The 57,671-nt window shown below is 34.5% G+C and carries 52 protein-coding genes and 1 tRNA gene (2 of these 53 only partly in view); 31 read left to right on the top strand and 22 right to left on the bottom strand.

From position 1 onward, the window contains the following. From bamE to ACFFGA_RS01245, 5 genes are all read left to right on the top strand, one after another. On the top strand, window positions 1-87 hold the 3' end of the coding sequence (bamE, locus tag ACFFGA_RS01265) for an outer membrane protein assembly factor BamE domain-containing protein (protein WP_386058501.1). It extends 276 nt beyond the left edge of the window; 87 of the gene's 363 nt are visible here — the last part of the coding sequence; its start codon lies off the left edge, out of view; the stop codon is at window positions 85-87. Between the two features lie 17 nt (window positions 88-104). Then, window positions 105-410 carry a DUF6370 family protein gene (locus tag ACFFGA_RS01260; protein ID WP_386058498.1) on the top strand — a complete coding sequence of 102 codons (306 nt, stop codon included), beginning with the start codon at window positions 105-107 and terminating at the stop codon, window positions 408-410. A 221-nt stretch (window positions 411-631) separates the two neighbouring features. Continuing rightward, window positions 632-1,732, top strand: coding sequence for an alanine dehydrogenase (gene ald, locus ACFFGA_RS01255; RefSeq protein ID WP_386058495.1), 1,101 nt, complete (start codon window positions 632-634; stop codon window positions 1,730-1,732). Between the two features lie 97 nt (window positions 1,733-1,829). Further along, the gene (locus ACFFGA_RS01250; RefSeq protein ID WP_386060598.1) at window positions 1,830-2,525 is read left to right on the top strand and encodes a zinc metallopeptidase; all 696 of its coding nucleotides are present in this window, start codon (window positions 1,830-1,832) and stop codon (window positions 2,523-2,525) included. 192 nt (window positions 2,526-2,717) lie between these two features. Continuing rightward, window positions 2,718-3,722: a T9SS type A sorting domain-containing protein gene (locus ACFFGA_RS01245; protein WP_386058492.1), complete on the top strand. Its 1,005-nt coding sequence runs from the start codon at window positions 2,718-2,720 to the stop codon at window positions 3,720-3,722. Window positions 3,723-3,774: 52 nt separating this feature from the next. On the opposite strand, the gene ACFFGA_RS01240 is transcribed toward ACFFGA_RS01245, so the two are convergent. Both ACFFGA_RS01240 and ACFFGA_RS01235 read right to left on the bottom strand, forming a co-directional pair. Then, the gene (locus tag ACFFGA_RS01240; protein ID WP_386058489.1) at window positions 3,775-4,245 is read right to left on the bottom strand and encodes an Lrp/AsnC ligand binding domain-containing protein; all 471 of its coding nucleotides are present in this window, start codon (window positions 4,243-4,245) and stop codon (window positions 3,775-3,777) included. Window positions 4,246-4,308: 63 nt separating this feature from the next. Beyond that, window positions 4,309-5,673 carry a saccharopine dehydrogenase family protein gene (locus ACFFGA_RS01235; RefSeq protein WP_386058486.1) on the bottom strand — a complete coding sequence of 455 codons (1,365 nt, stop codon included), beginning with the start codon at window positions 5,671-5,673 and terminating at the stop codon, window positions 4,309-4,311. Between the two features lie 70 nt (window positions 5,674-5,743). Between ACFFGA_RS01235 and ACFFGA_RS01230 the strand changes: the two genes are divergently transcribed. The 3 genes from ACFFGA_RS01230 (at window position 5,744) to ACFFGA_RS01220 (ending at window position 8,443) form a co-directional block, all read left to right on the top strand. Further along, the gene (locus tag ACFFGA_RS01230) at window positions 5,744-6,133 is read left to right on the top strand and encodes a DUF423 domain-containing protein (RefSeq protein WP_386058483.1); all 390 of its coding nucleotides are present in this window, start codon (window positions 5,744-5,746) and stop codon (window positions 6,131-6,133) included. A 66-nt stretch (window positions 6,134-6,199) separates the two neighbouring features. Then, entirely contained in the window at window positions 6,200-7,816 is a 1,617-nt protein-coding gene (gene pckA, locus ACFFGA_RS01225; protein WP_386058480.1) for a phosphoenolpyruvate carboxykinase (ATP), read from the top strand. Window positions 7,817-7,963: 147 nt separating this feature from the next. After that, window positions 7,964-8,443 (top strand): hypothetical protein, encoded by a 480-nt coding sequence (locus ACFFGA_RS01220; protein WP_386058477.1) that lies wholly within the window; start codon window positions 7,964-7,966, stop codon window positions 8,441-8,443. Between the two features lie 52 nt (window positions 8,444-8,495). Here the strand turns inward: ACFFGA_RS01220 and ACFFGA_RS01215 are convergent, their stop codons facing one another. Further along, window positions 8,496-9,248 carry a uroporphyrinogen-III synthase gene (locus ACFFGA_RS01215; protein WP_386058474.1) on the bottom strand — a complete coding sequence of 251 codons (753 nt, stop codon included), beginning with the start codon at window positions 9,246-9,248 and terminating at the stop codon, window positions 8,496-8,498. 17 nt (window positions 9,249-9,265) lie between these two features. Continuing rightward, on the bottom strand, window positions 9,266-9,916 hold the full coding sequence (locus ACFFGA_RS01210; protein ID WP_386058471.1) for a DUF4271 domain-containing protein: 651 nt from the start codon (window positions 9,914-9,916) through the stop codon (window positions 9,266-9,268). A gap of 163 nt (window positions 9,917-10,079) precedes the next feature. On the opposite strand from ACFFGA_RS01210, the gene ACFFGA_RS01205 reads away from it, so the two are divergent. The 3 genes from ACFFGA_RS01205 to ACFFGA_RS01195 are packed head-to-tail and all read left to right on the top strand — an operon-like array spanning window position 10,080 to window position 12,620. Beyond that, window positions 10,080-10,802: a polyprenol monophosphomannose synthase gene (locus ACFFGA_RS01205; RefSeq protein ID WP_386058468.1), complete on the top strand. Its 723-nt coding sequence runs from the start codon at window positions 10,080-10,082 to the stop codon at window positions 10,800-10,802. A 2-nt stretch (window positions 10,803-10,804) separates the two neighbouring features. Then, the gene (locus tag ACFFGA_RS01200) at window positions 10,805-12,148 is read left to right on the top strand and encodes a dihydroorotase (protein WP_386058465.1); all 1,344 of its coding nucleotides are present in this window, start codon (window positions 10,805-10,807) and stop codon (window positions 12,146-12,148) included. Between the two features lies 1 nt (window position 12,149). Continuing rightward, window positions 12,150-12,620: a DUF4296 domain-containing protein gene (locus ACFFGA_RS01195; RefSeq protein WP_386058462.1), complete on the top strand. Its 471-nt coding sequence runs from the start codon at window positions 12,150-12,152 to the stop codon at window positions 12,618-12,620. On the opposite strand, the gene ACFFGA_RS01190 is transcribed toward ACFFGA_RS01195, so the two are convergent. Then, on the bottom strand, window positions 12,592-13,620 hold the full coding sequence (locus ACFFGA_RS01190; RefSeq protein ID WP_386058459.1) for an NAD-dependent epimerase/dehydratase family protein: 1,029 nt from the start codon (window positions 13,618-13,620) through the stop codon (window positions 12,592-12,594). The genes ACFFGA_RS01195 and ACFFGA_RS01190 overlap by 29 nt on opposite strands. A 139-nt stretch (window positions 13,621-13,759) precedes the next feature. On the opposite strand from ACFFGA_RS01190, the gene tyrS reads away from it, so the two are divergent. Then, window positions 13,760-15,073 (top strand): tyrosine--tRNA ligase, encoded by a 1,314-nt coding sequence (gene tyrS / locus ACFFGA_RS01185; RefSeq protein WP_386058457.1) that lies wholly within the window; start codon window positions 13,760-13,762, stop codon window positions 15,071-15,073. Window positions 15,074-15,240: 167 nt separating this feature from the next. Here tyrS and ACFFGA_RS01180 read toward each other — a convergent pair whose 3' ends face one another. The 3 genes from ACFFGA_RS01180 to ACFFGA_RS01170 form a co-directional block, all read right to left on the bottom strand. Next, window positions 15,241-16,221, bottom strand: a complete 981-nt coding sequence (locus ACFFGA_RS01180; RefSeq protein WP_386058454.1) for a LuxE/PaaK family acyltransferase — start codon at window positions 16,219-16,221, stop codon at window positions 15,241-15,243. 74 nt (window positions 16,222-16,295) lie between these two features. Continuing rightward, window positions 16,296-17,969 carry a T9SS type A sorting domain-containing protein gene (locus ACFFGA_RS01175; protein WP_386058451.1) on the bottom strand — a complete coding sequence of 558 codons (1,674 nt, stop codon included), beginning with the start codon at window positions 17,967-17,969 and terminating at the stop codon, window positions 16,296-16,298. A gap of 138 nt (window positions 17,970-18,107) precedes the next feature. Beyond that, window positions 18,108-20,552 carry a lamin tail domain-containing protein gene (locus tag ACFFGA_RS01170; RefSeq protein WP_386058448.1) on the bottom strand — a complete coding sequence of 815 codons (2,445 nt, stop codon included), beginning with the start codon at window positions 20,550-20,552 and terminating at the stop codon, window positions 18,108-18,110. 231 nt (window positions 20,553-20,783) lie between these two features. Here ACFFGA_RS01170 and ACFFGA_RS01165 point away from each other — a divergent pair, with 231 nt between their 5' ends. Both ACFFGA_RS01165 and ACFFGA_RS01160 read left to right on the top strand, forming a co-directional pair. After that, window positions 20,784-21,467 (top strand): response regulator transcription factor, encoded by a 684-nt coding sequence (locus ACFFGA_RS01165; RefSeq protein ID WP_386058445.1) that lies wholly within the window; start codon window positions 20,784-20,786, stop codon window positions 21,465-21,467. Further along, on the top strand, window positions 21,467-22,510 hold the full coding sequence (locus tag ACFFGA_RS01160; protein ID WP_386058442.1) for a sensor histidine kinase: 1,044 nt from the start codon (window positions 21,467-21,469) through the stop codon (window positions 22,508-22,510). The genes ACFFGA_RS01165 and ACFFGA_RS01160 overlap by 1 nt, the downstream gene beginning before the upstream one ends. On the opposite strand, the gene ACFFGA_RS01155 is transcribed toward ACFFGA_RS01160, so the two are convergent. Next, window positions 22,484-23,413: a glycosyltransferase gene (locus tag ACFFGA_RS01155; RefSeq protein WP_386058440.1), complete on the bottom strand. Its 930-nt coding sequence runs from the start codon at window positions 23,411-23,413 to the stop codon at window positions 22,484-22,486. The two genes, ACFFGA_RS01160 and ACFFGA_RS01155, sit on opposite strands and share 27 nt — an antisense overlap. A gap of 233 nt (window positions 23,414-23,646) precedes the next feature. Between ACFFGA_RS01155 and trmB the strand changes: the two genes are divergently transcribed. From trmB to ACFFGA_RS01140, 3 genes are all read left to right on the top strand, one after another. Further along, window positions 23,647-24,321, top strand: coding sequence for a tRNA (guanosine(46)-N7)-methyltransferase TrmB (trmB, locus tag ACFFGA_RS01150; protein WP_386058437.1), 675 nt, complete (start codon window positions 23,647-23,649; stop codon window positions 24,319-24,321). A 3-nt stretch (window positions 24,322-24,324) separates the two neighbouring features. Further along, a complete protein-coding gene (locus ACFFGA_RS01145; RefSeq protein ID WP_386058435.1) occupies window positions 24,325-24,954 on the top strand; it encodes a LysE family transporter in 630 nt (209 codons plus the stop codon). A gap of 84 nt (window positions 24,955-25,038) precedes the next feature. Continuing rightward, a complete protein-coding gene (locus tag ACFFGA_RS01140) occupies window positions 25,039-25,368 on the top strand; it encodes an MGMT family protein (RefSeq protein ID WP_386058432.1) in 330 nt (109 codons plus the stop codon). Between the two features lie 43 nt (window positions 25,369-25,411). Here the strand turns inward: ACFFGA_RS01140 and ACFFGA_RS01135 are convergent, their stop codons facing one another. Next, window positions 25,412-26,722 (bottom strand): Fic family protein, encoded by a 1,311-nt coding sequence (locus ACFFGA_RS01135; protein ID WP_386058429.1) that lies wholly within the window; start codon window positions 26,720-26,722, stop codon window positions 25,412-25,414. Window positions 26,723-27,028: 306 nt separating this feature from the next. Here ACFFGA_RS01135 and ACFFGA_RS01130 point away from each other — a divergent pair, with 306 nt between their 5' ends. The 4 genes from ACFFGA_RS01130 to ACFFGA_RS01115 all read left to right on the top strand — a co-directional run bounded on the left by ACFFGA_RS01130 (window position 27,029) and on the right by ACFFGA_RS01115 (window position 30,176). Then, window positions 27,029-28,165 carry an Mrp/NBP35 family ATP-binding protein gene (locus ACFFGA_RS01130; protein ID WP_386058426.1) on the top strand — a complete coding sequence of 379 codons (1,137 nt, stop codon included), beginning with the start codon at window positions 27,029-27,031 and terminating at the stop codon, window positions 28,163-28,165. Window positions 28,166-28,250: 85 nt separating this feature from the next. Beyond that, the gene (locus ACFFGA_RS01125) at window positions 28,251-28,490 is read left to right on the top strand and encodes a NifU family protein (protein ID WP_386058423.1); all 240 of its coding nucleotides are present in this window, start codon (window positions 28,251-28,253) and stop codon (window positions 28,488-28,490) included. A gap of 160 nt (window positions 28,491-28,650) precedes the next feature. Further along, window positions 28,651-29,712: an NAD(P)/FAD-dependent oxidoreductase gene (locus ACFFGA_RS01120; protein WP_386058421.1), complete on the top strand. Its 1,062-nt coding sequence runs from the start codon at window positions 28,651-28,653 to the stop codon at window positions 29,710-29,712. A 131-nt stretch (window positions 29,713-29,843) separates the two neighbouring features. Then, complete coding sequence (locus ACFFGA_RS01115) at window positions 29,844-30,176, top strand: 2Fe-2S iron-sulfur cluster-binding family protein (RefSeq protein ID WP_386058418.1); 333 nt, start codon at window positions 29,844-29,846, stop codon at window positions 30,174-30,176. Here ACFFGA_RS01115 and ACFFGA_RS01110 read toward each other — a convergent pair whose 3' ends face one another. From ACFFGA_RS01110 to ACFFGA_RS01085, 6 genes are all read right to left on the bottom strand, one after another. Further along, on the bottom strand, window positions 30,177-31,073 hold the full coding sequence (locus ACFFGA_RS01110; protein ID WP_386058415.1) for a metallophosphoesterase family protein: 897 nt from the start codon (window positions 31,071-31,073) through the stop codon (window positions 30,177-30,179). Between the two features lie 65 nt (window positions 31,074-31,138). Then, entirely contained in the window at window positions 31,139-31,939 is an 801-nt protein-coding gene (locus tag ACFFGA_RS01105) for a T9SS type A sorting domain-containing protein (RefSeq protein WP_386058412.1), read from the bottom strand. 18 nt (window positions 31,940-31,957) lie between these two features. Continuing rightward, window positions 31,958-32,920 (bottom strand): COA_001 N-terminal-type choice-of-anchor domain-containing protein, encoded by a 963-nt coding sequence (locus ACFFGA_RS01100; protein WP_386058409.1) that lies wholly within the window; start codon window positions 32,918-32,920, stop codon window positions 31,958-31,960. Window positions 32,921-32,931: 11 nt separating this feature from the next. Then, entirely contained in the window at window positions 32,932-35,376 is a 2,445-nt protein-coding gene (locus ACFFGA_RS01095) for a tail fiber domain-containing protein (protein WP_386058407.1), read from the bottom strand. Between the two features lie 183 nt (window positions 35,377-35,559). Then, window positions 35,560-38,556 (bottom strand): tail fiber domain-containing protein, encoded by a 2,997-nt coding sequence (locus ACFFGA_RS01090; protein WP_386058405.1) that lies wholly within the window; start codon window positions 38,554-38,556, stop codon window positions 35,560-35,562. A 193-nt stretch (window positions 38,557-38,749) separates the two neighbouring features. Next, a complete protein-coding gene (locus tag ACFFGA_RS01085; protein WP_386058403.1) occupies window positions 38,750-39,391 on the bottom strand; it encodes a response regulator in 642 nt (213 codons plus the stop codon). Between the two features lie 146 nt (window positions 39,392-39,537). On the opposite strand from ACFFGA_RS01085, the gene ACFFGA_RS01080 reads away from it, so the two are divergent. Continuing rightward, window positions 39,538-42,564, top strand: a complete 3,027-nt coding sequence (locus ACFFGA_RS01080) for a sensor histidine kinase (protein WP_386058401.1) — start codon at window positions 39,538-39,540, stop codon at window positions 42,562-42,564. A 20-nt stretch (window positions 42,565-42,584) separates the two neighbouring features. On the opposite strand, the gene ACFFGA_RS01075 is transcribed toward ACFFGA_RS01080, so the two are convergent. From ACFFGA_RS01075 to ACFFGA_RS01060, 4 genes are all read right to left on the bottom strand, one after another. Next, window positions 42,585-43,763 (bottom strand): acyl-CoA dehydrogenase family protein, encoded by a 1,179-nt coding sequence (locus ACFFGA_RS01075; protein WP_386060595.1) that lies wholly within the window; start codon window positions 43,761-43,763, stop codon window positions 42,585-42,587. Between the two features lie 160 nt (window positions 43,764-43,923). Beyond that, window positions 43,924-44,637 (bottom strand): tRNA1(Val) (adenine(37)-N6)-methyltransferase, encoded by a 714-nt coding sequence (locus ACFFGA_RS01070; RefSeq protein ID WP_386058400.1) that lies wholly within the window; start codon window positions 44,635-44,637, stop codon window positions 43,924-43,926. 101 nt (window positions 44,638-44,738) lie between these two features. Beyond that, a complete protein-coding gene (rimM, locus tag ACFFGA_RS01065) occupies window positions 44,739-45,266 on the bottom strand; it encodes a ribosome maturation factor RimM (RefSeq protein ID WP_386058398.1) in 528 nt (175 codons plus the stop codon). Between the two features lie 165 nt (window positions 45,267-45,431). Beyond that, on the bottom strand, window positions 45,432-45,947 hold the full coding sequence (locus ACFFGA_RS01060) for a 30S ribosomal protein S16 (RefSeq protein WP_386058397.1): 516 nt from the start codon (window positions 45,945-45,947) through the stop codon (window positions 45,432-45,434). A 266-nt stretch (window positions 45,948-46,213) separates the two neighbouring features. On the opposite strand from ACFFGA_RS01060, the gene ACFFGA_RS01055 reads away from it, so the two are divergent. From ACFFGA_RS01055 to ACFFGA_RS01040, 4 genes are all read left to right on the top strand, one after another. Beyond that, the gene (locus tag ACFFGA_RS01055) at window positions 46,214-47,503 is read left to right on the top strand and encodes a DUF6252 domain-containing protein (protein ID WP_386058395.1); all 1,290 of its coding nucleotides are present in this window, start codon (window positions 46,214-46,216) and stop codon (window positions 47,501-47,503) included. 195 nt (window positions 47,504-47,698) lie between these two features. Further along, window positions 47,699-48,148 carry a ferritin-like domain-containing protein gene (locus ACFFGA_RS01050; RefSeq protein WP_386058392.1) on the top strand — a complete coding sequence of 150 codons (450 nt, stop codon included), beginning with the start codon at window positions 47,699-47,701 and terminating at the stop codon, window positions 48,146-48,148. A gap of 335 nt (window positions 48,149-48,483) precedes the next feature. After that, window positions 48,484-52,869, top strand: a complete 4,386-nt coding sequence (dnaE, locus tag ACFFGA_RS01045) for a DNA polymerase III subunit alpha (RefSeq protein WP_386058389.1) — start codon at window positions 48,484-48,486, stop codon at window positions 52,867-52,869. A gap of 53 nt (window positions 52,870-52,922) precedes the next feature. Further along, complete coding sequence (locus ACFFGA_RS01040; RefSeq protein WP_386058386.1) at window positions 52,923-53,483, top strand: hypothetical protein; 561 nt, start codon at window positions 52,923-52,925, stop codon at window positions 53,481-53,483. Between the two features lie 105 nt (window positions 53,484-53,588). On the opposite strand, the gene ACFFGA_RS01035 is transcribed toward ACFFGA_RS01040, so the two are convergent. Both ACFFGA_RS01035 and ACFFGA_RS01030 read right to left on the bottom strand, forming a co-directional pair. Beyond that, the gene (locus tag ACFFGA_RS01035; RefSeq protein WP_386058384.1) at window positions 53,589-53,876 is read right to left on the bottom strand and encodes a type II toxin-antitoxin system RelE/ParE family toxin; all 288 of its coding nucleotides are present in this window, start codon (window positions 53,874-53,876) and stop codon (window positions 53,589-53,591) included. After that, window positions 53,869-54,108: a ribbon-helix-helix domain-containing protein gene (locus tag ACFFGA_RS01030; protein ID WP_386058381.1), complete on the bottom strand. Its 240-nt coding sequence runs from the start codon at window positions 54,106-54,108 to the stop codon at window positions 53,869-53,871. Before ACFFGA_RS01030 ends, ACFFGA_RS01035 begins: the two co-directional genes overlap by 8 nt. Before the next feature lie 323 nt (window positions 54,109-54,431). On the opposite strand from ACFFGA_RS01030, the gene trxA reads away from it, so the two are divergent. From trxA to ACFFGA_RS01005, 5 genes are all read left to right on the top strand, one after another. Next, entirely contained in the window at window positions 54,432-54,749 is a 318-nt protein-coding gene (gene trxA / locus ACFFGA_RS01025; protein WP_386058378.1) for a thioredoxin, read from the top strand. Between the two features lie 179 nt (window positions 54,750-54,928). Then, window positions 54,929-55,858 carry a DUF58 domain-containing protein gene (locus ACFFGA_RS01020; protein WP_386058375.1) on the top strand — a complete coding sequence of 310 codons (930 nt, stop codon included), beginning with the start codon at window positions 54,929-54,931 and terminating at the stop codon, window positions 55,856-55,858. 77 nt (window positions 55,859-55,935) lie between these two features. Next, window positions 55,936-56,009 (top strand) — tRNA-Asp (locus tag ACFFGA_RS01015). Window positions 56,010-56,535: 526 nt separating this feature from the next. Beyond that, complete coding sequence (locus tag ACFFGA_RS01010; protein ID WP_386058372.1) at window positions 56,536-56,706, top strand: hypothetical protein; 171 nt, start codon at window positions 56,536-56,538, stop codon at window positions 56,704-56,706. A 114-nt stretch (window positions 56,707-56,820) separates the two neighbouring features. Next, window positions 56,821-57,671, top strand: partial view of an ATP-binding protein gene (locus ACFFGA_RS01005; protein ID WP_386058370.1) — the 5' end (the start) only. It continues 1,204 nt past the right edge of the window; only the first 851 of its 2,055 coding nucleotides appear in the window; the start codon lies at window positions 56,821-56,823; the stop codon falls past the right edge of the window.

Raw genomic sequence — 57,671 nt, 5'->3', positions numbered from 1 at the left:
GGTTTTTTTGAAACTAAAAGAGAACAACTGCTTATTATTTTTGAAGCACAAACGGTCGTAAAGGTCACCATAGTAGAAGAAGAATAATTATAAACGAATTAAAAATGAAAAATCTAATTACAGCATGTTTCGTAGTATTAATCGTAGCATGTGCTAACCCAAAAACCGAAAAACAAATTGCAGAGGTGTCTTGTGGCCAATGTCAGTTTGGATTAACATCACAAAAAGGATGCGATTTAGCGGTACGTATAGACGATAAAGCTTACTTTGTTGATGGTGCAAATATTGATGATTTTGGAGATGCGCATGATGTAGAAAGTGGGTTCTGCGAAGTGATTAGAAAAGGCGAAATAGAGGGTGAAATTGTAGAAGGTCGTTTTAAGGTAACTAACATAAAAATGCTAGATTAACAGGTTTAGCTTAAAGTTTTAAAATCCCTTTATCGAAAGTATTTTACGTTCGTCTATTGTTGTATTAATTTGAAAATGAGCCTATTATTATCAATGTCATAAAATAATGACTTCAAAATAATAATTCCATAAAAATCACTTCAACTTTATACCAAAATTTGGATAACTAGATTTTTTAATAGTATTTCATAACGCTATTAATTTCAAAAATCAATTACCAAATGAAAATTGGAGTCCCAAAAGAAATCAAGAACAATGAAAGTCGTGTTGGTATGACACCAGCAGGAGTTTTCGAACTTATTAAAAACAATCATACGGTTTACGTACAAAAAGATGCTGGTTTTGGCAGTGGCTTTTTTGATGAAGATTATAAAGATGTTGGAGCTATAGTTTTAGATACTATCCAAGAGGTTTATGAAGCTGCAGATATGATTGTAAAAGTTAAGGAACCTATTGCAGAAGAGTATCCTTTAATTAAGCCGCATCACGTGGTTTTTACTTATTTCCACTTTGCATCAAGCGAACCACTTACTAGAGCAATGCTAAAAAGTGAAGCGGTTTGTATTGCTTATGAAACTGTAGAAGATGAAGATGGTACTTTGCCATTATTAACACCAATGTCTGAAGTGGCTGGTCGAATGGCAATTCAGCAAGGAGCAAAATATCTCGAAAAACCTATTAAAGGTCGTGGAGTATTACTTGGTGGTGTACCAGGAGTTCCTCCAGGAAAAGTGTTAGTGCTAGGTGCAGGAGTTGTTGGTATTCAGGCCGCAAAAATGGCAGCTGGTTTAGGTGCTCACGTTACCATTATGGATATTAATATGAAACAATTACGCTATGTCAATGATGTGATGCCAAGTCATGTAGTCACTGAATTTTCGAGCGAATATAATATTAGAAAACGTATTAAAGACCACGATTTAATCATTGGAGGTGTTTTGCTAAAAGGTGCAAAAGCTCCAAAGTTAATCTCAAAAGATATGTTGAAAGAAATGCGACCTGGAACTGTTTTAGTTGATGTTGCTGTGGACCAAGGTGGTTGTATTGAAACAACTAAAGCTACAACCCACGAAAACCCAACATATATTATTGATGATGTTGTACACTATTGTGTGGCAAATATGCCTGGTGCTGTACCATATACGTCAACATTGGCATTGACCAATGTAACATTACCTTATGTGTTGCGCTTAGCTAATCAAGGCTGGGAAGTGGCTTGTGCTAAGGATGCGTCTTTAAGAAAAGGACTTAACATTGTAAAAGGCAAAATTGTTTACGAAGAAATCGCTGAAGCTTTCAACTGGTCTGTGGAAGCAATGTAACCATAAACTGACATAATTTCTTAACTTTATTTTGGCGTACTATTTGCTATTGATTTAGTAAATTTACTTAAACTAAAATTTAAAAGTTATGAACGGAATGATGGGATACTATATACTGATTGGTGCTATTGCTTTAGTAAGCTGGTTGGTTAGTAGTCAACTTAAACGCAAATTTGCTAAATATTCTAAAGTCCAATTGAGAAATGGCATGTCAGGAAGAGAAATTGCTGAAAAAATGTTGGCAGATAATGGCATATACGACGTTGAGGTGATTTCTACAGCAGGACAATTAACAGATCATTACAATCCAAAAAATAAAACGGTTAATCTAAGTGAAGCAGTTTACAATCAACGTAATGCTGCTGCGGCAGCAGTGGCTGCTCACGAAGTTGGTCACGCAGTACAGCATGCACAAGCGTATAGTGCATTAGGTATGCGCTCTGCTCTGGTACCAATTGTAAGTGTTACCTCTGGTATGTCGCAATGGTTAGTCATTGGTGGACTTGTCCTTGGTGCGGCTGCAGGTGTTGGTTTAGGGTATTGGGTAGCTGTTGCTGGTCTGGTATTTATGGGCTTCGCAACATTATTCAGCTTTATAACCTTACCAGTTGAATATGATGCGAGTAATAGAGCTTTGGCATGGCTTAAAGCTAAAAACATGGTAACACCAGAAGAATACAAAGGCTCGGAAGATGCTTTAAAATGGGCAGCTAGAACGTATTTAGTTGCAGCTATTGGTGCATTAGCATCTTTACTGTATTGGGCACTACAGGTGTTTGGTGGTAGAGATTAAGACTTAAACGCCATAAATTTAAAGCTCTGAGAAATCAGGGCTTTTTTTATTTATAAATAATAGATTTTCTTTTGCAACAAGAAGTTGTTTAACGTCTATTTAAGTATTAGGTAGAAAACGTCTTAGGTTATGGTGCTATTTATTTGGTGTTCAGTACATTTAATGTATTATAAACAGAAATAATATGCTATTATGAAAACAAAATTACTTTTTTTTACTTTTTTAATGAGTTTTGTACTAAACATACAACAGACACAAGCTCAAACTTTAGCCGCTGGTGATATTGTTGTTTTTTGGTATCAAGCAGATACACCAGATGCGTTTGCATTTACAACTTTTGTTGAGTTAAATGCTGGGACTGAAATTATTTTTACAGATTGCGGAGCAGTACCAGGTGGTACTTTTGACCCTGCAGGTTGTGGTGAAGGTGCAACCATATATACAGTACCTGTTGGTGGTCTAGATATTGGAGAAGTTGTTATTTGGGATGATTCAGCTCCTGCGCCAGAATTTTCAGACTATAGTGGAGATGCAATAATTAATGGTAGTTCTGGGTTGGCGCTATCAACTGGTGGAGATGTAATTACAGTATTACAGGGATCTGGAGTGAGTCCTTCTTTTATATTTATGATTAATGGAGCTTCCACTCAGTTTACTGGTGATGATAGTGTTAGTACCACCGAGACTAATTTGTTTACAGGATTAACTGATGTAGGCTTACCAAGAACTGCTGTTGGTGTTGGTGCTGGTACTGGAAACTCACAAGAATTTGATAATGCCGTTTACCAAGGTACTTATACATTTAATACAATTGAAGATGCAAAAATAGCCTTGACCAACCCAGCGAATTACACTGGTGCTAATGCTATTACAGATGAGCCATATGCTACTTCAGTGGATGCAATTCCAACAAAAATAAATATTACATCGTTATCTACTGAAGAGTTTGAATTAGCGAATGCAGTATTTGTGACACCTAATCCATCAAATGGGAAAATTACTATTAAAAATACTGGTGTGGCTATAGATAAAGTTGTGGTAACAGATATTAACGGACGTACAATTTCATCTTACGATTTACAAGGTACCACAGTGGATAAAGAACTTAATTTAAGTTCTTTAGTGTCGTCTGGTATGTATTTTGTAGCAATTTCTTCAGAAAGTAATACTACGGTGAAGAAACTAATTATAAAATAAAGCTTTAACAAAAACTTAAAGTCAAAGCCCTGAGAAAACAGGGCTTTTTTATCTATATTTTTATCTGTCTATTTATCTGTTGCTGCAATGAAATAAAAGTCTCAGTTCTGGAAACTCCTTTTATACTTTGTATTTCAGAATTAAGCACATGCATTAAATGTTCATTGTCCTTAGATAGGATTTTGATAAAAATACTCCAGTGACCTGTGGTGTAATGACATTCTATAACTTCTGGTATTTTTTGCAATTGTTTTACGGCTTCAGGATTACTAACGGCTTTATCGAGGTAAACTCCAACAAAAGCCATTGTGGTATAACCCAACGCCTTTGGATTTATAATAAACTTTGAACCAGCTAATAAACCAGATTTTTCAAGTTTTTTAAGACGTTGATGTATGGCTGCGCCAGAGATGCCAACATTACGTGCAATTTCTAGAATTGGAGTTCTGGCATCTTCCATTAAAGCACGTAGTATCTTTTTATCAATACCATCTATGTAAATACCTTTATCATTAACCTTCATGAAGAATCTTGTTTAAAAATGAAAGTTAAAAATAAGAAAACGATTTTAAATTAAAACCTCAGTTCAGATATTTAATGGATTGTATCCTAAATAAGGCACATCTTTCTCTTTGAATATAACACCAAAGGTTTTGAGCTCTTCTAAAATAGGAGTGTAAACTTCTTTGGTAATAGGAATTTGTACGCCTGGTGTTGTTATTTTACCATTAAGAATTGCCATTGTAGCAATGGCTACAGGTAAACCAACAGTTTTTGCCATAGCAGTATATGTTTGGTCTTCACCAACAGCAACCATTGTAGCATCAATTTGATGTTTTGCGCCATTAAGCTCATAACCAAACTTATGATACATAACTATCATATCTTTATCTTCTTGGCTAAGCGTCCAGCTGTCCATTAAAATTTTTTGTAGGATTTGTGCAGGCGTGGCTTTGTCTAATTGCACCATTTTCTTAGCACTAAAAATATCCAACTCTAAAAACTTATCCCAAACAATATCATCTTGATCAATCTTTAAAGCATGTCTAAATTTAAGCTCAACAGAATCTGTAGGACTGTAAGGTAAAAATGCATTAACAAAGTCACGATAACTCATATTTGCACTATCATCTATAGTGTAACTATCATCTGTCATGCCAAGTTGAACAAAAACATTCCATGCTCTACTAAAACCAACACGTCGCATAGTACCACGATAAAGTGTCTTTACATGGTCTAAACCATAAACTTGTTGATACTTTAGAGAATCTCTATTAGCATAAGCTTCAAATCGACCATAACCATCAACATCTAAAAATTCAGTTCTTCTAAAAAGTCTGTGGTAAGGAATGTACTTAAATTGGTTTTCCTGTAAAAACTTTGCTGCTCCACCTTGTCCTGCAACAACCACATTTCTGGGATTCCAAGTAAATTTGTAGTTCCATAAGTTATTATCGCTTTCAGGTGCCACTAAACCACCAGTGAAGGATTCAAACAAAATCATTTTTCCTCCTTTATCTCTTATTTGGTCTATCACTTGCATAGCACTCATATGGTCAATACCTGGATCTACACCAATTTCGTTCATAAAAACAAGATTATTGGCTTTGGCATCATCGTCTAAATCTTGCATTTCTTCACTTACGTAAGATGCAGTGACCATATGCTTTTTGTACGTAATACAATCTTTTGCAACTTCAATATGAAAACGAGCAGGTAGCATAGAAACTACAATATCAGCGTCTTTAACAGCTGCTATACGAGACTCCGCATTAAAAACATCTAAATGAATGATATTAGTTTTTGAGCTATTTCCAACTAACTTTTTGGCATTCTCTACATTTAGATCTCCTATTGTAATTTGAAGATTTTCCGATTCAGATTTATCTAGTAAGTATTTTATAAGGTATGATGAGGATTTTCCGGCACCAATGATTAAAATCTTTCGCATTATAACTAATTTTGTAAAGCACGAATGTAGTAAATAGAACAACCATTAAAAACCTAAAAACAACTTAAATATGAACAAAAAATTATTAATCACTGGCTCTTTTTTTGGGATTTTAGGCATTATTTTAGGTGCTTATGCAGCGCATGGATTAGGAAAACTAATTGATGCAGATGCGGTTAAAACCTTTGAAACAGGAGTACGCTATCAAATTTATCATGCCTTTTTACTACTTATTTTAGGAGGTACCTCTTTTGTAAGTTTTAAGTCTAAAAAAGTCATTTTATATTTAATAATTAGTGGTGTGATTTTCTTCTCTGGTTCTATTTATGGATTGGCAACAAATGAACTTTCAAGTTTTGATTTTAAGACCATTGCAATAATAACTCCTATTGGAGGATTACTCTTAATTATGGCTTGGATTATGATGTTAATCGGTATAATAAGAAATAAGGTCGATTAATATGAATCTAGAGTGTTGTTTTAAAATAAAGTTATAATTTTACACCCTAAAACAACACAAAAAATTATGGTAAACCATACACAATCAACGAAATCGATTTCGTTAAATCAATACGGTATTAAAAATGCCAAGATTAAATACCAACTTACTTCAGATCAGCTTCATGCTGAAACGATTGCAAAAGGTCAAGGAGTAGAAGCTTCTTCAGGTGCTCTTGCTGTAAATACAGGTGAGTTTACTGGTCGTTCTCCTATGGATAGATTTATCGTAAAGGATGATATTACAAAGGATAAGGTTTGGTGGGGAAAAATTAATATCCCTTTTGAAAGCGATAAATTTGATGAACTTTATGACAAAATCACCAATTATTTGTCAGATAAAGAGGTTTATGTTAGAGATAGTTATGCTTGTGCAGACCCAAATTACAAAACAAATATCCGAGTGATTAATGAATATCCTTGGAGCAATTTGTTTGCCTATAACATGTTTTTGCGTCCTTCTGAAGAAGAATTGAAGGATTTTGAACCAGAATGGACCGTGATTAACGCACCAGGTTTTATGGCTGTAGCAAAGGAAGATGGTACGCGTCAGCATAATTTTGCGATTCTTAACTTTACAAGAAAAACAGCTATTATTGGTGGTACAGGTTATACAGGAGAAATAAAAAAAGGTATTTTTTCAGCTTTAAATTTTGAATTACCAGTCTTTAAAAATACGTTGCCAATGCACTGTAGTGCTAATGTTGGCAAGGATGGTGATACTGCAATTTTCTTTGGATTATCTGGTACAGGTAAAACAACGTTATCAACTGATGCAGATCGTAGCTTAATCGGTGACGATGAACATGGTTGGACCAACGAAAACACTGTTTTTAATTTTGAAGGAGGTTGCTACGCAAAAGTAATCAACCTATCTCAAGAACAAGAGCCAGAAATTTACGGAGCCATTAAAAAAGGAGCTATTCTTGAAAATGTAATTATGGACGAGAATGGTAATGTAGATTTTGAGGATACCTCTATAACACAAAACACAAGGGTAAGTTACCCTATTTACCATATAGAGAATATTAAAACACCATCAATAGGAAAAAACCCAAAGAATATATTTTTCCTTACAGCTGATGCCTTTGGAGTTTTACCTCCAATCTCTAAATTAACACCAAGCCAGGCGGCTTATCACTTTATTTCAGGATATACTGCAAAAGTAGCAGGTACAGAAGCAGGTGTTGTAGAACCAGTACCTAGTTTTTCGGCTTGTTTTGGTGCACCTTTTATGCCTTTACATCCAACTGAATATGCAGATATGCTAAGCAAAAAGATGAAAGATGCTGGTGTTAATGTTTGGTTAGTAAATACAGGTTGGACAGGTGGTCCTTATGGAGTAGGTACACGTATGAAACTAAAATATACACGTGCTATGATTAATGCAGCATTAAACGGTGATTTAGGCGATTATACGTACGAAGATTATCACATCCACTCAGTATTTGGTGTAGCACAACCTAGAACATGTCCTGGAGTTCCAACAGAAGTATTGAGTCCTAGAGCAACATGGAATGATGACCAAGCTTATTACACAATGGCATTTAAACTCTCTAACGCTTTTAGAAATAACTTTAAGCAATTTGAGTCTTATGCGTCAGAAGAAATAAGACGTGGTGGTCCACAACGCTACGCTTTTTAAGGTAGCCTATTATAAAAATAAAAAAGCGATTCTAAATTTAGAATCGCTTTTTTTATGCAATATAACTTGCTGATAGTAAAATAATTATACAAATTAATAAGATTTTAGCAAACATTTTATATATTGGATTTTTTAAAGATCCATCAAATGAAAAGATATTCCCTCATTATTTTATTCTTTTTATCTATATGTCATGTTTGTAATTCCCAATCAAAAAAAAAGTACGATCTGTACTTGGTATTCAATTCTGAAAACAATGAAATGAATGTAATTGATAAAAAAGTAAATGATTCTGTCCTTATTAAAACATTCAGTATTTCTAAAGATTTGGCTAAGGAGAATTTTAAGTATGCGCTATCGGTTAGTGAAAATGGTGAAATAAATAGGGATTCTAATAAGACGCCAGTTTCAAAAAAAGGGAAAATTACATTCTACTATTTCTCATATATGCACGTTGAAGAAACACTAGATACGTTACCACGTCAAAACACTATTGATTATGAGGACTTTATGAATTCAGAATTTAAGAGCTTTAGTAAAACTTTAAATGGTGCGTCTAAAATTTATATGGTAGATGTAAAAGATAGAGACAGTTCTATATATAAGGTCTATCAGGTTAAATTATAAAAAAAAATCCCAATTGAATTTCAATTGGGATTTTGCTTATATATGAGTTATATTATTTTTTTCCTTTATTAACAGAGTCAATATACTTTTGTAATGCCATTGTCATAGATGGAGTTTCTGGTGTTGGTGCAGAAATATCTACACGCAATCCTTTTTCCTTTACTGCTTTTACAGTGGTGTTTCCAAATACTGCTATACGCGTGTCGTTCTGTTTAAAATCTGGGAAATTATGAAATAGAGATTCTATACCAGAAGGGCTAAAGAATACCAAAATATCATAATATACATTTGCTAAATCAGATAAATCGCTAATTACAGTTTTGTAAAAGGTAGCTTGTTTCCAGTTAACACCAAGGTTATCTAAAATTTCAGGAATTATAGGCTTTACCTTATCTGTAGTAGGTAATAAAAAACTCTCGTCCTTGTATTTTTTTATAAGTGTAGTTAAGTCTTCAAAAGTACGTTTACCAACATAAATTTTACGTTTTCTATAGACTACATATTTTTGCAAGTAATAAGCTACAGCTTCAGACTGGCAAAAGTACTTCATAGTATCTGGTACTTTAAAGCGCATTTCATCAGCTACTCTAAAGAAATGATCTACAGAGTTTCTACTTGTAAGTATAATAGCGGTAAATTTGCTTAGGTCTATTTTTTGTTGTCTTATGTCCTTGGCAGAGACACCTTCTACATGAATAAAAGGTCTGAAGTCAACTTTAACTTTTTGCTTTTCTTGCAAGTCAAAGTATGGAGAATTTTCTATTTTAGGCTCTGGTTGCGATACTAAAATTGTTTTCACTTTCATACGGAAACCTCTTTGTTTTATGTGTTATACTCGCTAATGACCTTATATAAAAGCACATAAGGCGCAATTTCGAGAGCGCAAAGATACAATAAAAAATAGAAAAAATTGGGATTTATTGTTTTTTGATAGTTTTTAAATGAAGTTGTAAACCCTATAACATTTATTAAACAAATCACTGAAAATATTACAATTATAATTACCTCTGCATAGTTTTGCATATACAGAAGTAAAAGATTGCCAAGTAGAAAAACCATTCCAGAATAATTTTTAAAGGTTATTTTTTGAAATAAGTAGTTGTCAACTATTGTGTCTATTTCAAAAAGGCTGCCTATGAGCCGTTCAAACAAGGTTTTAATAACTATAATGGTAGCAACTGCTAAAAGTAATTTTAAAAACGGTACTAATTCAAAAGTGAGTGGCGAAACAAACGTAGAATACCCTAAATAGAAAAAGATACTTCCAGAAATTGCCAGATTGATATAAAGTAAGCCGTCAAATACATCTATAAATTTTTGGTCTTTGGTATAAATTTTTAGGTATTTAGAATTTCCTACAACAGACAAAAAATCATTAAACCTGTATGCATTCATAAATTTTGCCGCAGCGATAGCCATCAATCCTAGGATTGTAAACACAGTAAACCAATCATATGTAATGAAGTTTCGCATACCGCTAAATTATAAAGAAAAATCAGGCATAAAAAAGCAATTGTAATAATTCTAAAAAACTTCTAAATCTTAAGAAATAAATAACAGTCTATAATCCACTAAAAACTTTACTTTTGTTGAAATTCTAAAAGCAAAGTAAAAGCCTGTTTTTAAAAGTATGTAAATGTCCGATACACTTGTCATAATACCAACTTATAACGAGATTGAAAATATTGAACCTATAATAAGATTAGTGTTTTCACAAGAGAAAGCGTTTCATATTCTGGTTGTAGATGATAATTCTCCGGACCAAACAGCAGAAAAAGTCAAAGCATTACAAACGGAATTTGCTGATCAGCTTTTTCTTTTAGAGCGCGATAAAAAAAATGGTTTAGGGCTTGCGTATATTGCTGGCTTTAAATGGGCTTTAGAAAAATCGTATCGTTTTATTTTTGAGATGGATGCCGATTTTTCACATAACCCAAATGATTTAATCAAGCTATACAATGCTTGTGCTATTGATGGAGCTGATGTTTCAGTAGGATCTCGATATGTAAAAGGCATAACCGTTGTTAACTGGCCAATGTCTCGTATAATTCTTTCGTATGGCGCATCACGTTATGTGCGTTTTATAACCAGAATGAAGGTCAAGGATTCTACAGCTGGGTTTATATGTTATAAAAGAGAAGTATTAGAGGCTATAGATTTATCAAAAATTAAGTTTGTGGGCTATGCTTTTCAAATTGAAATGAAATTTAAAGCTTATAAAAAAGGATTTAAAATTGTTGAAATTCCTGTTATCTTTAAAGATAGAATAAGAGGAAAATCAAAAATGAGCGGAAGCATTATTTCTGAAGCTATTTTTGGAGTCATTAGTTTAAAATTGAAAAGTTTATTTACTAAGTAAAAATGAAGCAAAACATACTGATAAAGAACGCAAAAATAGTCAACGAAGGTAAAATCGTTGAAGGCGATATACTTATTGAAGGCGACTATATAAAAAAGATAGACACCTCTATTAGTGTAAAGTCTGCGGACATGAACGTGATTGATGTAGAAGGCAATTATGTTTTGCCTGGTATGATAGATGACCAAGTTCATTTTAGGGAACCAGGTCTTACACATAAGGCAAATATAGAAACCGAATCTAAGGCAGCATTGGCTGGTGGTATAACTTCTTTTATAGAAATGCCAAATACCAATCCGCAAACGACAACGGTAGATAAGCTTGAAGAAAAATTTGCTATTGCGGCACAATCATCTTACGCCAATTATTCGTTTATGTTTGGTGGTACTAATGATAATTTAGAGGAAATACTAAAAGTAAATCCTAAAACAGTAGCAGGCTTAAAATTATTTTTAGGTTCATCTACAGGGAATATGCTTGTTGACGACCCAAAAGTTATTGAAAAGATTTTTTCGAGTACAGATATGGTAATTTCTGTGCATTGTGAAGATGAAGCTACAATAAAGGATAATTTTGCTAAATACAAGGCAGAGTATGGTGATGATATTCCTATGGATAAACATCCATTAATTCGAAGTGAAGAAGCATGTTATTTGTCGTCTTCAAAGGCCATTGAATTAGCTAGGAAAACTGGAGCAAGATTGCATGTATTCCATTTATCAACTGGTAAGGAAACAAAATTGTTCTCAAACAAAATCCCTTTAAAAGATAAGAAGATAACTGCTGAGGTTTGCATACACCATCTTTGGTTTTCTGATGAAGATTACGCAAAAAAAGGAAGTCACATAAAATGGAATCCTGCCGTAAAAACATCAAAAGACAGAGATCAACTCTGGAAAGCATTGTTGGATGACAGAATAGATGTTATTGCCACTGACCATGCGCCACATACACTCGAAGAAAAAAGTAATCCTTACACCAGTGCACCATCTGGCGGACCGTTAGTACAACATGCTTTGGTAGCCTTATTAGAGTGTTATCATCAAGGAAAAATAAAGCTTGAAAAAATAGTTGAAAAAGCCTGCCATAATCCAGCGATTTTGTTCAACGTAGAAAAAAGAGGTTATATAAGAGAAGGCTATTACGCTGATTTGGTTATTGCAGACCTTAATAGTCCTTGGACCGTAAATAAAAGTAATATTTTATATAAGTGTGGCTGGTCTCCTTTTGAGGGAAATACTTTTAAAAGCAGAATTACCCATACTTTTGTTAATGGGCAGTTGGCTTATAACAATTTTAAAGTTTTGAACGTTAAAGCAGGACAGCGATTAACTTTTAACAGATAGTATGAAAAAATTAGGTGTTTTATTCATTTTAACCCTTTTGGTTTTAGCATGTAGCAATGAATACAAACCAAAAAAGCCAAAAAATCTTATTCCAGAAAAGAAGATGGAAATGATTTTATATGACTTATATACTATCAATGCTGCAAAAGGAGTAAATAGAAAGTTGTTAGAAACCAATGGTATTATTCCTGAAGATTATGTGCTCAATAAGCATAAAATAGATAGTACCCAATTTGCTGATAGCAATGCTTTTTATGCCTATGATACGGAGACGTACAAGAATATGGTAGAAAATGTGAAAGCAAAATTAGAAAAGGAGAAAAAGAAATTTGAAGAACTAGAGAAGGTTGAGGGTATGGCAGCTAAACGTAGAAGAGATTCAATAAGTAAAATCAAACAGAAAAGAAAAGACTCTATAAAACAAGCCATCAAAAACGATACGATTAATAAAGCTCCTGTTTTTGGTCTTTAAGGTATAATTCACTTACCGCTTTTACAGATTCATCTATTGATTTAAACTCAAAATTGAGCGCATTTCTTACTTTAGAATTATCATATTTAGTAACACTAACTGCGGACTTTGTAGTTTGCTTAGATAGACTACGTCTAGAGCCAAACAGTTTATGTTTTAACCAATCCAAACGCCAAGCGATACCCAGTAGCCAAGGCTTTGCTTCTCGTTTTGGTGGTTCTGCATTTAGTGCTTTTGCTACTTTGTATTGAAAGGATTTAAAGCTCAAATTTTCAGAAACTAAAATAAACTTTTCGTTTTTTATATCACTAACCATCAATTGTATCATAGCATCTGCAACATCAAACACATCTACATAACCTACTACACCATTAACATAGTAACGCATACCGTTATTGATTTTCCTAAAAAGGTTACCACTACTACCACCTTTCCAATAACCAGCTCCTAAAACAATACCTGGATTTACCACAACAGCCTCAAGTCCTTCTTGTGTGCCTCTCCAAACTTCTAGTTCTGCTCCGTATTTGGTAATGGCATATACGCTGTTATCGTCTTCTGGATTCCAAGCGGTTTGCTCATCAATTAATTTTTCAGGATTTTCATGATGACCAATGGCAGCTATTGAGCTTACATAGCACAATTTTTTTATGGAATGACTTATACACAAATTAACGATATTAGCCGTACCCTTAATATTTATTTTGCGTAGTTGATGGTATTTATCGGGTTCTAAAGAGACAAATGCCGCACAATGATAGACATGAGTAACATCTGTAAAAGCTTCCTGTAATTTTGGAATATCATTAATTTCAGCTTCAATCCATTCAATTTTATTAAAGAGGGCTTTAGCATCATCAGAAAAATAGGAGAAAACATGCTCAACCCGTTTTAAGGTTTTTTCTCGTCTATATATAGCGCGAATATTTTCGCCACGACTTATTAGCCTATAAAGTAAATGAGAGCCTACTAATCCTGTTCCGCCTGTAACTAAAATCATTTTTTTGTGTTTCTATCTTAAAAAACTTGGCTTTATAGTGGGTATAGCCGAAGTAAAGTTACGCTTTTTTAAAATTGTCTTTTCTCTTTTAAAGTGGAAACATATCTTTGCCTAAATTAAATTGAAACCAAATACAATAATGGCAAATAAATTTGTTGAAGAATTACGTTGGAGAGGCATGGTACACGATATTATGCCGGGAACAGAAGAGCAATTAGATAAAGAAATGACAACGGCATATATTGGTTTCGATCCTACGTCAGATTCGTTGCACATAGGAAGTTTAGTGCCAATAATTTTATTAGTGCATTTGGAAAAAGCAGGCCACAAGCCAATTGCTTTAGTTGGTGGTGCTACAGGGATGATTGGTGATCCTTCAGGTAAGAGTGATGAACGTAACTTGTTAGATGAAGATACTTTAGCTCATAATGTAGCAGGTATAAAAAATGTACTGTCTCGTTTCTTAGATTTTAATTCAAAAGAAAAGAATGCTCCAGTTTTAGTTAATAACTACGATTGGATGAAAGATTTCACTTTTATAGATTTTGCTAGAGATGTTGGTAAGCGCATTACCGTGAACTATATGATGGCAAAAGATTCTGTAAAGAAGCGTTTTAGTGGAGAAGAGGGAAGTGTAGGAATGAGTTTTACCGAATTTACATACCAGCTGATTCAAGGGTATGACTTTTACCATTTGCATAAAGAAATGGATTGTAAATTACAAATGGGTGGAAGTGACCAATGGGGAAATATCACTACAGGAACTGAATTGGTAAGACGTATGAATGTTGGTGGTGATACTGTGGCCAAAGCGTTTGCAATGACATGTCCTTTAATAACTAAGGCAGATGGTTCTAAATTTGGCAAGAGTGAAGGTGGTAATGTTTGGCTAGATGCTGATAAAACAAGTGTTTATAAATTTTATCAGTTTTGGTTAAATACTACAGATGAAGATGCCGAGAAATATATTAAAATTTTCACCTTTTTAGATAAAGAAACAATTGAAAACTTAATTACTGAGCATAATGAAAATCCAGGTGCTAGGCTTTTGCAAAAGCGCTTGTCAGAAGAGGTAACAACTTTTGTGCATTCTAAAGAAGCACTAGATGAAGCTATTGAGACTTCTCAGGTTTTATTTAGTAGGAATTTTAAAGAAGATATTAAGAAGATTAATAGTACTACTCTTGATGATTTGTTTAGCGATATTAAGACAGCTGAAATAAAAAGAAGTCAAATAGAGTCTGGTTTAGATATTATAGCAGCGCTATCAGCAGAAACTAATTTTTTATCTAGTAATGGTGAGGCACGTCGTTCCTTAAAAGCTAATGCTGTTTCTGTAAATAAGGAAAAAGTTGATGAAAATTATATCATTCAAACATCAGACTTAATTGCAGATAAATATATTGTTCTTAATAGCGGAAAGAAAAATACTTATATCATAAAAGTAGTTTAAGCTTTTAAGTTATATAATGAAATACTAGAAACACTATCGTTGACAGATGGTAGTTTAGCAGAAAAAAAGTGCCCAAAATCTCTTTTGGGCACTACTAACCAATCAATCAACTATTGAAAACCTTTCTTTTTCAAAGTGTTTATATAGTCGTATAGGTTTTTAATTCCTTACAAAGCCATTAAATTACAACCTCTAATATCCGAATTGTCAAATCTACCGATAATTTCAAACTGTCCATTTTCGTAAACTTTGCCTAAATCTTGAGTTGCTATAAAAGAACAAGAGTTGATGTTTGCGAGATCAATAACATTTATTCCGCCAGTTTTATTAAAGTTTTGAATAGTAAGTGCATCTTCTGTATCACGAGTTAATATCTTCATCCAAGGTGGGCACTCAAAAACACCATTACCCTTAGAATAGGCTTGGCTTAATAATTCTGTCATTCCATATTCACTATGGATTTGGTTTACACCAAAACCAGATTTAAGAATGTTATGTAGTTCTTTACGAATTATTTCTTTTCGCTTGCCTTTCATTCCACCAGTTTCCATTACTATAGTATGCTCTAGTGTAAACTGAAATTGCTCAATCAAGTCTAATAAAGCAAAGGAAACACCAATGAGAATTGTTCTTTGTTGTTTGGCTTCTAGTTTGTTTATGGCGCTAGCTAAATCCTTATGATTATTTAAATAAAAACCGCTTTCTGGATGTTTCGACTTATTGATGAGGTCATTAACCATATAAATTAAAGAAGAACCATCACGCTCTAGATATGAAGGCAATAAAGCTAAAATTACAAAATCTTCAATGTTGCCATAAAAATGTTGGAATGCTTTTGCGTAACTTTTCTCATACAGACTCAAATCGGTAACTAAATGCTTGCTCGACACACTTCCTGTTGTACCAGAACTTGTAAAGGTTTTTTTTATAGACTCTTGAGTACTTACAACTTCATGACTCTTGAAAAATTGAATGGGTAAAAACGGAATGTCTTCAACATGTCTTACGTCAGCTGGGTGCTTGTATAGTAAGTCACAAAACGAACGATAAACAGTGTTGTTTTCAAACTGAAACTTGAAAATATCAAGTGCTAAGGCATTAAACTCAGCATTAGATTTTATAGAAAAAATGGCATTTTTAGATTTCACATTGCAAAAATATGGAAAATAAAAAAGCGTAGCCTTTATTTAGACTACGCTTTAATCTATCTCTCATAAAATTGTTATTTAATCACCAATTTTTTAGTGGTCGAAGCATTATTTTGAGTAATCTTTACCAAATAAACTCCAGACTTTAAATTTGAAACATTCAATGTGTTATTTGTTAATGTTTCGTTTTTAATCTGCTTACCTAAAATATCAAAAACTTGAACATTCATTACTTCATTACTAGTTGAAGTAATTGAAACAATTCCTTTATTTGTAGGGTTAGGGTAAATAGAAAATTCGTTTTTAGAAAATTCATTATTAGATGAAAGCGACTCTACAAATGGATAAACACAAGTACTACTAAATGTAGTTTGGCTACCATCAGTACAGTTTACTGTTCCATATATCCAGCCAGATGGCCAAACAGCACCTGAAGTTTCTTTGTATGCCCAAGAATCTAAATATTCCCAAAATTGTCCAGTACCATCGACATTAATGTCACCAAAGGTTTCTATAACAGTACCATTTTTAAACAACTCTATGGCATCATCACCATTCATGTTAATATCAGTAGTGGCAACAAGTACAACATTAAATAAACTAAATCCTTCAGGAGTAAGATATTGTTTAATAGAACTAGGTGTTCTGGCAATAAGAATATGATCTCCACTACTTACGCTAATGGCATCAAACGTGTATTCTTGACCGTCAGAACCATTACCATTTGCAACTGTGCCAATACCATATACACTTAAATCTGCAATATCTGCTGTAGCAACAACATGTATAGCCTTACCATCGCTACCACCAGATGGTACTGTTAAATCTAAAATACCTTTAAATTCCAAATCAACACTTCCTACAGGAATGCAGGTTGGACTTGTAACATTATAAGTAGCTGAGCAAAGTCCTCCACTAGCGGTATCATCTAGTGTTATTGTTATGTTTGTGCCTTCAGGAATGTTAGTTATAATTATAGTTCCAGATTCTATAGTAGAAGGGTCATCACCACCTACAGTTCCTGCGGAAGAAGTTACTACAAATGTGGTTGCTATATCGCCACCTGAGTAATCTAAGTTAACCGTATATGTATCATCCGTTGTGCCTGGGTTTGTGGAATCGCATATAATGCCTACAGATCCGAAATCTATTGAACATTCAGGAGCACATGCTTCATTAGCCATTCCAGGAGTACCTATATCTCCATCTCCGTAAGAAGAAATTGATATACACCAATTGTCTCCATTATCGTTATCTGTCTCGTTTAAAAATGCAGTTTTTAATTGCATGCTCTTTCCTGCTAAATCGGGAAAGTTTGGCCCACCATCATAATTAACTCTTGAGACTTCAATATTTCCTGGTGCTATAAGAACGATTTCATCTTCACCATTACCCATATTAAAATTATCTTGGTAAGCATAATCAATTGGTGCACCACCATTAACCATTAAATCCAGTGATTTTCCAAGCACTAAATAACCGCCAGCTGGTACTATAGTTACTCCACCTGTACCAGTCATAGGATCTATTGTTGAATTAATAGTGTGGTTGTTAACACCGTCATCTTTCAATGTCCAGCCGTTAATATCTATATCTGATGCTGTAGTATTTAATATTTCAAACCACTCGCCATTTTCATCAATGACAGCGGTAGGATCCTTCATTATTTCTGTTATTACTAAATCACCAGGATTTTGAGAAAAGCTAAAAAAAGAAGATAGGACAAATAAAACGTAAAGTTTCTTCATAAAGATTTGGGGTTAAAATAATTACAAAAATAGGTTATTTTCTTATAAGAAATTTATTATTTAATAGATTTCGATATATTACATAAAAAAGGCACAATTTCAATTGAAATTGTGCCTTTTTAGAAAAGTATTTGTCTTTTATTTAATCACTAACTTTTTAGTGGTTGAAGCATTGTTTTGAGTAATCTTAACCAAATAGACTCCAGATTTTAAATTAGAAACATTTAATGTATTATTTGTTAATGTTTCGTTTTTAATCTGCTTACCTAAGATATCAAACACTTGTACATTTATTTCATCACTATTGGCTGAAGTGATGGTAATAAATCCTGTGTTTGTTGGGTTAGGATATATAGAGAATTTAGTCGACTCAAAATCTCCTGTTGATAGAGTAACATCATTTTCGTTGTTAGGGGAAAACAAAGCTCCACCATTACCAGTAATTGTGGAATGGTCAACAAAAGCTCCTGTAAAATCTGGGCTACGACCAATAGACTGATTGTTGCCTGCACTTCCATAAATTTCAACAATTATATCCACTGCATTATTATCAGTAAGTGTTATTGTATCACCACCATTGTTAAGTCCTAATGATCCTGTAGAAGCAGTCTGTACCAATCCACTAATGCCTGTTGGAGTGCCACCTCCAAAAACTGTTATGAAAGAATTTGCAGGTAAAACCGTTCCAGTAGGGAAAGTATGTCTCAATGCTGCACCATCTGATAATGTATAATCAGAAAGATCAATACTCGATGTGCCTGTATTGTATATTTCAACAAACTCATCATTGTCAAATTCCGCTGTACCGTCACCATTAGCATCTCCTTCACCATTAGCATTATTGCTTGGGTCAGCATGTATTTCATTTATTACTAAGAAAACAGGATCACATTGAGCAGAAGGTACTGTTCCAGAAAGTGTAGTGCCATCACAATCTCCACCATTAATTGTAATGTCCCACGCATCACCTTCACCTAAACCTGTAATTGTTATTGTACCATCAGCAGTACCAGAAGGGTTATCTCCTCCTACAATACCAGAAGAAGTTGTTGTTACGGATACAATTGAAGCATCAGATCCAGTGTAAGGAATGTTGATTGTTACATTGTCGTTATCATTGCCAGCTGTGTTTGTAGCACATACATAATTTTCAGTTTGTAATGTAATATCACACATACCACAATCTGAAGTAGGTCTTGAGCCTAAGCTTGGACATGTACCAAATGCTCCTAAACTCACATTAGATAGACTCCAAGAAGAGAAAGAACCATCTGAATCTAGATATTGAATACCTATAAATACATTTGTGCCTGATGCAGCTGACATATCAATATTATATGATCCAGCATCAGAAATTGTTTGAACAGATGTCCAAGTAGCACCATCTGGACACAGGCTAGAGTAGTCTCCGGTATATTGTACATTTAATTCTGTTCCGTCAAAACCTTCAGTTGCATCAAAGATTAGTGAAAGATCAGTGACTCCTGTCATATCCAGAGGGCCAAAAATTAACCAAGTATTTGACTCTTCCATACATCCTCCGCCACAAAAGCCATTCATTGAATATGTTCCAGAAGACTCAGTCCACTCGTCAGTATCAGCATTTGTTGTAACAGACACCAATTCAAATAAATCAGCACCTCCACTTAAGTCGAAACATGTGTTTGGTGTTGGGTCACATTCAGCTGAATCTACTGTTGCTGAAATGGTAGTGCCATCACAATCACCACCATTTAAAGTGATATCCCAAGTATCTCCTTCCGATAATCCTGTTAAAGTAATAACACCATTAGCAACTGTAGAAGGGTCATCACCGGTTACGGTAGCTGTTGTAGATGTTACTGTGGTAATACCTGCATCAACACCCGTATAAGAAATATTTATAGTAACACCATCGTTGTTGTCTCCAATTGTATTGCTTGAACAGACAATGGTAGGAGAAGCAAGCTGCACACCGCAACTACCTCCAGTTGACGTATAAGTTCCTATACCTCCCATTAGAGATTCAAAAGTGTCAGGACCAGTTTGGCATACTCCTAAAGTGTCAAAGGCACCTGCACCACCAAAAGTCCAATTAACCTCGTTGAAGCCTCCGTCTGGACCTGTATTGTTATTTCTTTTTGCATAAGAATCTGCATACTCCCAGCTCTGTCCTGAACCATCAATACCTTCTGCACCAAACTGATCAATTACGGTAGAATCTGATGTAAGTATGATTCTAACTCGGTCATCACCATTAACATTCATAGTGTTAGTTGCTAAGACATTTGGATTGGTAAAGGTAATTGATGGAAAATCCGTGCCAATCGCTGTTTCACTACCAGCAGTAGTAATATATACAAAACTGTTAGTTACCATACCTAATGCACTTAAATCTTGAGCATTGCCCCAAGATGTATTTGCGTTGGTTTGATTTTCTAAGGTATAGAGTGAAAAATCCACGGTACCACTAGCATATATCTCAAGAAGCTTCGGGTTTCCGCCTGAGCAATCACCATCTACAATTGCTGTAATTATGGGTGTTTGTCCATAAGACATAGCTACAACAAGCATTGTTAAGCATAAAAAGTAAAGTTTTTTCATAATTGATTTTTAAAAAATTAGAGCATAAATATACTAACAAATAGTGAGATTATAGAATGGATTTTATCAACAATCGCTATTTTTAAAATATGTTAACACAGTAATTATCAAAGGGTTTTAGTTTTCAGTAACTTAGAATCTTAATGTTAGCGAATTGTTATCAATTTAAAATCGCTACTGACATAACAAGTATATATTTTATCTTTACGCAATCTTAAAATTAACTTAACAGTGAAAAAGAAAGATATTAAGATATTATTAGTTGATGATGAACCAGATATTTTAGAAATAGTTGGGTTTAATTTATCTTCTGAAGGTTATCAGGTGATTACAGGAGAAAACGGTATTGAAGCTGTTGAAAAAGCAAAAAAGCACAAACCTCACCTCATTATTCTAGATGTTATGATGCCAGAAATGGATGGTATTGAAGCTTGTGAGCGTATAAGACAAGAGCCTAAACTCAACGATGCCATAGTAACATTTTTAACTGCTAGAGGAGAAGACTATTCTCAAGTAGCAGGCTTTGATGCTGGTGCAGATGACTATATAACCAAGCCTATAAAACCCAAGGTACTTGTAAGTAAGGTTAAGGCATTACTTAGAAGGCTAAAGGAAACAGAGAGCGATACAGATGCTATTAAAATAGGTGATTTAATCATTAATAGAGAAGAATACAAAATCACTAAAAAAGGAGAGGAAATTATCTTACCAAGAAAAGAGTTTGAATTACTATCTTTGTTAGCAACCAAGCCAGGTAAAGTATTTAAGCGCGAAGAAATTTTAGATAAAGTTTGGGGAAATGAAGTCGTAGTTGGCGGAAGAACCATAGATGTACACATAAGAAAACTTCGTGAAAAAATAGGCGATAAATCTTTTAAAACTGTAAAAGGCGTTGGTTACAAGTTTGTGGACTAATGCAAAAAAACAATTTAAAAAAAACATACAAATTCGCATTAAGAACATCACTATACGTTACGATGTTTACTACACTCCTTGTGAGTGTTTTTTTGTATTATTTTCATTCTTTTAATTGGCAAGTCATATTTTTTCCAATTATATGCTTTCCATTATGTTTTGCCATTGTACAATATAGAGCAGAACGTTTTATTTATAGGCGTGTAAAAAAAATATACGATGATCTTACGCTACTAGAATCAGCAAACTTAAGGCAGCAGCCTATCACTACAGACATGGGCACACTTACCAAGGAGATTGATAAGTATGCAAGAAATAAAAAGATAGAAATCGAAACCTTAAAAGTAAGGGAAGAATACCGAAAAGAGTTTATTGGTAATGTCTCTCATGAGCTAAAAACACCATTATTTACAGTACAGGGTTATATAGATACACTTTTAGAAGGCGACATACAAGACCCAAAACTTAAGAAAAAATACTTAACTAGAGCTAGTAAAGGCGTAGAACGACTAACCTATATTGTTAAGGATTTAGATATGATAACCAAATTAGAAGTTGGTGATTTAAGTTTAAACAAGGAAAATTTTGATATTGTGAAATTGGTGGAGAGTGTTTTTGAGCTTTTTGAAATGAAAGCTGCTAAGAAAAACATTACACTCACTTTTGATATCGATTACTTAAATCCAATTTTGGTTTTTGCAGATAAAGAGCGTATTCAACAGGTATTAACCAATTTGGTAGTTAATTCCATTAAATACGGAAGAGAAAACGGAACAACAGAAATTAGTATAGAAAATCTTATAAAAAACAAGGTTATTATAAGAGTTACAGATAATGGTGAAGGCATAAAAAAAGAAAATATCCCACGTTTATTCGAACGTTTTTATAGAGTGGATAAGAGTGGTTCTCGTAAAGAGGGAGGCTCTGGTTTAGGGCTCTCTATTGTTAAGCATATTTTAGAAGCACATGAAGAAAAAATGTATGTGGAAAGTGAGTTAGGCGTTGGTAGTGAATTTTCATTTACCCTCGAAAAGACCAAATAGTTTTTTGTAATTAATGTTATACTCCATAGATTCAAAACCTGAATACTGCGAAATTTCAGATAGCATCTCTAGATTAAAATCTTTTTGCTTACAACTTGGTGCTATATTTTCACTTTTAAGTTTTTGAGCTAAGTATTCTTGCTCAAATTGTCCTGGTGTTGGTATTAAAAATACCTTCTTTTCTAGTTTAGCGTAGTCCATTATCGATGTATATCCAGACCTGCTCAAAACCAGTTCACTTTCATTTAATGATTGTTCTAGTTCTGCACTAGTCATAAAATTATAAATGGTAATGTTTCCGCTTTGTGTTATTGTTTGTTGGTCTTCAACAATGCCTTTTACAAAACAAATACTTCCTTTAAATAAAGGTAATTGTTCTAGTAATTTTTCTTCTAAAAACGTACGTTGAGGTTCGGGACCAGATAATATGACTAAAAGTTGGTAGGTAATGGGTAGATCTTGTTTTTCAAATCGACTCAAAGGACCTAAATATTTTAATGAAGATTGGTAGCCTTCAATATGCCCAAGATCACCACTTAAATTTTTAGTACCAATATGATCAGGAACCCAACATTCATCAAATTTTGAAATTATTTTTTGATGTAACTTAGAACTCAACCAAGTTGTAGTTCCGCTTAAAACACGCAATTGATGAGTTACAAAAACCGAAGGAATATCTGTGTGCCTCACTCCAAATCGATTATCAGAAATGATACCTGAAATATTTTCAGAAGCAACTAAACTTTCAATGACTTTTTTCTCTCTCTTTATGGTTTTTAAAAGATGAGGAGAGTCTTTAATTAGTTTTAACTTAAAGCTATTCGCCTTTTTTGCATAGGTTATATTATAAGATGGTAGGTGGAAATATGAAATTTCAGGAAATTCTTTTTTTAATAATTCCAAAGCCTGTCCATCACTTGCAATAACTGGTTCAAAGGTATGAGCTATTAAAGCATTTATAATGGGAATACAACGCGTAGCATGACCTAAGCCCCAATTTAAAGGCGCAACTAAAATTCGTTTTTGATGCTCAACGGGTTTCAGTATCTTTTTATTTTAAACATGAGTTAATGAAACAAAGATAAACCTAAAATGTTTCCTTAATTTTACCGAATTATTATTAAGTAGTAAAAACAGTGGGAAGTAAAAATAAACTAAAACGCTTTAAGGAAAACGAAACCTTTGCTAATGTATTTCAGCCAACAAGAGATGAGTTGGTAAATGAAATTTACCCTTTTAAAGGAAAATGGAGAAAAGAAGTATTTAAAAACGAAAACCCTTTGGTTTTAGAATTAGGATGCGGAAAAGGCGAATACACGGTTGGTTTAGCTAAGCGGTATCCCGAAAAGAACTTTATAGGGATTGATATAAAAGGTGCACGCTTTTGGAGAGGAGCAAAAACAGCCATAGAAGAGAAGATTTCAAATGCAGCTTTTGTAAGAACACAAATTGAGCTTATAGAATATGTCTTTGACGAAAATGAAGTTGATGAAATTTGGATTACATTCCCAGATCCACAAATAAAATATAAGCGTACAAAACATCGTATGACCAACCATCAGTTTTTGGAGCGTTATAAAAAAGTGCTTAAACCAGAAGGTCTAATGCATTTAAAAACCGATAGCGAGTTTATGCATGGTTATACACTTGGTTTATTGCACGGTTTAGGGCACGAAGTACTTTATGCCAACCATAATGTGTATAAATTAGAAGGCAGTCCGGAAGAAGTAACTGAAATTCAAACCTTTTACGAGAACCAGTATTTAGAGAAAGACAAAGCAATTACGTATATTAGATTTAAAATCAACTAAAAATTGAGTATTACAGTAGCCTTTTTCCTAGGACTCTTTGTAGCATTAATTGGTGTTATTCCGCCAGGCTTACTCAATATGACAGCTGCAAGAATAAGTCTTAAAGAAGGTCCTGGTAGAGGTATCACCTTTTCGTCAGGAGTTTGTGTAATTGTTTTTGTCCAGACTTATGTAGCAGCTATTTTTGCTAGATATTTATCCAATAGGCCAGATATTGTTGAAATCCTTCAGCGTGTAGCATTTGTAATATTTGTGCTTATCGCCATATATTTTCTAATTATTGCCAGAAACCAAAAGGAAACCAAAGTTGAAGAAGATGTAATGAGCAAAAAAAGCAGGTTTTTTCATGGAATGATTCTTTCTGCTTTAAATGTTTTTCCTATTCCTTATCAAGCATATATGACTATTACTTTGGCTTCATTTGGGTGGATGAATTTTGAACGAACAAGCATCATAACCTATGTTACTGGTGCTTCTATGGGAACTTTCGTTGCTTTATACTTCTACATATTCTTTTTTGATAAAATAAAGGATAAAAAAATCACCTCGCAAAAGAGCATGAATTACAGTATTGGTATTATTACAGGTATTGTGGCATTAATAACCTTCATTAATATTTTAAGAGAATTATAATGAAACATCCAAAATAAATGCTGATTTGGATTTATGCATATAATAGATGTTCCATTTGACAATAAAATCAATAGAAATTAACAAATGAAACCAGAAACACTAGGTTTTTTTGAAAAAGTATACGAAATAGCAAGGCTTGTTCCTTATGGAAGAGTTACTAGCTACGGAGCTATTGCAAAATACTTAGGAGCTGCAAAAAGTGCCAGAATCGTTGGCTATGCTATGAATGGCTCAGGAGGAAAAGATGTACCTGCGCATCGTGTGGTAAACAGAAAAGGGCTTTTAACAGGAAAACATCATTTTGAAGGCACTAATCTCATGCAACAACTACTCGAAAATGAAGGTATCGAAGTCGTGGATAATCAAATTCAAAATTTAGAAGCTGTGTATTGGGACCCTTCAAAGGAACTTTAATTAATAGTTTTGGCATTCTTAACTTGTTTCAGAATTTTATAGCCTAATTAAAAGTTGTATCAAAAGCATCGCCTTTCCAATAATTGTATGTCTTTTTGTTTACGGCTATTTTCTTTAAAAATTTCAGTTCAACTAATTCTTCAATATCTGTTCTAGCGGTTTGGTTGGTAATATTGAAAGTGTTTTCAACTTCTTTAACTGTAAAAAACCGATTAGCATCATCCTCTATTTTCTGAAGTATGATAGCTTGTCTTTCGTTTATGCCATCATGCTTTAGATATTTAGATAGTTTTGATTGTTCTTTTTTCTTCTTTGCCACATAAACTTTTAAGTCTTCAAAAGCTTTTAATAAAACCTTGACTTGATAATGAATAAAATAAGTGACATCCATATCGTCTATTTCTGTGTAGAGATAAGCTTTCTCATACTGTACTTTGGTTTTCATAATAACTCGAGAGATGGATAAGTACTCTGTCAACCAATAACCATTTTTTAGGAGATACCAATAAAAAATAGCTCTAGCAGTTCGCCCATTTCCATCGACAAAAGGATGGATATAGCCTATGAGAAAATGAAGAATACTACCTTTTACAATAGGATGTATAAAATCTTCTTTTGGGTTATTGTTAAAGAACTCGCAGAACGATTTCATTAACGCATTAAGTTCTTCAAAATTTGGTGGTGTATGAACAATTTCACCTGTTAACTCATTAACAACATTGATTTCATTATTAGTTCTAAAAACACCAATATCTTCTGTGTCTAAAGTGTTTTCTGTAACTAATCGATGAATGTCAAATAGTTTTTCTATTGAAATATCTTCGCTTTGGTGCTCACTGATGTATTGAATGGTTTTGTAATTATTCAATATCATTTGCTCAGATTTGTTTTTTGGTTTTTTATTTTTTCTGAGCATGTCTTTTGCCTTCACTCGTGTTGTAGTCGCACCTTCAATCATAGAAGAAAAAATGGATTCCTCCATTAAGGCATTGTTTAGATAATCTTGTCGATCTAAATCTGTAAGTAGTTGTTCTTTTTGTAGACCAGCACCAAAGTTGAAATCTAGATAATGGAGTTTTTGTTGAAGATGTTTATTTATATTGTGATTAAAATCAATGTATTGGTTTTTTGAATATATACATAATCGTTTTTCAATTAGTTTTCGGGAATATTTTAAAATAGACCATAGGCGCTCAGGCTTCATAAATCCTTCCTTCAAGTATTTTACTTTATCCCAATAATAATATTCTTTTTGACTTTTAATAATTGAAGCTAAATTACTTTGGAAAGAAAGCTTGATAAGTGTTTCTTTGATATCATCATTGATTGTTATTTTCGGTGCCTTCTCAATCATAATTCACTAATATTTCCTAATTTTCACAAAATTTACAAATATCATCAAATATACGAAATATTATATTATTTCCTAATTTTCACAAAATTTACAAATAATTACAAATCCTTCGTCTCATTTACAAACCAAATCCACTCATTATACAATTCAATTCTAAGGCTTCAAAATTTAAACTTTTAGCAGTACCTTTGCATTTAGAATAAATCTAGATAAAGAAGTGAAATGAGCCAAAATAGTTGTTCGTAACACCTAAGAATAATAATGGCGAATTCCATCTGACAAACTAGTAAAATTGTTTATTAACTGATGAAACTTAACAAACAAGATATATTAAATGCACTAAAAACCATTACAGCTCCTGGTGAAGGAGAGAATATGGTAGATAGTGGTGCTGTAACCAACGTGGTGACATTTGCAGACGAAGTCATTGTAGATATTACAATTAAGAACCCAAGTCTTCAAGCAAAAAAGAAAACAGAAGTAGATATTCTACAGACCATTCATAGAGAAGTTTATGAAAAGGCAAAAATAAAAGTTAATGTAAAAGTTGACACACCTGTTAAGCCTACTACAAACGAAATTAAAGGAAAACCAATTCCTGGTATTCAAAATATCGTAGCTGTAGCATCTGGAAAAGGTGGTGTAGGGAAATCTACAGTAACAGCAAATCTTGCAGTGACTTTAGCTAAAATGGGCTTTAAAGTTGGTGTTTTAGATGCTGATATATATGGGCCATCAATTCCAATTATGTTCGATGTTGCTAACGAACGTCCGTTGTCGGTTAATGTAGATGGTAAATCTAAAATGAAACCAGTAGAAAACTATGGAGTAAAAGTATTGTCTATTGGCTTTTTTACAAAACCAGACCAAGCTGTAATTTGGCGTGGACCAATGGCTTCAAAAGCATTAAACCAAATGATTTTTGATGCAGCATGGGGAGAATTAGATTTCTTATTATTGGATTTGCCTCCAGGAACAGGAGACATCCATTTAAGTATTATGCAAGCATTGCCTATTACTGGTGCAGTGGTAGTAAGTACACCTCAAAACGTAGCTCTGGCAGATGCTAAAAAAGGAGTGGCAATGTTTCAGCAAGATAGCATCAATGTTCCTGTCTTAGGTATTATAGAAAATATGGCTTATTTTACTCCTGCGGAATTACCAGAAAATAAATATCATATATTTGGTAAAGAAGGTGCTAAAAATTTAGCTGAGGATTTAGATGTACCGTTTTTAGGAGAAGTGCCTTTAGTACAAAGTATAAGAGAAGCGGGAGATATTGGTAGGCCAGCTGCAATGCAAACTGCAACACCTATTGAAGAAGCTTTTGAAACTATAACCAGAGAGGTTGTTCAACAAGTGGTGTACAGAAATGAAGCATTACCAGCAACCGAAGCGATAAAAATCACAACAATGGCAGGTTGTTCTGCCGTAAAGAAATAATAATCAACTTTTCACTTTCTATGCGACACCGCTAAAGCTATGGCGGCACGCGGACGGAAAGGGTTAGGGATAGGAAAAAAAATAAATGAGCTCAGAAGAACTTAGATTAAATGTAGAAAAAGCTTTGGATGAAATACGTCCATTTCTACAAAGTGATGGAGGTGATATAGCCTTATTGTCTATTGAGGACGATAAGTTTGTAAAAGTGCAACTCGAAGGCGCTTGTACATCTTGTAGTGTTAACCAAATGACGTTAAAGTCTGGTGTAGAAATGACGATAAAGAAATATGCTCCTCAAATAGAAAAAGTTATTAATGTAGAATAATGTGATAATTATCACATTTTAAATTAAATAGCATTAGTAATTTTGTACTTAATTGAGAGTTAAATATAACGACCTGCAAGGTTTTTAAAACCTTGTAGGTTTTTAATAATAAAAAGTTGAGGTAGTTGTCATAAGATTATACTGCCTTCACAGGAATAAAATGATTACAACTGATATACTTATAATAGGTGCTGGGCCAACAGGACTTTTTACAGTTTTTGAAGCAGGACTACTTAAATTAAAATGTCACCTTATCGATGCTTTACCTCAAGCTGGAGGTCAATGCTCAGAGATTTACCCTAAAAAACCTATATACGATATTCCTGCATATCCAGAAATTTTGGCTGGAGATTTAACCGATAAGTTACTAGAGCAATGCAAGCAATTTGAGCCAGGTTTTACGCTTGGTGAGCGCGCAGAAACTATTGAAAAACAAGATGATGGCACTTTTATAGTAACTACAAATAAAGGCACCAAGCACCAAGCACCTGTTGTAGCTATTGCAGGAGGTTTGGGAAGTTTTGAGCCTCGTAAGCCTTTAATTCATAATATAAAGGATTTTGAAGATAAAGGAGTAGAGTACATTATCAAGAACCCAGAAATGTATCGCGATAAAAAAGTAGTTATAGCAGGAGGTGGAGATTCTGCTTTAGACTGGAGTATTTTTTTAAGTGATGTAGCTTCTGAAGTAACGCTGATTCATAGAAGAAATGAATTTAGAGGACACTTGGATTCTGTAGAAAAAGTTCAAGAATTAAAAAATAAAGGGAAGATAAATCTTGTTACACCTGCTGAAGTTACAGGTATTGTAGGTGACCAAAAAGTTAAAGCTGTTGTTGTTACCCAAGCACAACATATTGAAAAGGAGTTTGAGGTTGAATGCGACCACTTTATCCCTTTATTTGGTTTATCTCCAAAACTTGGACCTATTGCAAATTGGGGACTTGAGATAGAAAAAAACGCCATAAAAGTGAATAATGCACTGGATTATCAAACCAATATTCCAGGGATTTTTGCCATTGGAGATGTAAATACGTATCCAGGAAAATTAAAGTTAATTTTGTGTGGCTTTCATGAGGCCACTTTAATGTGTCAAGCAGCATATCAAATTATCAACCCAGGAAAGCGTTATGTATTAAAATATACAACAGTTAGTGGTGTTGATGGGTTTGATGGTACACGTAAGGAAGCTCCAAAAGCAGTGGTTAAAGCGATACAATAAGTTTACAATATTTAGTAGCAGTTAAGAGTGCTTACTAAAACGCAACAAATTAAAATATTTGAGTTTAAAAACGTAAATCATCTAACTCTGAGACCCTCTATGTAAACTCTGTGAATCTCAGCGTAATAATTATGGAACAGGATATTAACATAACAATCATAGACCGAGAAGGAGTAAAGCATCAAATCGAGGCTCCAACTGATATGGCCATGAATTTAATGGAAGTTGTACGTTCTTACGAACTAGCTCCAGAAGGCACTATAGGTGTTTGTGGTGGAATGGCAATGTGTGCCTCATGTCAATGTTATGTTTTAAGTGATACTGAGCTTCCTGAAATGCAAGACGATGAGGAAGCAATGCTTTCTGAAGCTTTTTATGTTAAGGAAAATAGTCGTTTAGGTTGTCAAATTCAAATGACGCCTGAAATGGATGGACTAGAGGTGGAACTGGCTCCTGAAAGTTAACTATTCCGTCTTATAATCAATCAAAGCTGTAGGCCCTTCCAACAAAAATCGATCAATCTTAAGTGTACCATCTTCAGTAGTTACAATCTGCCATTTAATTAAGGAAATCTTACCGTTTTCTATTTCAAGTCCTGTGATACTTCGTGGGTGGACACAGCTACCATCATTAAAATAAGCGATGTCGCCAGGTTCAGGAAATCTTGGCCTGTGTGTATGACCAGTTATAGTAATAAGATTGTTATTGGCTATTATCCACTTTTTAGTTCTGCGCTCTACTTTAATTAGTTCTTTATAGTTTTTTGCAGGACTTGTTGGGTCTGCAATACCCATAACATTCAGAGGTTTCCAAAGAATCCTAACCATAAAACGGCTCCATTTCCAAAAAAGGTAATTCCACCAATCGGCTTGGTGCCCATGGGTTAAGAATAATTCTTGCCCAGTATCTGAGTGTTGTAAAACTATACCTTCATGATATTCTATGCCACAAAACAAATCAACATCTTCACCGATTTTAGGATCAAAATAAGTAGAAAGGTGTTTCTCAACATATTTTGGATTTTTATAAACCATATCATGGTTGCCCCAAATCATGTGTAATCGACCTTGATCATGAAACAATTTCATGAGTAAATAGACATTTTTATGCGCGTCTAAAATAGATTCAAAAGATAGATTCTCCCAAAGTTCGTCACCATCTCCAATTTCGCAATAACTAAAGCCTTCTGTATAATAATGTTTTAAAGCATGATAGTATATATTACGATTATTGGCAAAATCGTCTGCAAAGCTGTTATCACCTCGATGACAATCGCTAAAGAGGATGAGCTTTGACGAATCATCAAATGGGATGCGTTTAGCATCTCTAAAAGCACGATCTAATCTGGTTTTTGAAGACATAAGGTAAATGTAAAAAAAAATGCCTCTCAATTGAGAAGCATTTTTAACTAAAACCGAAATAAAGGCTATTTAATTACTAACTTTTTTGTTAAGACCTGTTGCTGAAAATATATTTTGATTAAATAAACTCCATCTGATAAATGATCCACACTTATAGTGTCCTTTTCTTCGGTTTTAAGTACAAGTTTTCCAGTAATGTTATATAATTCTATGAGGTCTATTGGGAATGAAGCTTTAATAGATACCATATTTGAAGTTGGATTAGGATATATGGAAGCTGATAAATCCTTTTCAATAACTTGATCAATACCTAACGTAGAGAACATAAAACTGCCTTGTCCAGCAGTTATGCCTAAAAAATAATCTTGAGTAGAGGTGTTATCAATATTGGAATTGTAGAAACTGTCAACTGCACCGCTTAGACCTTGGGCAATAGGGTCTGAGTTAGGTAAAATTTCAATTTCACCAGTAGTTGGCATATTACTTACATCAAAGGATACCAGGACAAAACTTGTACCAGAGGTATGTGACAATATGGTCTGTCCAGGTGGCATGTTAAGGACAAAACCGTCTCTTGTACCATCACCTAAACCAATACCTGTTAATGTAGTGGCATCTAATTGGGTTGCTGACCAAACACGACTGTTAAATTGTGTTAGATTGACCACATCTGCATTGCCAGCAGGTAGCATTAAAGTAAAGCCAATGTCGGATACATCCGTGTCTGTAGCATCAAAATTAGGTGTTGCTACTACCGAAAAGTTATAATTGCTGTTGTGTACAATACCAAATTCGTAACCATCTTGCGAAAAGCTAAAAAAGGTTATACTAAAAACCGAGATAAGTGTGTAAAGTTGTTTCATCATATTTTGTTTTAAAGAGAATTAATTATTTGGAACTTGTGATGTTATTGTAAATGTTGGCAATCCAAGAATATTAAGAGGATGACCAATTATAATGTCTTTAACTAGGTTGCTATCATTGTCCGAACCAGAGAATTTAGCCTGTCCGTTTAAGTCTAAATCCTCATTAAAATATCCACTTACAGGTATGGTAAGCAATGGTAATGGTGCATTGGCAATGATAAAATCCTTTAAGGTATTAACATCGTTACCAGCTCCAGAAAATTGAATTTTAGTGTCATTGTTAAGATCGCCAGACCACAGTGCAGTGTTTCCAGAGCTTAGTTGTACCTGAGCATTACTTCCATAAGTTAGAAAAGTATTATCAGTAAAATCGATAGTTGTTGTTGCTTCTTCTCTTAAGCCAAATGTATTAGAAGACATTACACCCAAATGATTGCGATGTTTTATTACGATATAATAATTATTTGGAGGTGCCTGCATTTCAATATGAGATGTGCCATCCATATCAACCACGTCACCATCCCTTTGTACTAATGCAGAACGTGATTTAACAATGGTTGTATTATCGTTTAATGCACGTAGCTCCAGCCATACCCAATCCACGATGGCATCATTTCCTGAAGTGTCGAATACTGAAGCACTACAAGTAGCTCCATCCTCATAAGGACTTATTGTTGGTATAAGTGCATTCTGTCTTAAATCGTCATTCATTAAATTAGCTGTGGCAGGATTAATTAACGGCCCTTGAAGAAAGACTTTGGGATTAACACGTATTTTAAAACCCGATGTAATAAACCCTTCAGAAACGCTTACTGTACCTGCATCGATTTCTTGTACATTGACCTCTCCAATGGTATAGAGCAGTTGAATGCCTCCAGTGCTAACCGATGCGCCTCCATTGTCTATACTGAATTTTTCGATGCTTTGAGCCTGACAAAAGGAGATGGTAAACATTAGTATTATAGCTGTTAGACTTTTCATAGTATATCTGTTTAACGGTTTTCTAAAGCTTCGAGTCTTGCGACTAGTGAGGCAATAACTTGTTCTTGGCGTTCTACCTTTTCTTCTAGAGTCTCTATAGTTGCCTGTTGTTCTTGTATGCCTTTGGTAAGTACTGGGATAAGGCCTATATAATTAACACCCAAATACTCTATGCTTGCATCTTGTTTAGTGGCGCCAGGATGTATGTTGCGTGACACCAAATCTGGAAATACCTCTTGTAACTCTTGGGCAATAAAGCCAAACTGTTGGCTACTGCTCATGTTCATTGTTTTTTGATAATTTTCTCTGATAAGATAGGTGGCAGGATTTAGCCGCATAATGTTTTCAAGACTATTATTTATAGTAGATATATTGGTCTTTAATTTTCTATCTGATGCATTTATCAGTGCACCCGTATGAGCCAAATCACCGTTCGAATAAACCGCATAATTAGTAGCCCCAACTCCCGAGCTAGCAGTACCATACACACCATAATTGGTTCCAGAGGTATTTGTACCTAATACTTGACCCAAAATTCCGAAATAAGACGAAGAACCAGTCGGATGAACCAACCCATAAGTTCCTACATATCCTCCCAATCCAAAAACTCCAAAACCATAAAAATCTGATACATCGTTCTTACCAAATATTCCATATGCATCAATATTACCAGTATGTGTTTTAATACCACTTATGGCATGAGCGGAAAGATTTGCTGTATCTTCATTCACCGTAGTTTGTCCGTTTATTGTAGTATTTCCGTTTTTGAGTACGGTCAGAGCATTTGCGCTAGAAGAAAAGGTTCCATTTCCAATCTCAAATAATGGATCTGTTTCAATCCAGCTTGTAGGATTACCTCCTCCTATATTATAGTGCCCAATGGATGTAGAAGCATATGACTCTGATTTTGTGGATTGTCCCATCGCAGTGGAATAATCACCCGAAGCGGTTGTGCTTGATCCCATAGCTATAGACGAGTTTCCCGAAGCGGTTGTATGCCCTCCTAAAGTTGTAGATCTGGGTCCAGAGGCTATAGTTGAATAACCCATGGCAGTTGAGTAAACTTCACTTGAGTTAGTTGCATACCCCATTGCAATAGATCCAAAACCACTGGCATTAGCATTATAGCCCATTGCCGTCGAGTAATTACCAGAGGCAGTTGATCCGTTATTTACAGCAAAACTATAATTGCCAGTTGCACCTTCGGTTGATGATGTACCTATACTTAAATCCACAGCACCACTACCTATATCACCATAATTAGCTGGATCTTGTCCTTTTATGCGCCAACCTATGTTTCCACCTTCCATTATTTGCTCTAATCCTGATGCTCCCGCTCCGCTATCTACGTACTCTTTTGTGACCAAGGCTTTTGGGTCTGTAATTTCTACAAGGTCAAAACTAGGAGCAGTGATAGTACCGTTTTTTAGTACGGTCAGAGCATTGGTTCTATTGGCTTCATCAAATCCATTTCCTATTTCAAAGAGCGGGTCTGTTTCTACCCAAAAGGATTGATTTCCTCCACCTATATTATAGCGACCAATTGCAGTACTTGCTATAGCATTAGCTTGTGTGTAGATACCTGTTGTAAGTGATCCAATTCCTATTGCTTCAGTGTTTTGGCCCATCGCAGTGGAAGAAGAACCCGAAGCGGTTGTACTTTGTCCCATCGTGGTGGATGAACCTCCCGAAGCGGTTGTTTCAAATCCTATTGCAGTTGCATAAGTGCCTAAAGCGGATGTATTCCAACCCATTGCAGTGGAGGACTCTCCCGAAGCAGTTGTACTTACTCCCATCGCAGTTGCTGCGAAACCCGAAGCAGTAGTATTTATACCACTAGCAAAAGAATGGTCACCCACATTGGCATCATCCCAAGTCGTGCCATCCAAAGGATAGGATAGGCCATCAAGTTTATAAGTGGCACCTGCCCTAAAGGCACCCTTACTTTTGTCAAAAAACATTCGGTTGTCAGTTATGGAGGGGTCAGCACTATGTGCCAATTGTATACTGCCAAAAACGAAATCATCTGTATCGATATCACCTGGAGCATTACTGGTTACATTTGCTGTTGTACTAAAGGCTGTATTACCAGCATTGATTGCATAGGGTACAGACTTAAATGCAGTAGTGCCCATATCTACATACCCAGAGCCTGTATCTATTTCGGTTTTTAAGCTTGTTGTAGTGCTCCAGTCTATATCTGCAAAAACATTCACGGTTGTTCCACTACCTATATCAAGTATAATAATGCCATTGGCATCTGTTGTTGGGTTATGGGTTTCTTCATAGACTTGTACAGCATCTGCGTATATGGTAAACCTAACGTTAATACCTTGGCTTGCCACAACATTGCCTAAATCATCTTTTACAAGTGCTTTATAGTTAATGGTGTTATTTTGGGCATACATAACGCAACAAAACAAACAAGCGACTAATAGAGATGTAATTGTTTTCATAATCTTAATTCTTTATGGCAAAAGCCTTTTTAATGAACATGCAGGAAATATTTAGGGTTGTAAGCTGGTGTCATTGTACTGATACAAAAACAGCTTGCTTACTTGATTATAAAACTACAGTGCTTATTGTAAGAAGTAAACCACATAAAGATGTGGTACCTAAGTATATGACAATTGAATTTATTAGTCTTCTGTATTTAATTTAGTCATAGCCTCTGATTTACTAATTACTCCCAATTGTGCTTTTAATAGCTGAATGTCTTGTTTGATGGAGTCTAATTCTGCAGAATCTTTAAGTAATTCTTTATTTTGGGCTTCAAGCACAGCTATACGCTCGTTTTGTTTTTCTATTAGTTGTTGTTGTTCTTGTATGCCTTTAGTAAGTATAGGTATCAGTCCAATATAGTTCACACCTAAATAATTGATGGGTGCTGAGCCTACGGTAGCACCAGGATGCTTGTTTTCAGATACCAAGTCTGGAAACACTTCTTGTAACTCTTGGGCAATAAAACCAAATTGTGGACTACTGCTCATGTTCATTGTTTTTTGGTAATTTTCTTTAATAAGATAAGAAGTAGGGTTTAGTCTCATAATGTCTTGAAGACTATTATTAATTGTTGAAATGTTGGTTTTGACTTTTCTGTCTGATGCATTTGTTAAGGTGCCTGTAAACGCCATATTGCCATTTGCATATACACCATAATTGGTGGCTGCACCGTTACCAGAACCATATAACCCATAGTTTACTCCTGAATTACTTCCTTCAGCAAAACCAGCAGCTCCAAAGTTAGAAAAGGCTCCATTGTCATTAGACAATGCTACTCCCTTAACACCCATTAGACCACCTTGACCTTCTACACCAACGCCAAATACAGGATTTACTGTATTTTGTCCCAAAACGCCTACAGCATCTAAATATTCCTGTGAATGGTAATTTTTAATGCCGCTAATTGCAGGCTCTGGACCTTCGATGGCATTTGTGACTTTGGCATCTCCAAGCACTGTTAAGGTGTGCGTAGGTGCACCTCCAGGCCCACCAATACGTGTATTGCCTCCTTCGGCTTGTAAATACAAGTCAGAAGCTAATCCAGCATTACGCGCAATAATCTCGTTGGTATCAAATACTAAATTTTCTACAGTTTCTGAACCGATTTGAAAAAAGCCAGAGCCATTCGCCAGGCTAGCATCTCCACCACCCATAACATGCAATTCATTTTGTGGCGAGGTTGTATTTATACCTACATTACCACCTTTTTGAAGATAAAGGCGGCCGTCTGCAACAAGTGTCTCCGAAAAATTAATATCGTCTCCAGAGCTTTTTAAACCAATATGCCATTTATTATTGTCATTGTTATCTATTAACCGTATCATATCATTGTTGTTGTCGCCTTTAATAACTAGACTCGCTGATGTGCTTATGGTATTTGTGCCAACCGACAGTCTGCCACTAATTTGAGTATTGCCGTTTTTAAGTACGGTTAAAGCATTGGTTCTATTGGCATCATTAGTGCCATTTCCAATTTCAAAGAGCGGGTCTGTTTCTGTCCAAGTTGATTGATTTCCTCCACCTATATTATTTCTTCCAATTGCAGTTGAACCAAGGGCTTCGGCCTTTGTGTTTAGTCCCATCGCAGTGGAAGAAGAACCAGAAGCGGTTGTTCTAAATCCGAAAGCAGTGGAAAAAGTACCCGAAGCGGTTGTTTCCAGTCCCATAGCAGTGGCAACATAATCCGAAGCGATCGAATTAAATCCCATAGCAGTGGCGACTAATCCCGAAGCGACAGTGTTTTCACCACTAGCAAAAGAACTCTGACCCACATAAGCATCATCCCAAGCCGTGCCATCATAAGGAAACGATATACCATCGTTATTAAAGGTAGCCCCTGCCCTAAAGGCACTTTTACTTTTATCAAAAAACATACGACTGTCACGTATGGAGGGGGCAGCACTATGTGCCAATTGTATACTGCCAAAAACGAAATCATCGGTATCGATATCACCTGGAGCATTACTGGTTACGTTTGCTGTGGTGCTTAAAGCACCTGCTTGGGCATCTGCATATTCTTTGGTCACTAGAGCTTTTGGATCTATAATTTCTGCCATATCAAAACTTGGTGCAGTGATAGTACCGTTTTTTAGTACGGTTAAAGCATTGGTTCTGTTGGCATCACTAGTGCCATTGCCAATCTCAAAGAGAGGGTCTGTTTCTATCCAAGTTGATTGATTTCCACCTCCTATATTATAGCGACCAATTGCTGTTGAAATAAAGGCTTCGGCTTTTGTATTCTGACCCATTGAGGTGGATAAATCAGCTGTAGCGGTTGTTTGATATCCCATAGCAGTGGCAACATCACCCGAAGCGGTTGTTTCTATACCCATAGCAGTAGCACTATAACCCGAAGCGGTTGTTTCACTACCCATAGCAGTGGCAGCAATATCCGAAGCGGTTGTTCCACCACCCATAGCAGTGGCAGCAATATCCGAAGCGGTTGTACTAAGACCCATAGCAGTGGCAGCTAAACCCGAAGCGGTTGTTTCAAAACCCAAAGCAGTGTCTGCAATATCCGAAGCGGTCGTATTAAAGCCACTTGCAAATGAGAAATTTCCAACATTTTCATCGTCCCATTTTGTTGTATTATTAGAATTACCTGCCCTAAAAGCGCCTTTACTTTTATCAAAAAACATACGATTATCATCACTAGCGGATGAGGTATCTTCATTTAATTGATTACTGCCAAAAACGAAATCATCTGTATCGATATCACCTGGAGCATTACTGGTTACATTTGCTGTTGTACTAAAGGCTGTATTACCAGCATTGATTGCATAGGGTACAGACTTAAATGCAGTAGTGCCCATATCTACATACCCAGAGCCTGTATCTATTTCGGTTTTTAAGCTTGTTGTAGTGCTCCAGTCTATATCTGCAAAAACATCCACGGTTGTTCCACTACCTATATCAATTATAATAATGCCATTGGCATCTGTTGTTGGGTTATGGGTTTCTTCATAGACTTGTACAGCATCTGCGTATATGGTAAACCTAACGTTAATACCTTGGCTTGCCACAACATTGCCTAAATCATCTTTTACAAGTGCTTTATAGTTAATGGTGTTATTTTGGGCATACATAACGCAACAAAACAAACAAGCGACTAATAGAGATGTAATTGTTTTCATAATCTTAATTCTTTATGGCAAAAGCCTTTTTAATGAACATGCAGGAAAGATTTAGAGTTGTAAGCTGGTATCATTGTACTGATACAAAAACAGCTTGCTTACTTGATTATAAAACTACAGTGCTTATTGTAAGAAGTAAACCACATAAAGATGTGGTAGAAACATTGAAGCGCAAAAAAAGGTTTAGAAATAATTAGATGAGGTTTTCATCATTGGTTTTCTTAATCAATTCTGCTTTGCTGTTAATTTCTAACAGCCGATAGATTTTTTTGATATGATCTCTTACCGTATCAATAGAGATGAGGTATTTATCGGCTATCATTTTATAACTGAGGCCATCCACTATGCCTTGAATAATTTGTATTTGGCGGTCGCTTAATTCTATGTTTTCGTTCTTTGCTTTGGGCTTAAAATGATTAATGACCTTTCTGGCAATAGATGGTGACATGTAAGAGCCTCCATTGTAAATCGTGAAAATAGCATCTTCTATCTTGGTTAACGCAGTACGTTTAGAAATGTACGATACGGCTCCTGCACATAGTGCTTTAAAGATTTTGTCTTCTTCTTCAAAAGTTGACAAGATGATAATATTAACCTCAGGTAATTTTTTTTTGATATGTCTTATACCCTCTAAGCCAGACATGCCAGGTAAACCAATATCTAAAAGTATGACATCTGTGCTTTTACTTCTTGTAGAACTTAGACTAGTAAGAAAATCTTCAACAGAGGTACAAACAAATTCAATTTTTAACCTTGGATTGGCTTCCAGATACGTGGTTAAAGAATCTTTAATCACTGGGTCATCCTCTACTATGGCAAGATGTATGGGTTTCACAAATTATTAAATTTTAAGACTATAGAAACAAAACTAAATGTTAATTAAATAGATGTCAACCACATATGAATGTGGTTGGCTTACATCATACTTACAAGTTACTCAAATTGTAGGAAATTTAGGGGTTTTAATTTATATTAGTGATAATGAATCAGTTAATTTCCTTTATAGCTATTGTTTTATTTTGGAGTTCTTTGCTTAATGCTCAGAATTTTGAATTGCTTCAAGGCAATACAGATTACCACTTAGAACGCCTACCTCTTAACGTAAAGGAAGATCACGGCCGTTTTTACAGTTTTAAAAAAGATGATGATGGTTACTTATGGATATCCAGTTCATCTGGTATGTACGTTTTTGATGGAGCAAACTATCTACGTTACAAAAATGGTAATGAGAAATTTTCGTTTTATAAGGATAGTCTACTTTCTAATTTTACGGACATAGAGAAAGATAGTAAGGGCCACCTGTACACCTCTTTATGGGACTCAAAACAAATTCTTCATTTTAATCCAAGAACGAGGATTGGAGAAAGGATTTTTAAACCCGAAAGCGCTTCTGAAACTCAGTTGCCATCGTTTAAAATAGATTCTGAGGATAGGTTATTTAATGCAATAGCCTATAATAATAAGAATACAATTGCATTGTTAGAGTTGTTTAGAGACGCTACACACCAAACGGTTGCAGAGATTAGCCTTGATGTCCATGAAAATGAGTTCTTTAAATATTTTGAAATTGTAGATAATAGTTTTTTTATACTTACATCACATTGGTTATATAGGCTATCATATAAAGGGAAGGTGCTGAATAGGATAAAAAACCCAAATGGTAATTTAGGATTTCATTATATCACTTCAAACAATAATAATTTATACCTATTAACCAATGATGGCTCTAAAATTTATACCTATAACTTTAATTCACATTCTCTAAAAGAGTATGTAACCTTACCTAATGTCGGTGAATCGAAGATATTTCCGCTTAAAGTTTACAATAGTAAGATTGTTTATTATAATGGTTTTAGCCTGTTTCTGTTACATGTTAAGGAAAAAAAGCATTATAATTTTGAAGATTCCTTCTCAAAATTGCAAGACAACTTATATGAGGATGTTATTGATTTTGAAATGGATAAAAATGGTGACATTCTGGTTTTAACAGACAAGAGTGTTTATAAAATAACTGAGCGTACAACAAAGAATTTGACTGCATTTTCCGAGCAACTGGCCTTAGATGATATACCAAGTTTACGTGCCCTTACGGAGGACAAAGAAGGTAATTTGTATGCGTCATTTTATAATGGATTACTAAGAAAGCAACATGGAGATTCCTTGTTCCGAAACTTTGATGTAACCCTGCCGAAACAATTAAAAGTAGAAAGTGTGTTTGATTTGAATTATTGGAATGGACAATTACTGTGGAATAATGTTTCTATAGATTTAAGTAACAATAGTCTAACCAAATTTACCCAAAACCCTAGTGTACAACATACCACACATCTTTTAGAAAATGACTCGCTTTGGTTTTTTGAATGGGGTTCTACTGCATTAATGAAATACAACTTAAAGTCTAATACCATTTTATCTTATGAATTGAATAAAAAGGATTTTCAGGAGTATCCTTTACAAATGATAAACGCTATTGTAACGGATAGCAATGACAATAGCCTATGGATAGCGACACGTTTAAATGGTGTTAGTAAACTTACAAGAAAGGGAGAGGTAATAGAACAATTTTCTAATAGTTATTTAAATACTGAAATTGATGGAGGAATCAATGACCTATATTTAGCAAAGGATACCCTTTGGATGGGTAGTTTTAAAGGGCTTGCTTATTTGAATATAAAAACTAAAAATGTTCAAACTATTTCGTTACCTACAGTAGATAACAATGGTAAATTGATTAATAGAGTGGTTTATTCTATTATGCCTAAAGGAAAAGATCAACTTTACTTAGGGACTAATTACGGACTACTACTTTTTGATATAAATACAATGAGTTTTTTAGAATTGCCAAATGCTCATGCTATGTATAATGTAGAATTCAATCGAGCATCGAAATTTAAGGATTCAAGAGGTAAATATTATTTTGGTTCTACAAATGGACTATATTCATTTTACGAAAAAGAATTGCATTGGAACGAGCTTAAAAATCTTCATGGTTTAATTCGTTTGGATGCGGTAACAATTTATGATTCAAAAGGAAATTACAGATACTTAAATGAGAATACTAATGAGCTTAGTTTGTTAGAGCTTAAGTCTTCCGACATGAGTCTTAATGTTAACTTTTCATCTTTAAAAAAAGATCGTAAAGTATATTATAGCTATAGATTGCCAGAGATTAATGCTAAATGGAGTGATTATTCAGAAGATCAAATTATTAATATTACCTCATTACCTCCAGGGATTACAACTCTCGAAATACGAGGACTGAGTGATAAAATTCAAAAGACTATTGTTTTTAATAAGGCTCAAATATGGTATAAGAAGCTTTGGGTACAACTATTGTTTATGGCTTTGTTTATTTCTTTAATTACCATATTAATTAGAACTAGATATTATCAAAAGCTAAAGCACGAGAAAAAGCTAAGTAAGCTAAGACATAAAATATCAAATGATTTGCATGACGATGTTGGAACTATATTGACAGCTGTTGCTATGCAGTCAGAAATACTTGGTAGAGATTCAGAATCAGATAAGAAATCAAAATTTGAAAAAATAAGTCACCTGAGTAGAGAAGCTATGAGTCGTATGCGAGATACGGTTTGGTCCATTGATTCTAATAAAGATAATGTTGATAGCCTAATAAACAGAATGAAAGATTTTTTAGCTGATGTCTTTGAGAGCCACGACACGATGTATTATAAATTTAACGCTACTGGAAAAGCGAAATTATCCAGTAAATTAAATCCAGATATTAGGCAGAACATCTATCTTATTTTTAAAGAAGCTGTAAACAATGCCATTAAACATTCTAATGGTGATTTACTCTCCGTTACCATTGAAGTAAATACACAGATTATAAAATTAACAGTATCTGATAATGGTGTGCAAAACTCGCATATAGCTACCTCTGGACTAGGATTAACAAGTATGAAATCTCGAGCGGAAACTATTGGCGGGCAATTGCAAATAAAAAATAGTTCTGGATTTACTGTAGAATTATTGGTGCCACTTTAATCAAAAAATAACCTAACAGATTATTTAAAAGCATTTAATCCCGTAACATCCAATCCTGTTATCAATAAATGGATATCATGTGTGCCTTCATAAGTTATAACGCTTTCAAGGTTCATGGAATGACGCATAATACTGTATTCGCCAGTAATTCCCATACCTCCTAGCATTTGCCTTGCTTCGCGAGCAATATTAATTGCCATATCTACATTGTTACGTTTTGCCATCGATATTTGTGCAGAAGTAGCTGTACCGTTTTCGCGCATTACACCAAGTCTCCAAGCCAATAGTTGAGCTTTTGTGATTTCGGTTATCATCTCAGCTAATTTCTTTTGTTGTAATTGAAATTGCCCAATAGGTTTTCCAAATTGCATACGTTCCTTACTATATCTTAAAGCGGTATCATAACAATCCATTGCAGCTCCAATCGCTCCCCAAGCAATACCAAAACGTGCCGAATCTAAACAACCAAGTGGTGCGCCTAATCCAGATTTGTTTGGTAATAAGTTTTCTTTTGGCACTTTTACGTTATCAAATATAAGCTCACCTGTTGCAGATGCTCTAAGTGACCATTTATTGTGAGTTTCTGGAGTTGAAAAACCTTCCATACCACGCTCCACAATTAATCCATGAATTCTTCCACTTTCATCTTTTGCCCACACTACTGCTATTTGGCAAAACGGAGCATTAGAAATCCACATTTTAGCACCATTTAAAAGGTAGTGGTCGCCCATATCTTTAAAGTTGGTAGTCATGCCTCCTGGATTACTACCATGATCTGGTTCGGTTAATCCAAAAGAACCTATCCATTCACCAGAGGCAAGCTTAGGTAAGTATTTTTGGCGTTGTTCTTCGTTACCGTATTTCCAAATAGGATACATTACTAATGACGACTGAACAGAAGCTGTACTACGTACACCAGAATCTCCACGTTCTATTTCTTGCATTATTAAACCATAAGAAATTTGGTCTAAACCAGCACCTCCATATTCTTCAGGAATGTAGGGTCCAAAAGCACCAATTTCGGCTAGACCTCCAATTATTGATTTTGGAAATTCCGCTTTTTGTGCTGCTTCTTCAATAATAGGTGAAACGTCGCGCTTTACCCATTCTCTAGCAGCATCACGCACTAATTTATGTTCTTCAGTAAGTAATTCGTCTAAGTTATAATAATCTGGTGCCTCGAATAAATCTGGTTTCATTTGTTCTGGTTTATTGTTTTTCAATGGTCAAATGCTATCGCATTCGCTCAAGTCATTATAAAAATTTTTAATTAGAAGGTAAATAGGCAGTGTTGATTTTTGCCAAAAACCCATTATGGGTCAAAAGTAACGAAATCGTTTTCATTGCCCAACAAGAGATTTACATTTTCAAATAAAAATCTTTAGTAAGGCTGATATAGTCTTCTGTATATTGATGACGCTCAGTCTCGATAATAAGTTCTGAAATTTCAATTTTAGTTTTATTGAATGAAAACTCTAAAAAGCTTCTTTTTATTTCAGAATCTGGATTTCCTTTAACGTGAAGTGTGCGATTAATAAATAACCCAACTTTTGAAGCTAATTCAATAAATTTTTCCTCCTCTTTAAATGGAATTACGGCTGAGAAAATACCAGTGTCTGAAAGTAAATTGGCAACAGCATAGACTAAATGCTCAAAAGGCATAGAATCATTAAAGCGTGCTAAATCTCTAGATGTGTTATCGGTTTTATAATCTTCGGAATAAAAAGGAGGATTACAAATGATGAGGTCGTAAGCATCTTCAATTTCTTCCACAAATTCAAGAAGTGAAGCATGATAACAGAATAAACGATCTGCCCAAGGTGAGTTTTCAAAATTCTCAGAACATTGCTCATAGGCATCAGTATCTATTTCTAAAGCTTCAATATTTTCGGCATGGCTTCGTTGAGCAATCATAAGGCTTAAAACACCTGTACCAGCTCCAATATCTAAAACTGAAAACGGGTTATTTTTAAGAGATGTCCAGGCACCAAGTAAAACTCCATCTGTGCCGATTTTCATGGCGCAACGATCTTGGTTTACGGTAAATTGTTTGAATTGAAATGGTTTATTCATAATTGTATTGTCATTGCGAGGACGAAGGACGCGGCAATCTCATTCAGAGATTCTTCATTTTGGCTTCGACAAGCTCAGTCTGTTAGCTCGGAATGACATATTTATTCAAGATATAAATCAATCAAACCTTCAGGAGTATTAACAACAATGGTCTTATTGGCACGGTCTACTTTTACAATAAATTCATCATTCATTGGGATTAGAATTTCAACACCATTTCTATCGACTTCAAATAGTGCTTGCGCAGTACTATCATTAATACCTTTAATGATACCAACTTCACCAAAATTTTCATCATTTATGGTAAATCCAATCACTTCATGAAAATAAAATTTATCACCATCTAGTTTTGGAAGAAGGTTTAGAGGTAAGTATAATTCGGTTTTAATTAAAGCGTCTGCATCAGCTTCCGTATCTACATCTTCAAATTTTAAACGCAATAAGTCCGATTTATGAAGTTGAGAAGATTCAATAAAAAAAGGAACGAGATTACCTCTAAGGTCTATAAAAATAGCATCTAAATTATCGTACAAATCAGGCTCGTCAGTATCTAATTTAGCTAAAAGTTCTCCTTTAAAGCTGTACTTTTTTACAATCTTACCTAAATAAAAACAGTCTTCTTTTTTCAAAATAAATCCTTTTGGCACACTGAGCGCAGTCGAAGTGCTTTGCATTACAAATAATGTCATCTTTAAATATGTCTTCGACTGCGCCCAGACTGACATTATCAAATGTATTTTAACAAAAAAACTCCGACACATAGTATCGGAGTTTAAAAGTATAAAAATAAATTTTTACTCTTCTTCGTTAGTTGCTGTTGTTTCTTCAGTTGCAACATCTTCTGCTACTTCTTCTTCAATAACTGGTGCAGCTGCAGCGATACGTGCTTCATTTACTGCTTTTTCAGCTTCAATAGCTTTAGCTTTTGCTTCAGCATCTGCTTTAGATAAACCATCAGCTTTAGCTTGAATCTTAGCTGCTTTTTCTTCTAACCAAGCATTGAATTTTGCTTCCGCTTGCTCTTCAGTTAATGCTCCTTTTCTAACACCACCAGCTAAGTGATTTTTTAGCATAGCACCTTTATAAGATAAAATTGCTTTTGCAGTGTCAGTTGGTTGTGCACCATTTTGTAACCATTGTACAGCTCCGTCAACATTTAATTCAATAGTTGCAGGATTTGTGTTTGGATTGTAAGCACCTAATTTTTCAAGGTATTTACCATCTCTTTTAGAGCGTGAATCCGCTGCTACGATCCAGTAATAAGGTTTTCCTTTTTTACCGTGTCTTTGTAATCTGATTTTTACAGGCATAATAATTAATTAGTGAGGTTCTCGACCTCTGTTATTAATGAGGGCGCAAAGATAACACATTTTTTTAATTCTCAGTGCTTTAATTTATGTGTTTCTAATTAATTTAATTCTAGTTGTTACATTTAGTAATTGATATTTCACTTTGTCTGAAAGAAATTCACTTTACCTAAAAGAAAACCCAAGATAGGTAAAGTATAAAAAAATATTATACTTTTGACATTCTTGTTTCGTTATATTTGAAGCAAAGATAAATTACGCTTTTAAAGATGAAAAAATTAATCCTCTTATCTCTTATATTTTTAACGGTATTTAGTTGCGGTGATGAAGTTGAATTTAATACACCTGCATTTCAAGGTGATCGTGCTAATCAATTATGGAGAGCCAAGGTGTTTTCTGCTAGTATAGATGCTAGTGGTTTTTTAACTATCACAGGAACAAACAATACCGAAACGGTAAACCTTAGAGTGCCATCAGTTAGCGAAGGAACTTATATCGTAGGTAATGTTAATGCCATTGAGGCAGAATATGTGGATGGTTTTGGTACTGTTTACTCAACCAATAATAGACCAGATCCTAGTGTTTCTATTTACCCTGAATTAGGTGAAATTGTTATTGAAGAAATAGATATCACAAACGGAAGATTCACAGGAACATTTAGGTTTTTAGCATTTGATGCATCAGGCCTAAACTCGGTAGGTTATTCAAGAGGAGTATTTTACAGAGTGCCTTTAGTATCAGGTACCATACCTGCAGACCCAGTGACCTGCGAGGATAAAGAAATAGCTTCAGATATAGCCTTAATGAATTATGAAGCTACATTCGATTCTAGTTTAGAGTTTATTGATAGTGATGCATTTGAAGCAGCATGTAACGCTTACAGCACAGCATTAAATGACCAACGTAATTTTTGTGGAGATATCGATGGTGAGATTCAAGCTATGATTGATGCACTTGGGGCTTGCCAAATAACTTGCGATTATGCCATGGCAAATAGAGCTGAAGCAGAATCCCAGTATAATACAGCAACAATAGGAAACTATGACGAAAAATGCGCACAATATTTGTTGTATTTACAAGAGCAAATTGAATTTTGTGGAGATGAAGACGGAAGTATACAAGCGGAAATCGATGCCCTAGATTGTGGCGATGATGATGGTGATGGCATACCAAATGTATTTGAAGATTTTAATAATGATGGAGACTTAACAAATGATGATACAGATGGTGATGGAACACCAAACTATTTAGATGCCGATGATGACGGAGATGGAGTGTTAACAGCTGATGAGGCTTTAGATGCTGATGGAAATCCTGTTGATACAGATGGAGATGGAGATGTAGATTACTTAGATAACGATGACGATGGTGATGGCTTGCTCTCTAATTTTGAAACGGGAGATACAGATAGTGATGGAGTATTAGATTATTTAGATAATGATGATGATGGAGATGGCTTGTTGACCATAGATGAAAATGCCGACCCAAATGCCGATGGCAATCCTAATGATGCATTAGACACAGATATGGACGGAACACCAGACTACTTGCAAGCATAAATTAAATAAAATAAAATTTACGAAAGCGTTACTCTTTACTGAGTAACGCTTTTTTTGTTAAACCTTGTTAAAGACTATTAAACCTTGTTAAAATATTTGACATCAGCCCTTTTAAATGTTATACTGTGTATGCAGATGTGAAACAATACACATCTATAAAGAATTTATTGAAATATTAAAATGAACTAAGATATTATGAAGTACGAAAAAAGCATTTCAAACAAATTAAACGAATTATTAACTAAAAATTACGATGCCGAAAAAGGCTATATCAATGCTATGAAAGAGGTTGATAATGTAAACGTTAAAAACTTCTTTAAAAATAGAGCAGAGGAACGTAGTCGGTTTGCAAGGCAATTACGAACAGAAATTTTAACCTATGGAGAAATACCAGAAGACTCAGGTAGTTTTAAAGGTACATTGCATAGAAACTGGATGAGTTTAAAAGCTACATTCTCTTCAAATAATGAAGAGACCATTCTAAACGAAGCCTTAAGAGGTGAGAAAGCAAGTTTAGAAGAATATAACGAATTGTTGAGTGATAATAGCTTTCCTTCAAGATTAGTTGATCTGCTGAGAAAGCAGAGAAATTCCATCGAAGCAGCAATTAACTCTGTGAAGATGTATGAAGAAGCGTTGTCATAATGCTTAGTTGATTGGTTAAGATGAAAACCAGCCTTAGGGCTGGTTTTTTTGTTTAAAAGTGTTTATAACTTCATTTCAAAAAAGTATAAATTCTACGTAATTTTATAAGCTAACTTTTTACCAAGTTTAAATTTAATATGTTGTCACTCTGAGCACTGCCTAAAATCAAAATATTTTGTTTGTAGGCACATAGCGAAGCTAACCTAAGAGTATTAAAGCTTTAGTATTAAAATACTTCGACTGCGCTCAGTATAACATCAGTTTTGCTTTGCGGCTTTTGCGACTCAGCGAGAAAAACTTTAAATTTTGAACTTAAAACTTTTGAACTTTTAAGAATGTACTTAATATTCGATACCGAAACCACAGGTTTACCAAAACGTTGGGATGCACCAATAACAGATACGGACAACTGGCCAAGAGCTATACAAATAGCTTGGCAGTTGCACGATGCTATGGGTAAATGCATTGACCACCAAGATTATTTAATTCAACCTGATGGATTTAATATTCCGTATGATGCAGAAAAAATCCATGGTATTTCTACAGAGTTGGCTCAAGAACAAGGTGTGCCACTTTCAGAGGTATTAGAAAAATTTAATGCCGCCTTAGCTCAAACAAAATTTGTGGTTGGGCAAAATGTTAAGTTCGATTTGAATATAATGGGAGCTGAGTTTGTGCGAGAGAACGTTGCCAACAAACTTCAAGAATTACCAGTTTTAGATACCTGTACCGAACACACGGCAAGTTTATGTCAAATTCCAGGAGGTAGAGGTGGAAAATACAAGCTGCCAACGTTAACCGAATTACATCAATTTTTATTCAACAAACCTTTTGCAGAAGCGCATAATGCAACTGCCGATGTTGAAGCTACAACGCGTTGTTTTTTAGAATTAATAAGAAGAGAGGAATACACTAAAGAAGAACTAGATGTTCAGCCAGATTATTTTCAGAAATTTTCAGAAGAAAATCCTGCAGAAATCCAGCTTATAGGTCTAAAACATATTAATCTTAAACGCGAAAGTGCAAAGATTAATGAACGCCTTCAAAAGGAGCAAACAACCGCAATACCCACTGAGACAAACAAAAAGGTTGTTGAGCAATTGAGTGAAGTGGATTTTGTTCATCTTCATAACCATTCACAGTTTTCAATTCTTCAATCTACAATAAGTGTTAAGGATTTGGTGTCTGCTGCCGCAAAGGAAAATATGCCGGCAGTTGCACTTACAGATCATGGAAACATGATGGGAGCGTTCCATTTTGTTAGTGCAGTTTCCAATCATAACAAAGCAATAAAGGCACAACATGCCGAAGCCGAAGAGAAAGGTGAAGAGAAAAAGGGCAAAATCATTAAACCAATCATAGGTTGCGAGTTTTTTGTTTGCGAAAATCATAAGGATAAAACCAGAAAAGATAATGGTTATCAAATTGTTTTGTTAGCTAAGAATAAAAAGGGCTACCACAATCTGGCGAAATTATCATCAGCCGCTTTTACCGATGGTTTTTATTATGTGCCTAGAATAGATAAAAAACTCATTGAGCAGTACAGAGAAGACCTTATCTGCTTAACCGGAAACCTATATGGTGAAGTGCCAAGTAAGGTGCTAAATGTTGGCGAAAACCAAGCTGAAGAAGCGCTACTATGGTGGAAAGATATCTTTCAGGATGATTTGTATATCGAGTTAATGCGCCATAATCAGGAAGATGAAAATCGTGTTAACCAAGTGTTGGTTCAATTTGCGCAAAAGCACGATGTAAAATTGGTTGCTACAAATAACACTTATTACGTTGACCAAGAAAATGCCAACGCGCACGATATTTTACTCTGTGTAAAAGATGGCGAAAAACAGGCTACACCTATAGGTCGAGGACGAGGCTATCGCTACGGTTTACCAAATCAAGAATATTATTTTAAGTCTTCAGAAGAAATGAAGGCATTGTTTAGGGATATTCCTGAAGCTATTGTTAATATTCAAGACGTAGTTGATAAGATTGAACCTTATGAATTAGCAAGAGATGTTTTACTTCCAGCTTTCGACATTCCAGATGAATTTAAACATCCAGACGATGAAAAAGATAATGGTAAACGAGGTGAAAACGCCTATTTAAAGCACCTTACTTACGAAGGTGCCAAAAAACGCTATGGCGAAATTACTCCAGAAATAAAAGAGCGCCTGGATTTTGAATTAGAAGTTATTGAAAACACAGGTTATCCGGGATATTTCTTAATTGTTGAAGATTTTATTCGCGAAGCCAGAAAAATGGATGTTTCTGTTGGTCCTGGTCGTGGATCAGCAGCAGGTTCTGTTGTTGCTTATTGTCTTTGGATTACCAATATAGACCCAATTAAGTACGATTTACTTTTTGAGCGTTTTTTAAATCCAGATCGTGTAAGTATGCCAGATATCGATATCGATTTTGATGATGAAGGTCGTGGTCGTGTAATGCAATACGTTATAGATAAGTACGGAGCTAATCAAGTAGCACAGATTATTACTTATGGTACTATGGCTGCAAAATCTTCAATTAGAGATACAGCTCGTGTACTGGATTTGCCGCTAAACGAAGCCGATCATATTGCAAAGTTGATACCTACAATGTCTAAACTCGGAAAGATTTTTGGTTTGGATGAAAAGGAACTGGCAAAAAAATTCAGACAAGAGGATTTAGAGAAAGTAAATGAGTTACTTAATATTTCTGATGGAGAAGATTTACAAGCCGAAACGGTTAACCAAGCCCGAGTATTAGAAGGTTCGGTTCGTAATACTGGTATTCATGCATGTGGAGTTATTATTACTCCAGGTGATATTACCAATTATGTTCCGGTTTCTGTAGCCAAAGATTCCGATTTGTATGTTACGCAGTTCGATAACTCTGTGGTAGAAAGCGCAGGTCTATTGAAGATGGACTTTTTAGGATTAAAGACCCTAACGTTAATAAAAGATACGGTTAAAATTGTAAAAGCTAAGCATGGTATCACCTTAGATCCAGATAATTTTCCGCTAGATGATGAAGAAACCTATGCCTTATTCCAACGTGGAGAAACGGTAGGGATTTTTCAGTATGAATCTCCTGGTATGCAAAAGCACATGAAGAATCTTAAACCAACGGTTTTTGATGATTTAATTGCCATGAATGCGTTGTATCGTCCTGGTCCTATGGAATATATTCCAAGTTTTATTGCCCGTAAGCATGGTGATGAAGAGATAGAATATGATTTACCAGAAATGGAAGAATACCTTAAAGAGACTTATGGTATTACGGTATACCAAGAGCAAGTGATGTTGTTGTCTCAAAAACTGGCAGATTTTACTAAAGGTGAAGCCGATGTTTTAAGAAAAGCCATGGGTAAAAAGCAAAAGGCTGTTCTAGACAAAATGAAACCAAAGTTCATTGAGCAGGCTGCAGCAAAGGGAATGGATAAACAAAAGCTAGAAAAAATCTGGAAAGATTGGGAAGCCTTTGCAAGTTATGCCTTTAACAAATCGCATTCTACCTGTTATGCTTGGATTGCCTACCAAACTGCCTATTTAAAAGCCCATTATCCAGCAGAATATATGGCTGCTGTGCTTTCTAACAATATGAATGACATTAAATCCGTAACCTTCTTTATGGAAGAGTGTAAGCGTATGCGTTTACCGGTTTTAGGACCAGATGTTAATGAAAGTTATTACAAATTCTCTGTAAATAAAGACAATGCAGTTCGTTTTGGTATGGGAGCCATAAAAGGTGTTGGTCATGGTGCCGTAAAAACAATTGTTGAAGGTAGAAAAGAAGGCGGACCATACAAGTCTATTTTCGATTTGGCAAAACGTATCGATTTACGTGCAGCAAACAAAAAAGCTTTTGAAGGTTTGGCTAATGCTGGTGGTTTTGATTGTTTTTCCGACACACACAGAGCACAATATTTTGCTCATGATGGAGATGGTATTACCTTTTTGGAAAAAGCAGTAAAATACGGAGCCAAACATCAGGAGAATGAAAATTCTGCACAAGTAAGTTTGTTTGGCGAAGCTAGTGATGTACAAATTGCTGAGCCACAAGTACCACCTTGCGAAGATTGGGGAACGATGGAAAAATTGTCGCGCGAAAAAGAAGTGGTAGGTATCTATATCTCAGGACATCCATTAGATGATTTTAAAATTGAAATGCGGACCTTTTGCAACGGCACAATTTCTGTTTTTAACAATTTGGAAGCTGTAGTTAATAGAGAAATAACCTTTGGTGGTGTGGTTACAGATGTGCAACATCGTGTGAGCAAACAAGGTAAGGGTTGGGCTTTATTCACTATTGAAGATTACACGGATAGCCATGAGTTTAGGATTTTTGGAGAAGATTATTTAAAGTTTAGACACTTTTTTGTAGTTAACTCTTTTGTGTACGTCAGAGCCTTTGTAAGAGAAGGTTGGGTAAATAGAGATACAGGTAAAAAAGGCGACCCAAGAATTCAATTTAATAACTTCCAGTTGTTGCATGATGTTATGGATACCTATGCAAAAAAATTGTCCATACAATTGAATATCGACGACCTAAAAGAAGGCACAATTTCTACTTTACACGATTTATTGAGAATCCACGAAGGCACAAACACCTTAAATTTTGTAGTGTACGATAATAAAGAAAAGATTAAGGTACAAATGCCAAGCAGAAAACAAAAAGTAAAAATTTCCCAAGAGCTTTTAAAGGAATTAGAAAATTATGATGTGCGGTATAAGTTGAATTAGGGATTAGAAAAAAATGTGCTTAAATATATGTGTTGTAAGTAATATCAAAAGAAATGATAGAAAAATTCATAAAAGCTCTAGAAGAAATTAAAAATTCAAAAATAACCAATGAATATGAGCTTCAAAGTTGGCAGGCAAAAGCTATAAATATTATCGTAAGAATTTATGGTAATAACAGTAAACAGGAAGAACAAATTAATAAAATTAAATATAAGAGATATATGAGTGTGACTATTGATGGTCATACAACTGGTGGTGGCAATAATGCAAGCTTGTGTTCTCGACAAGCCACTGAATTGATTTCGTCAATAATTAATGATTTAGAGTCATTCGGAATTCCAGAAACACAAAATACTGAATCAGGTTCTGGTATAAATATTTCTTTGAATCAAATGCAAAGTCAAACGGTTAACGTAAATATTATTTGGGAATCTATAGAAGACGAATTAACAGGCAAACAATTAAAAGAATTAAAAAAAATTCTAAAAGGTAAAGACAAGCCTGAATCTAAAAAGAAAAAAATACTTGAAAAATTAGCTGAATTTGGAACTGGTGTAGCTTCAAATATTCTTTCAACTATATTGACAAATCCAGGAATAATTAGTGGATTATAAAAACTACGTACGACAATCAATTACTAGTTCTAAGCTATTTACTAAAATCCTCAAAGATTTTCTAATCGACACTTCTAAAGCAAACAAGTTGCTGCAACTCAATTTTTAAAACGTACCATCCAAATCCTGCCTTCCAATTATGGTCATGATTTCAATAATGTCTTTGTTTATTTTGTAGTAAATAGAATCAGAGCCGCAAACACAACGTCGATAGCCTTTTTTTATAAAATCAACCGACTCAAATGAAAATGGTCTTTGGGCAATAATCTCAAAATAGTCGAAAAAAGAATCATAATATTTATCTGCTTGGGCAATCCCAAATTTTTTTACTCCGTAATGATGAATTCTAATTAAGTCCTCTTTTGCAGTATTACTTATCCTATATTTAGCCATTAAGTTGGCTTTTTGATTGCTTTAGAATCTTAGCTTTAGAATCTGAAGTAAACCCACTATTTTCAGCACGTTTAAGTTTGGTTCTAATCCAATCAATTTCAACTTGCTGATGTCTGGCTTGTCTTATTAAATCGTTGACGAGTTCACTTTTGCTAGAGTATTCGTTACTGTCAACTTGCTCTTTTAGCCATGCGTCATTGGGTTTTGTAAATGATATACTTTGCCTTGCCATAATATTGAGTTTTGATGTAAATTTACACCAAAAGTGAATCATAAACAAATTTTATAATTCTGTTTTTCAATGTTAGTTGAGCCTACAGTTTTGCTATTATTGAGTATTAGACTGTTGTTTTAACTCAATACTAAGATGGATTACTTCTGTTTTTAGTTCCTTGGAGAGCAAGTAACACAAGCCTGATTGATGCCCTAAAATATAGGGAATATACATCATTAATGCCGTCATAATTAAATCAAATACTACCAATGTAAGGTTTGGCAAAATTTTTGACTAATTTTGCATATAAATCAAAGTAGAATACAATTAAAATAAATATTATGGCATTAGAAATAACAGATGCAACGTTCGAAGAAACAGTATTAAAGAGTGATAAACCAGTAATGGTAGATTTTTGGGCAGCTTGGTGTGGTCCTTGTCGTATGGTTGGTCCAATCATTGACGAAATTAGCACAGAATACGAAGGTAAAGCTGTAGTTGGTAAGGTAGATGTTGATGCAAATCAAGAATTTGCTGCTAAGTATGGTGTAAGAAATATACCTACGGTATTGGTATTTCAAAATGGTGAAGTTGTTGGTCGCCAAGTTGGAGTTGCACCAAAAAATGCATATTCAGACGCTATCGACGCACTTTTATAGTCTATACTCTAAAAGAAATGATAAAAGGTTTGCCAATACGGCAAACCTTTTATAGTTTGGGCATGTCTTAGGTGTTAGGCAAGTGGAATTAGGTGATTAGGGTATAAAAACTAGTCGGTTTGCACAAAACAAAACACAAGTAGCAAGTTCCTTCCCTCTGGGAAGGTTAGGATGGGCATATGGATTTACAACTAGAACTCAATAAAGCAGGAGGTTTTAAAAACCTAGAATTGTTAGCAAAGCAAGTCGTTGAAGGCTTTATTGCTGGTATGCACAAAAGTCCCTTTCATGGGTTTTCGGCAGAATTTGCTGAGCACAAAATTTATAATCAAGGAGAAAGCACAAAGCACATCGATTGGAAATTGTATGCAAAAACCGACCGTTTATATACTAAGCGTTATGATGAAGAAACCAATTTAAGATGTCATCTCATAGTAGATAATAGTGGTTCAATGCATTATCCAGAAACTGCTGGCACGTCTATAGATAGTCTTAATAAAATTGCATTTTCCGCTTTGGCAAGTGCGTCGTTAATGCATATTTTAAAAAAACAACGCGATGCTGTTGGCTTAAGCCTGTATAGCGATACTTACGATTTTTATGCGCCAGAAAAGGGTAGTGAGCGTCATCACCAAATGCTTTTAAATAAATTAAGTGAAGCCGTAGTATCTCGACCAGATACAAAAACCACAGAGACTTATAGGTATTTACATCAAATTGCAGAGAAAATTCATCGTAGATCATTAATTTTTGTGTTTACGGACATGTTTCAAACCTCAGAAGATGACGAAAAATTATTTGAAGCATTAAGGCATTTAAAACATAATAAGCACGAGGTTGTATTATTTCATGTATTTGATAAAGCCAAAGAACTCACTTTTGATTTTGATAACAGGCCAAAGCGATTTATTGATGTTGAAACAGGTGAGTATATTAATCTCTATGCTGAAAATATAAAAGACACTTACAAAAAAGCTGTTAATGAATACTTTAATAATCTAAGGTTAAAGTGTGGTCAGTATAGAATTAAGTATGTAGAAGCAGATATAAATGCAGGATTTAATCAGATACTCACTACATATATGGTAGAGCGACAAAAATTTGTGTAATAAAAAAAGTCTTTTTTTTTAATTTTTGTTTGCGATATTAAAAATGCAATGTATATTTGCCCTCGCAATTACGCAACGGTCTGGTAGTTCAGCTGGTTAGAATGTCGCCCTGTCACGGCGAAGGTCGCGGGTTCGAGTCCCGTCCAGACCGCTAAAATTGCTTAAAAGCTCTGAGAAATTGGAGCTTTTTTTGGCAATAGAAAGATGTTGTGTTGTTCCTGAAGTAAAATTCAGGACGTAGTAATATCAAAGTTAATTTTGATATTCCAATGAAAGGCTTTCCTTTTTTCTGAATAAGAAGATTGGGATGCTTTTTTGTTTTTAGTAGATTTTGTGATTTTAGTTGAAAGGTTATATTTATCGGTTTTCAACACGTTATAAACAAAATTTATGTATTTAATCGATAAATAAATACATTTAATCGATGAAATTTTTGGTAGTAATGTATTTAAGTCTATATTCGTAGTCCTTCTTAAGTCCTCAAATCGCTTATCAAGGAAAATTTTAATCCATTTTACTGTTAGACTTCACTGTCTAGAAAACGTCCCTCGTTTTATTTTTAGTACAATTTTAGGTTAAAACCTAACAATAGTTAATTATCCATACCCTCCCTCAACGTAATGTTTATCGTTACAAATTTTAATATTGACTATTTAATAAACCCTAAATTGATACTTATGAAGACCCTTAAAATTACTTTAGCTTTAGTTGCTGTTTTATTATTAACTGTATCTGGAGTGCAATCCGAAAATGTTGTAGTGGATAACGAACCTACTTATAAAAACTACAGCCCAAAAGATTTGTTAGCTGTGGACAAGAAAAAACTTAAAGTAGAAAGTCAAGGTTAGTTTTTTTGCTTTCCTTATGAAATATTAAGCTCTCGCCTATAGACGAGAGCTTTTTTTATGATGTGAATTTTAATTATCTAATTTTAACCTATTTTTGAAGTAAAATGTTAAACATTGATAAGATATCTATTTTTCTCAATACTATGCTTGCATTTGCATTTATCCACAGTAAGTGCTCAAAATAAATCAATAGATTCTATTAACGAACTTATTGATAAGTCAAAAGATAAAAACTTAACTGTAAATGAAAGATTAACATTTGCTCTTAAGTCTTCAGAAATTGCAAAAAGGATAGATATAGATTCCATTATTCTTAGGGCTAACAGAAACTTATCTATGCGATATTTTGAAGCCGAAAAGTATGAAAAGTATATTAATTTAAATAGAGCTAACTTTGAATTAGCAACCAAGATAAACGACTCTTCAGCAATAACAGTAGCAGGATCTAATTTGGGTTCGCTCTATAGGTTTTATCAAAAAAATGATAGTTCTTATTATTATTATTCTCAAGCATTAAAGTACTATTCCCCAAATGATGTTTCAGAACCTAAAGCCACAGCATTACTTTATTTGGCAGATATTCAGCAGGTAGAGAAAATATATGCTGGAGCAGAAGAAGCTGCTATAAAATCTATCATTATTCTAAACAGGCTTCCTGAAACTCAAAATCGCTTAGATAAATTATGGAATGCATATAATTTAATGGGTATTATATCTAGAGAGTCTGGTAATTTTCCTAAGGCTTTAGAATACTATGAAAAATCAAATTTTTATGCAAAAAAGATAAAAAATGGATTTATAAATGAGGTCTATTCTATCAATAACAAAGCTTATGTTTATCGGCAAATGGGTGAATTTGAAAAGGCAATAGAACTTTATGAAAGCCTCTTGGAATTAAGACCAAAATATGAAAATGAAGACCCTACCTTTTATCCAACCATACTAACCAATATCGCAGCTACAGA

Source organism: Winogradskyella pulchriflava (assembly GCF_042434315.1).
GTDB classification, from domain to species: domain Bacteria; phylum Bacteroidota; class Bacteroidia; order Flavobacteriales; family Flavobacteriaceae; genus Winogradskyella; species Winogradskyella pulchriflava.
Note: the sequence above shows the minus strand (reverse complement) of the source record. Positions and strands in the feature narration are given on the sequence as shown.

Bases quoted from the DNA above. Each gene is read 5' to 3' on its own strand.
- tyrS (WP_386058457.1), top strand. From the start codon at position 13,760: ATGGCAAATAAATTTGTTGAAGAATTACGTTGGAGAGGCATGGTACAC.
- ACFFGA_RS01100 (WP_386058409.1), bottom strand. From the start codon at position 32,920: ATGAAAAGTCTAACAGCTATAATACTAATGTTTACCATCTCCTTTTGT.
- ACFFGA_RS01055 (WP_386058395.1), top strand. From the start codon at position 46,214: ATGAAAAAATTAATCCTCTTATCTCTTATATTTTTAACGGTATTTAGT.
- ald (WP_386058495.1), top strand. From the start codon at position 632: ATGAAAATTGGAGTCCCAAAAGAAATCAAGAACAATGAAAGTCGTGTT.
- ACFFGA_RS01010 (WP_386058372.1), top strand. From the start codon at position 56,536: ATGAAGACCCTTAAAATTACTTTAGCTTTAGTTGCTGTTTTATTATTA.
- ACFFGA_RS01125 (WP_386058423.1), top strand. From the start codon at position 28,251: ATGAGCTCAGAAGAACTTAGATTAAATGTAGAAAAAGCTTTGGATGAA.
- ACFFGA_RS01035 (WP_386058384.1), bottom strand. From the start codon at position 53,876: ATGGCTAAATATAGGATAAGTAATACTGCAAAAGAGGACTTAATTAGA.
- ACFFGA_RS01220 (WP_386058477.1), top strand. From the start codon at position 7,964: ATGAAAAGATATTCCCTCATTATTTTATTCTTTTTATCTATATGTCAT.
- ACFFGA_RS01095 (WP_386058407.1), bottom strand. From the start codon at position 35,376: ATGAAAACAATTACATCTCTATTAGTCGCTTGTTTGTTTTGTTGCGTT.
- pckA (WP_386058480.1), top strand. From the start codon at position 6,200: ATGGTAAACCATACACAATCAACGAAATCGATTTCGTTAAATCAATAC.
- ACFFGA_RS01030 (WP_386058381.1), bottom strand. From the start codon at position 54,108: ATGGCAAGGCAAAGTATATCATTTACAAAACCCAATGACGCATGGCTA.
- ACFFGA_RS01135 (WP_386058429.1), bottom strand. From the start codon at position 26,722: ATGATTGAGAAGGCACCGAAAATAACAATCAATGATGATATCAAAGAA.
- ACFFGA_RS01080 (WP_386058401.1), top strand. From the start codon at position 39,538: ATGAATCAGTTAATTTCCTTTATAGCTATTGTTTTATTTTGGAGTTCT.
- trxA (WP_386058378.1), top strand. From the start codon at position 54,432: ATGGCATTAGAAATAACAGATGCAACGTTCGAAGAAACAGTATTAAAG.
- ACFFGA_RS01195 (WP_386058462.1), top strand. From the start codon at position 12,150: ATGAAAAAATTAGGTGTTTTATTCATTTTAACCCTTTTGGTTTTAGCA.
- ACFFGA_RS01090 (WP_386058405.1), bottom strand. From the start codon at position 38,556: ATGAAAACAATTACATCTCTATTAGTCGCTTGTTTGTTTTGTTGCGTT.
- ACFFGA_RS01040 (WP_386058386.1), top strand. From the start codon at position 52,923: ATGATAGAAAAATTCATAAAAGCTCTAGAAGAAATTAAAAATTCAAAA.
- ACFFGA_RS01110 (WP_386058415.1), bottom strand. From the start codon at position 31,073: ATGTCTTCAAAAACCAGATTAGATCGTGCTTTTAGAGATGCTAAACGC.
- dnaE (WP_386058389.1), top strand. From the start codon at position 48,484: ATGTACTTAATATTCGATACCGAAACCACAGGTTTACCAAAACGTTGG.
- ACFFGA_RS01050 (WP_386058392.1), top strand. From the start codon at position 47,699: ATGAAGTACGAAAAAAGCATTTCAAACAAATTAAACGAATTATTAACT.
- ACFFGA_RS01200 (WP_386058465.1), top strand. From the start codon at position 10,805: ATGAAGCAAAACATACTGATAAAGAACGCAAAAATAGTCAACGAAGGT.
- ACFFGA_RS01240 (WP_386058489.1), bottom strand. From the start codon at position 4,245: ATGAAGGTTAATGATAAAGGTATTTACATAGATGGTATTGATAAAAAG.
- ACFFGA_RS01140 (WP_386058432.1), top strand. From the start codon at position 25,039: ATGAAACCAGAAACACTAGGTTTTTTTGAAAAAGTATACGAAATAGCA.
- ACFFGA_RS01105 (WP_386058412.1), bottom strand. From the start codon at position 31,939: ATGATGAAACAACTTTACACACTTATCTCGGTTTTTAGTATAACCTTT.
- ACFFGA_RS01020 (WP_386058375.1), top strand. From the start codon at position 54,929: ATGGATTTACAACTAGAACTCAATAAAGCAGGAGGTTTTAAAAACCTA.
- ACFFGA_RS01060 (WP_386058397.1), bottom strand. From the start codon at position 45,947: ATGCCTGTAAAAATCAGATTACAAAGACACGGTAAAAAAGGAAAACCT.
- ACFFGA_RS01075 (WP_386060595.1), bottom strand. From the start codon at position 43,763: ATGAAACCAGATTTATTCGAGGCACCAGATTATTATAACTTAGACGAA.
- ACFFGA_RS01130 (WP_386058426.1), top strand. From the start codon at position 27,029: ATGAAACTTAACAAACAAGATATATTAAATGCACTAAAAACCATTACA.
- ACFFGA_RS01235 (WP_386058486.1), bottom strand. From the start codon at position 5,673: ATGCGAAAGATTTTAATCATTGGTGCCGGAAAATCCTCATCATACCTT.
- ACFFGA_RS01175 (WP_386058451.1), bottom strand. From the start codon at position 17,969: ATGAAGAAACTTTACGTTTTATTTGTCCTATCTTCTTTTTTTAGCTTT.
- ACFFGA_RS01215 (WP_386058474.1), bottom strand. From the start codon at position 9,248: ATGAAAGTGAAAACAATTTTAGTATCGCAACCAGAGCCTAAAATAGAA.
- ACFFGA_RS01170 (WP_386058448.1), bottom strand. From the start codon at position 20,552: ATGAAAAAACTTTACTTTTTATGCTTAACAATGCTTGTTGTAGCTATG.
- ACFFGA_RS01120 (WP_386058421.1), top strand. From the start codon at position 28,651: ATGATTACAACTGATATACTTATAATAGGTGCTGGGCCAACAGGACTT.
- ACFFGA_RS01230 (WP_386058483.1), top strand. From the start codon at position 5,744: ATGAACAAAAAATTATTAATCACTGGCTCTTTTTTTGGGATTTTAGGC.
- ACFFGA_RS01250 (WP_386060598.1), top strand. From the start codon at position 1,830: ATGATGGGATACTATATACTGATTGGTGCTATTGCTTTAGTAAGCTGG.
- ACFFGA_RS01210 (WP_386058471.1), bottom strand. From the start codon at position 9,916: ATGCGAAACTTCATTACATATGATTGGTTTACTGTGTTTACAATCCTA.
- ACFFGA_RS01190 (WP_386058459.1), bottom strand. From the start codon at position 13,620: ATGATTTTAGTTACAGGCGGAACAGGATTAGTAGGCTCTCATTTACTT.
- ACFFGA_RS01205 (WP_386058468.1), top strand. From the start codon at position 10,080: ATGTCCGATACACTTGTCATAATACCAACTTATAACGAGATTGAAAAT.
- ACFFGA_RS01245 (WP_386058492.1), top strand. From the start codon at position 2,718: ATGAAAACAAAATTACTTTTTTTTACTTTTTTAATGAGTTTTGTACTA.
- ACFFGA_RS01115 (WP_386058418.1), top strand. From the start codon at position 29,844: ATGGAACAGGATATTAACATAACAATCATAGACCGAGAAGGAGTAAAG.
- ACFFGA_RS01070 (WP_386058400.1), bottom strand. From the start codon at position 44,637: ATGAATAAACCATTTCAATTCAAACAATTTACCGTAAACCAAGATCGT.
- ACFFGA_RS01160 (WP_386058442.1), top strand. From the start codon at position 21,467: ATGCAAAAAAACAATTTAAAAAAAACATACAAATTCGCATTAAGAACA.
- ACFFGA_RS01260 (WP_386058498.1), top strand. From the start codon at position 105: ATGAAAAATCTAATTACAGCATGTTTCGTAGTATTAATCGTAGCATGT.